We start from the raw sequence: 56,934 nt of genomic DNA, 5'->3' as shown, positions 1-56,934 counted from the left end.
CGGCCCGGCAGGCACCCGGTCTGGCCGGGATCGTTATTCTTCTGATGACCGCGCTGGTGCTGTTCTGGGTACCTGACTATCGCTGGCGCTTTTGCACCGTGGTCATCGGCCTGCTGTTGATCGCGGTGACCAAACGGCGTTCGCCTGCGGCTGTCCTGACGGACGATCCCTTACTGCCGGCCCGTGCCTGGCAGAATAGCGCGCTGGCCGGCATTATGCTGATCGCAGTCATTCTGACCCTCATGGCTTACCGCTCTGACTACGATGATTCCCATTTCATCCAGCTGGCCGATCAGACACTGCGCCACCCGCTGTTGGTGCCGCTCACCTTTGATACCACGCTGGGGCCGGTCTACCCCCATTTCCGTTTTGCGCCCTACCGTATTGCCTCGTATGAGACGTTTATTGCCTGGCTCGCGACCTGGGGCCACCTGCCGCTGTTCACCGTTTACTACCTGCTGGTGCCGGGCATCAGCGCGGCGCTGACCGTGGCCGTCGCCTTTTTATTCAGCCGGTTATTCCTGCCGCGTAATGGCGCCATTGTCGCCACGGCCCTGTGTGTGCTGCTGCTGTTCGCCTGGGGGGAGTCGCACATCGCGTATGGCAACCGGGTCTTTGTGCGGTTATTTCAGGGCAAGGCACTGCTGATTGCCCTGACCACGCCCTTAACCGCCATTACCGGCCTGCTGCTGCTGAACCGGCCGACGCTGTTGCGCACCCTGCCGCTGGCCGCGGTACATATTATGACGCTGGGCGTCTCGTCATCAGGGCTGGTCCTGACGGTATTTACCACGGTGCTGGTGGCGGCCTGCGCCCTGGACAAGCCGTTAAAGCAGGTCGTCCGTTTCTGGTTCTTCCTCGGTATCGCGCTGATTTACCCGGCACTCTTTGTTTTCTGGCTGAAGTTTATCAATACCTCTGGTATTTCACTGGCAGAGGTCGGGACTTACCTGCCGATTAACGCCTCATTGGGGCTGGCACGACGTGATGCGCTCGCATTACTGGCGTTGCTGCTTGGGTGCAGCGTGCTGGCCTGGCGGCGCGGTACGCTCAGCTACCTGTTGTTTACCGTCACCACCCTGCTGATGATTTTAAATCCGTGGTTTGCGGATCTGCTGGCTCAGGTCTCTGCACGGAATATGAGCTGGCGGCTCGCCTGGGCCGCGCCGGTGCCGCTGCTCATCAGTACCGGTCTGGCAGCCGCCATGACCGGCAAAGGCCGCTTTCTGCCCGGTGCATTGCTGGGCTGTGCGGTATTACTGGCTTTCCTGCTGGGCGGGCGCTGGACACTGTCAGCCGATAACAGCACACAACTCGGCTGGCCCTCCGCTAAGCTGCCGCCGCAATATCAAACGGCGGTGCACCTGATGGCGCAGCTCGACAAACTGAACCTGCGGGGTAACCTGTTGACCGACAGCCCTGTGGCCGCGTTTGTTCCACTGCTGAAACCTGATTTTGGGCTGGTGATGCCGGGCCACACCTACCCGGTGATGCTGCAAACTATCCTGCCGCCTGAAGAGTTCGCCGCGCGGATGCGCCTGTTTAACGCCATCAACTCACCGCAACCACACCTTGCCGCACTGGAGCAGGAGATGCGGCGTTTTCAGGTACAGGTCATTATCGTTAACGCAGCCTTACCCCCTGCTGAGTTGTTGTCCCCGGCAGGCAATGCGGCCGGTTTCAGCCTGAACCGGCTGGTGGAGAGTGATGGCTATGCCATTTACCGCGTTGTTTATCATGGAAAATAAGCGCTATAGGCTGACCGGCGGGTTTTTCACAAGAAACCTCCTCACTCGTCATACAGCCCTTCGTTGCGCACGGCGGTGTGGGCTTTGTGCGGGCGGATGCGGCGCACCGAGTCCCGCACCACCAGCGTGCCGTTGAGCAGCAGGTTACCCACCGGGGCCTGCGGGCGGATCAGCCGCTGTTGCAGGATGTGCACCGCCTCGCTGCCCAGCGCATCCCGCGGGACATGCAGCGAGGTGAGCGGCACATCGTGAATCGCCGCCAGGTTGAAGCCGTCGATGCTCATCACGGAGATGTCCTGCGGCACCCGCAGCCCCGCTTTCTGCAGGGCGCTCACCGCCCCTGCGGCCATATAGTCCCCGCCCACCAGCAGCGCGCTCGGCAGGTAGGCGCGCGGCGTCACGGCCAGAAAGTCACTGATTAACTGTTCACTCTCGCGGGCGCTGAAACTCTGGGCGCTGATCAGGTGTTTTGCCTCATCAAACAGCAGGTTTTGCGCCTCCCAGGCGTCACGGATGCCCGCCAGCCGCAGCTCCATGGTGTAGCGCCGCAGGCAGAGCAGGTTCACCACCGCCTTGTGCCCCTGCTCGAACAGGTAGGCCGCCGCATATTCGCCGATCAGCTGATGATCCGGTGCCACGCCCGGCAGGCGCATTTTCCGGTCACGGCAGTTGATCAGCACACAGGGCTTGCCGATGTCGGCGGCCAGATCGTGGATGTGCGGCTCATCAATGCCGATCAGGATGGCGGCCTCGGTCTCTGCGTCATGCATTTTACTGAGGAAGAGGTTGGCGTCGCTGCCCAGCTCCTCGAGCGGGCAGTAGCGCAGCCGCACCTCATGCGCCGCCAGCGCCTGGCTGATGCCCTGCATCACCCGGTAGTAGAAAACGTCTGACCGTTCATCAAATGCCCGCTGCGGCGCAAACACCACCAGGCTGTTCAGCAACAACCGCCCCGCCGCCATGCCCTGCAATACCCCTTTGGCCTGCGCACAGGCCAGCACGCGCTGCCGCGCCGCTTCGCTGGTGTTGGCTTTGCCCGCCAGGACCCGTGACACCGTGCTGATAGAGAGGCCAGTCTGTGCCGCGATCTCGCTGATTTTAAGCTTTTTATCCATTTTGTGATCTGTGCCTGATTTGCCGATGAAAAAATTTTCATCGCAGGAGAGTCGGGTAATGTTGCCATTTTGCCTCTGTTCCCGGCCCGCTTTTCGCAGGCTGATGAAAATCTTTGCATAAAATCCGCTGTTGGTCAGTTTATAACTCGATTAGGCTCAATTTGTCGAACATCTTTCGTCCGTTTTACCGGGCGAATGGCATTAAAATAGATAATATTCAAATACTTAAAATTATTAAGCCCTTTTGAAAGGGTGTTATACCAATTCCGGTTATTCCCTGTACCTACGTGGAGAACAGACAGAATGAGTCACATAAACCAGGATGTGGCCGCCGTTACGGCGAAGCGCACTTTCCGTCACCTGCGTTGGTGGGTGCTGGTGCTGTTTCTGCTCGGCGTCACCATCAACTACATTACCCGCAACTCGTTGGGCATCCTCGCGCCGGAGCTGAAAACCAGCCTCGGCATCACCACTGAGCAGTACTCCTGGATTGTCGGCGCATTCCAGCTCGCCTACACCCTGTTCCAGCCGATCTGCGGCTGGCTGATTGACGTCATCGGCCTGAAGCTCGGCTTTTTGATCTGCGCCACTATCTGGGCGGTGGTCTGTATGCTGCATGCCGGGGCGGGCAGCTGGCTGCATCTGGCGATCCTGCGCTTCTTTATGGGCGGTGCCGAAGCGGCCGCCACCCCGGCCAACGCCAAAACCATCGGCGAATGGTTCCCGAAAAAAGAGCGGCCGATTGCGGCGGGCTGGGCAGGCGTGGGCTTCTCCGTCGGCGCGATGCTGGCCCCGCCGATCGTCTACTTTGCCCATGTCTCTTTTGGCTGGCAGGGGGCGTTTATGTTTACCGGCGCGCTGGCGCTGGCCTGGGTGCTGCTCTGGTGGCTGTTCTACCACAACCCGGAGCAGCACCCGCGTCTGAGCAAAGATGAGCTGACCTTCATCAAGCAGGATAACGAGCCGCCGGCGGTGAAACTGCCGTTCCTGACCGCGCTGAAAACCGTGGCGAAGAACAAACGCTTCTACGGCATCGCCATCCCGGCGTTTATGGCGGAACCGGCCTGGGCGGTGCTGAGCTTCTGGGTGCCGCTCTACCTCGCCAACGAGCGCGGCATGGACCTGAAACAGATCGCCATGTTCGCCTGGCTGCCGTTCCTGGCCGCCGACCTCGGCAGCGTGGCGAGCGGCTACCTGACCAAACTCTACGTCCGCGTGTTTGGCTGCACCCGCACCAACTCGGTGGTCGCCAGCTCCGTCACCGGCGCGTTCCTGATGCTCTCCCTGGCGCTGGTCGCCACCACCCAGGACCCTTACATCGCCATCGCGCTGATCTCGGTGGGCGGCTTCGGCCATCAGATCATCTCCTGCATGCTGAGCGCGCTGGTGGTGGACTCCTTTGACCGCGGGCAGATGGCCACCGTCAACGGGATGCGCGGCTCGGCCGCCTGGATCGCCAGCTTCCTCTTCTCACTGCTGATTGGCGTCACCGCCGACCAGATTGGCTTCAACCCGCTGTTTATTGCCATGGGGTTCTTTGACCTGATTGGCGCGGTCTTCCTGATCGCCTTTATTGCTGAACGCCGCACTGCGCGCGCCTGAAAGGGAATGTAACGATGAAAACGCTGAAAAACTGGTCGCTGCTGACCGCTGACGATCACCACGTGGAGTTAACCGTCGACGGCAGCCACCGCCTCTGCCTCTATGTGCTGGACGCGGGCCTGTTCCGCGTGCTGATCAAACGCCGTAACCAGCTGGCACTCGACCGCACCTGGAGCATCGCGCCGGACGGCGACGTGCCGTGGGAAGGCCGCGCGCGGGAGAGCGTGGCGGGCTTTGCCCTGCCCGGCTTCACCCTGGAAGAACAGGGGGAGACGCTCTGCATCAGCAGCGAAAAACTGCGCGTGACGGTGCACCAGCCGCTGTGGCTGGAGTGGCACTACCGCGACCAGGCCGGCGCGTGGCAGCCCTTGGTGAGTGACCGCCCGACCAGCGCCTACCAGCTCAACGCCCACGGCGACGGCGTGGCGCACTACCAGCGCCGCGACAAAGAGGACACCTACTACGGGCTGGGCGAGAAAGCCGGGCCGTTGCAGCGCACCGGCAAACGCTATGAGATGCGCAACCTGGACGCGATGGGCTACAACGCCGCCTCCACCGACCCGCTCTACAAACATATCCCGTTCACCATCACCCGCCGGGCGGGGGTCAGCTTCGGGCTGTTTTATGACAACCTCAGCAGCTGCTGGCTCGACCTGGGCAACGAGATCGACAACTACCACCCGGCCTACCGCCGCTGGCAGGCGGAAGCGGGCGACATCGACTACTACCTGTTCCTCGGCCCGCAGGTGCTGGATGTCACCAAGGCCTTCGTGCGGCTCACCGGCAAAACGCTGTTCGGCCCGAAATGGAGCCTGGGCTACAGCGGCTCTACCATGCACTACACCGACGCACCGGACGCCCAGCAGCAATTGATGCACTTTATCCGGCTCTGCCGCGAGCAGGCGATCCCCTGCGACTCGTTCCAGCTCTCCTCCGGCTACACCTCGATCAACAACAAGCGCTATGTCTTCAACTGGAACTACGACAAGGTGCCGCAGCCGGAGGTGATGACCCGGGCATTCCACGACGCCGGGCTGAAGCTGGCGGCCAACATCAAGCCCTGCCTGTTGCAGGACCACCCGCGCTACCACGAAGTGGCGGAGCGCGGGCTGTTTATCCGGGATTCAGAGCAGGCGTGCCCGGAGCGCTCCAGCTTCTGGGATGATGAAGGCTCGCACCTCGACTTCACCAACCCGGCCACCGTGGCCTGGTGGCAACAGGGCGTCACCGGGCAACTGCTGGAGAAAGGCATCGACTCGACCTGGAATGACAACAACGAATATGAAGTGTGGGACGGCGAGGCGCGCTGCCACGGCTTCGGCCGCGAAATCGCCATCAAACATATCCGCCCGGTGATGCCGCTGTTGATGATGCGCGCCTCGATGGAAGCGCAACAGGCGTTCGCGCCGGAAAAACGCCCTTACCTGATCTCCCGTTCCGGCTGCGCCGGGATGCAGCGCTACGTGCAGACCTGGAGCGGTGACAACCGCACCAACTGGGAGACGCTGCGCTACAACACCCGCATGGGCGTCGGCATGAGCCTGTCGGGGCTGTACAACGTCGGCCACGACGTCGGCGGCTTCTCCGGCGACAAGCCCGAGGCGGAGCTGTTTGTGCGCTGGGTGCAGAACGGCGTGATGCACCCGCGCTTTACCATCCACTCCTGGAATGACGATCACACCGTCAACGAGCCGTGGATGTACCCAGCGGTGACCCCGGCGATTCGCGAGGCGATTGAGCTGCGCTACCGCCTGCTGCCCTACTTCTACACCCTGCTGTGGCAGGCCCATGCGGATGACGAGCCGATGCTGCGGCCGACTTTCCTTGACCATGAGCATGACGCGCAGACCTTTGCCGAATGCGACGAGTTCCTGCTGGGGCGTGACCTGCTGGTGGCGAGCGTGGTGGAGCCGGGCGAGCGGCAGCGCAGCCTGTGGCTGCCGGACAACGGCAGCGGCTGGTATGACTACCACAGCGGGCAATGGTTCAGCGGCGGCCAGCAGGTGACGCTGGACGCCCCGCTGGAGCGGCTGCCGCTGCTGGTGCGCGCCGGGGCTGCCCTGCCGCACAGCGCGCGCATCACCCATGTGGATGCGCAGGCCGATACCGTGCGCGAGCTGAAACTCTATCCGCTGCGCGGCGAAGGTACCTCCCACGGCATGCTGTTTGAGGATGACGGCGAAACCTGGGGTTACCGGCAGGATAAGGCGCTGTGGCTGACGTGGGAGATGGCCTGCACCGCCACCGACATCCGCCTCACTTTCCATCGCAAAGGCACCTACCAGCCCGCCTGGCAGGACATCACCCTGACGCTGCCGCCGGGCGAAACCCGCCGCCTGTGGGTGGACGGCGTGGAGAGCAAGGCGTGGCGGCTGTAAGGCGAAGGCCTGGGTCGCGGCCATAAAAAAAGCCGGGCAGCTGCCCGGCTTTTTTGTGCGCGAATAAAATCAGGCGTAGATGCCCTGGCTGCGCAGGTAGTCTTCGTAGGTGCCGCCGAAGTCGATCACCTTGTTCGGGGTGATCTCCAGCACGCGGGTCGCCAGCGAGCTGACGAACTCACGGTCGTGGGAGACGAAGATCAGCGTGCCTTCGTACATCTCCAGCGCCATGTTCAGGGACTCGATCGACTCCATGTCGAGGTGGTTGGTCGGTTCGTCCATGATCAGCACGTTCGGTTTGCGCATCATCAGCTTGCCGAACAGCATGCGGCCCTTCTCGCCCCCGGAGAGCACTTTGACCTTTTTCTTGATGTCGTCCTGGCCGAACAGCAAACGGCCGAGGATACCGCGCACCGCTTGTTCGTCATCTTTTTCCTGCTTCCACTGGCTCATCCAGTCGAAGACGGTCATGTCCACGTCGAAATCTTCCGCGTGGTCCTGGGCGTAGTAGCCGATGTTGGCGTTCTCAGACCACTTCACGGTGCCTGCGTTGGCCTCGACGTCGCCCACCAGCGTTTTCAGCAGGGTGGTTTTACCGATGCCGTTGGCACCCAGTACCGCGACTTTCTCGCCCACTTCCACCATCAGGTTGAGGTTTTTGAACAGCAGGCCCTCGTCATAGCCCTTGGCCAGCTCCTGCACTTCCAGCGCGTTACGGAACAGTTTTTTGTCCTGATCGAAGCGGATGTACGGGTTCTGGCGGCTGGAGGCTTTGACCTCATCGAGCTGGATCTTGTCAATCTGGCGGGCGCGGGAGGTCGCCTGCTTGGATTTGGAGGCGTTGGCGCTGAAGCGGCTGACGAAGGATTGCAGCTCAGCAATCTGCGCCTTTTTCTTGGCGTTGTCAGAGAGCAGGCGCTCACGCGCCTGGGTGGCGGCGGTCATGTATTCGTCATAGTTGCCCGGGTAAACGCGCAGCTCGCCGTAGTCCAGGTCAGCCATGTGGGTGCAGACCATGTTCAGGAAGTGACGGTCGTGCGAGATGATGATCATGGTGCTGTTACGTTCGTTCAGCACCTGCTCCAGCCAACGGATGGTGTCGATGTCCAGGTTGTTGGTCGGTTCGTCGAGCAGCAGGATCTCCGGGTTGGAGAACAGCGCCTGCGCCAGCAGCACACGCAGCTTGAAGCCGGGGGCGATTTCGCTCATCGGGCCGTAGTGCTGTTCCACCGGGATACCGACGCCCAGCAGCAGTTCACCGGCGCGCGCTTCGGCGGTGTAGCCGTCCATTTCGCCGTAGGCCACTTCCAGGTCAGCCACTTTGTAGCCGTCCTCTTCGCTCATCTCAGCCAGGGCGTAGATGCGGTCGCGCTCTTCTTTCACCTGCCACAGTTCGTCGTGGCCCATGATCACGGTGTCCAGCACGGTGAAGGACTCATAGGCGAACTGGTCCTGGCGCAATTTACCCAGGCGTTCGTTCGGGTCAAGGAACACGTTGCCGCTGCTCGGCACCAGATCCCCGCCGAGAATTTTCATAAAGGTGGATTTACCGCAGCCGTTGGCACCGATCAGGCCGTAACGGTTGCCGCCGCCAAATTTGACGGAAATATTTTCGAACAGCGGCTTGCTGCCGAATTGCATGGTGATGTTGTTAGTGCTTAACACAACGCTCGCTCTTGTCTGGGAATGTGATGAGGCGCGCATTATGCCATAACCGGCGGGCGGGGTCGCGCATCGTTTTGGTTGTTTTTCGCGCAATAAACAGAAAACCCGGCCGGAGCCGGGTTGGGTGTGCAGGGGAGCGCGGGATCAGAAGCTGTAGCCGATCACCGCATAGTAGCCCCAGCCGGTAGACTTGACGTCAAAGTTGCCCTTGCCGAAGTTCAGCTCGGTGCCGTCCTGCCATTGGCCGCCGTTATGGAAGTAACGCGCCACCACGGAGTAGTGCCAGTGGGCGTAGTTCAGCGCCAGGATGTGGCTGGAGGCGATGGAGTTGCTGGTACGGGACTTGTTGCCGTTTTCGTTGAGGTCAGAGCCCCAGTCGAAGTTGGTGAAGCCGATGTAGCTGAAGTGGCCGCCCCACAGGTCGCCCAGCGGCAGGAAGTATTTGACTTTGAAGCGGTAGCCGTCCCAGCTGTTTTCGTTGGCGGCGCTGTAGTTTTCCCACTGGTATTTGGCGTAGACGTTCAGGGAGAGGTTCAGCGGGGTATGGGTGTCGACGTCAGTGCCGAGGCCCATGTACCAGGTGTTCTGGCGATTGTCGCTGTCCGGGCCCATATCATAGATATAGTTGTTGGCGAAGTACCACTCTTTGAACGGCCCGAAGCTCAGGTCAGTGCCGGTGAGTTTGTCGATGGAGAAGCGCGGTTCGATCTCCATAAACAGCGGCGAGCCGTTTTTGTTCCAGATGCCGACGTCATTGCTGTTGCCTGCGCCGAAGAATTTCGGCACATCCACATAGCCGTAGAAGTCGAACCAGTCTTTATGGGCAAAGGCTTCATATTCGAGGTAGAGATCGTTGTTCAGCTGCGGCCCAAAGCGGGTATGGTAGCTGCCCACCACGTTCACGCTCTGTTTCCACCAGTCAGAGAGGTATTCCCCCTGATCGCTGGACCCGACATTGGATTCAGCCAGGGCGCTGGCGCTATAAGAGAGGGCGATCAACGCGCCCGCGGCGAAAAGACGATTTTTCATTGTGGTTCCAGTGCGTAAAAGGGGGGCGTGTCCCTGCCGGACGGCGGAGGTCATTCACACCCCCGCGGCGGCAGCGTCATTAACGATCATTGCTTCAAATTCCTGAAGACCGGTTTACCCCTGATCCTCAGAAGATTCTTAGTTGTCATGATTTCGTAACTTAATACGCGATTGTGTCAACAAATGTCAATTTGAGTTGCATTGTTATGCATTTGTTTCGTGATCCTGCTCACATATCGCTGGCGGCGGTAAAGATACCGTTTTTTATCGGTTGCGCAAACGGTTACTTAGCAAAAGTTGAATTTCCGGTAACAAGCGGAGATTTTTTGGGCAAAGGGGGAAATAAAGGGGATTTCAGATCACGGGTGAATGAGATTACGAAAGACAAAAGAGAGGCAGATGTCACACCAAGATTCCCCCTACTCTTTCCTTACATACCCAAAGATTTGCAGAGGTGGCGAGGGCATAAAAACCGTTGCCAATACCCAAAGATTTGCAGAGGTGGCGAGGGCATAAAAACCGTTGCCAAACAGAAATGCGAGGCCGGATAAGCACACAACACATACAAATACCCCCACCTACTCTTTCCTTACATACTCAAGGATTTGCAGAGGAGGTGGGGGCGTAAAAATCATTGCCGAATGGAGACGCAGGGCCGGGTGAGCGGGCATGGATGCCCGCGAGAGGTACAGCCACGCCGGGAGCGTGTCTGTACCGGCCCGAGCAGCCCGGAGGCGTAATGAGGGGACACGCGGGAGCGTGCAATGATTCAGCCGGGGCACCGAAAGCGCGCGGGTGCAGGGCCGGCGCGCCGGCAGGCCCTGCTCGGTTGAGGCTGGGGAAGCTGGGTGGACAACGGCTCATGAACAACCGAAACCTTCCACTTCACCATTAAATTCAGCGGAACGTCTCATATACGAACAACCGAAACCTTCCACAACACTTTTCAACCTTCCGGCAGGAAAGCCTACTCCCCCTTCTTATTACTCCGGTAAATCAGCCCCAGCGCGACCGCCAGGCAGACCACCGCCGCCAGCCGGTTCCCGCTGAGCGGAATCTCCGGGTTATCCAGCCAGCCGAAGCTGTCGATCAGGATGCTCATCGCCAGCTGGCCGAGGATCACCGCCACCGTCGCCACCGCGGTACCCACACGCGGCACCGCCGTCACCATGATGATGATGTAAGGCACACCGAACAGCGCCCCGGCCAGTTGCCACTTCGGCACGGTCATCAGCGTCTGCGGGTGGGCACTTTCAAAGAACAGGATCAGCAGCATCGTCACCAGCGCACCCAGGCTGAAGGTGAGGAAGGCGCTTTTCAGCACCCCGACGCGTGCGCCGAGCTGCCCGTTAATCGCCGCCTGAACGCTCAGCGCGGCCCCGGCGATGATCGCCAGTACAACCATAATTACTTCTGTCATCACTTATCCCCGCGCAATCAGCCACAGTGCCGCAATAATAAACAGCAGCGCCAGCAGGCGTTCCCGCCCAATCTTCTTCTTCGCGCCGCCGAACCAGCCGTAGTGGTCGATCAGCACGCTCTTGGCCACCTGGCCGGAGAGAATGGCGATCATGGTCATCGCCAGGCCGATCACCGGCGTGGTCAGGGTCAGCACCACCACATAGACCGGCCCAAGGATGCCGCCAAGCAGCTGCCAGCCGGGCTGGGCGGTAAAGGAAGGGGCGTTGCGCGGGCCGAAGAACAGCACCAGCAGCAGTGTCAGGGCGCTGCCAACGCCAAAGATGCTCAGGGTGGCCCAGAGATGGCCCACTTCGCCGCCCAGCGGGCCGAGTAACCCGGCCTCCACCGACAGCCCCATGCCGCCGAGGATCACCAGCGGGATCAGTAACAGGTTCATGTGTCGCCTTTTTATTGTCAGAGAGCGTGTTGTTATGCTCAGAAAGTGTGTTGTCAGCAGGTCAATGCAAAAACAAGCCGCCCCTCATGGGCGGAGGCGGACTATACCCTGGCGCGTTATTGCGAAAAACCGGATAATCATGAAAAGAGTTTTGCGGATGATGCACAGATGAACGATGTGGATGCAGTTTCCCTGCGCGCCTTGCGGCTGTTTGTGGCGGTGCTGGATGAAGGGAGTTTCTCCGAGGTGGCGCGGCGTACCGGGGTCGCGCCCTCGTCCGTGTCACGGGTGATCCAGCAGCTGGAGCAGCAGTTGCATACCCAGTTGCTTTATCGCAACACCCGCGCGCTGGCCCCCACCGAGGCGGGGCTGGCGTTCAGCCACTATGCGCGGCGGATGCTGGAACAGGCGGATGAGGCGGCGCGCACGTTGCAGGAGCGGGAGCAGTTGCCGGGCGGGCTGGTGCGCATCAATGCGCCGGTGGTGTTCGGCCAGCGGCACCTCGCCCCGTGGCTGGCGTCGCTGGCGGAGCGTTACCCGAAGCTGACGGTAGAGCTGACCCAGACCGATGACTACGTTGACCCGCTGCACACCGCCGCCGATCTGCTGATCCGCATCGGGGTTTTGAATGACTCCAGCATGCACGCCCGGCCGCTGGCGCGGCTGCGCTACCGGCTGGCGGCCAGCCCGGCCTACCTGGCGCAGTTCGGCACGCCGCGCACCCCGGAGGATCTGCACGCCCACCGCTGCCTGGTGTTTAAAGGCTCCTCCGGGCCGCAGCGCTGGTTCTTCCGCCCGCGCCACAGTGAACAGCCGTGGCAGGCCTACAGCCTGCGCGGGCCGCTGACCGGCAACAACGCCGAAACCCTGACGCAGGCGGCGCTGGACGGCCTGGGCCTGGTGCTGTTCCCGAGCTGGCTGATTGGCGAGGCGCTGCACCAGGGGCGGCTGGTGCGGCTGCTGCCGGAGTATCAGGCGTCGATCACGCTGGAGCCGTCAACGCTGGCGGCGCTTTACCCGCGCAGCCGGCTGCCGTCCCGCAATGTGCGGGCGGTGGTCGATTTCCTGGTAGAGAAACTGGGCACTCCACCCTACTGGGACCGCTGAGGTCAGCGCACCAGCCGCATGTCGATATGCGGGATGCCGTCCTCGTCATACACCGCGGAGCAGGGCTGGAACCCCAGCGAAGCGTAAAACGGCTGGAGGTGCGCCTGGGCGGAGAGCATCACGCCTGCCTGCGGCCAGTGGCGCGCACAGGCGGCCAGCGCCTGCTCCATCAGCGCCATGCCAAGCCGCCGGCCGCGCGACTCAGGGGCCACGATCACCCGGCCTATCGCCACCGTCTCATTTTTCAGCAGCCGCGCATAGGCCGCCGGTCTGCCCGCCTGCCAGCCGATCAGGTGGCGCGTTTCGCCACTCAGATCCCGGCCATCCACGTCCAGATAAGCGCATTGCTGCTCCACCACAAACACCTCGCAGCGCAGCGCCAGCACCGCATAGAGCTGCGCGGCGGTGAGTTCACTGTGGTGCAGGTCTTGCCACACGATATTCGCCATAATGCTTCCCTAAATAATAATTCACACTGTCTATATTACCGCCGGCACACCCACGGCGGGCAGGTTTCCGGCACGGTGCCGCGGCACATTTTTTACCGTTTTTCAGCAGGTTGAACAAGGAGTTAACAGTGTAGCCGGCGTGAATTTATCTTTCATTCGCCTATTGTCATGGCCTGTGTATATTTCGCCGGCTACTTTACCTTAGGAATTTATACCATGACTCCGTTGATGAAATACTCCCTGGTGGCGCTGATGCTGGCCGGGTTAACTGCTTGTGATAATGCTGCGACCAAACCCGCCGAGACCAAACCGGCGGAAGCCAGCACGGCCGCCGCCCAACCGGCGGAAGCCGCCCCAGCCGCCGACGCAGAAGCGAAAGCCGCCCCGGCCGCGGAAGCCAATACCCCTGCACCGGCTGCGCAGGCAGCGGCACCGTCGTTCGCGATGAAAATCCCGAAAGGCTTTGCTGACAAATCCCCGGCAGCGAATGAGAAATCCTCTTCACGTGCCCGCGTTTTCGTGAATGCCGACACCCGCCAGATGATCACCGTGACCACGGTGATGGGCGTGGAGCCGGTGGCCGACGACAAGATGAAAGCGTCGCTGGAACAGGCGATCCCAAGCCTGCTGAGTGCCTATAAAAAGCAGTACTCCACGGTGAACGTGTCGAAAAAAGAGGTGATGACGCTGGCTGACCATGCGTTCCTGCATCTGGATGCGGCGCTGAAACAGAACGAGAAAAGCGCGCTCAACACCACGCTGCTGACCCAGCAGGGTGTGCAGTTGATCAACGTGCAGCTGATGACGATGTCTGATGACAACAAAGCGCATGAGGCGCTGGTTAAACAGGTCACCAGCCAGATTACCTTCAGGTAACCGCCCTGTTTTCTGCCAAAACCGCCTGCGGGCGGTTTTTTTATGCCTGAGGAATGACAAATATTGACCCGGCTGATTGGTAAAATTTTTTGAATATACCGGTCAAATATATTAGCTGGCGGGATCGGGGGGAGTACCGCAGACTGCGGGAAGACGTAAACGAACGTTATTCAACAAAAAGGACGTAAACCATGTCAGTCATGAAAAAAGTATGGCTCCCGGTGATCATGAGCATCGGGTTGTATTCTCAGGTCTCTGCCGCCGCCACCCAACACTACGCGATGGACCCGGGCCATACCTCCGTGGTGGTCTCCTGGACCCACTTCGGTTTTTCACACCCGACCGCTGACCTGTCCAACGTCACCGGCAACATCGCCTTTGACGCCGAAAACCTGGCGCAGTCCAAAGTGGATGTCAGCATCCCGGTCACCAGCATTGATACCCATGTGGCCGCGCTGACCAGCGAATTCAAAGGCGCAGATTACTTCGACGTCGCCAAATACCCGGCTGCTACTTTCCACAGCACCAAAGTCACTGCTACCGGCGACAACAAGTATGACGTTGAAGGTAACCTGACCCTGAAAGGGATCACCAAGCCGGTGGTGCTGCACGCCGTGCTGAACAAACAGGGTGAGCACCCGATGATGAAGAAGCAGGCGATCGGCTTTGACGCCACCACCACCATCAAACGCTCTGACTTCAAGGTGGACAAATATGTCCCGGCCGTGAGCGACGACGTGCAGATTACGATCTCCACCGAAGCCTACGCCAAGTAAGTTTCCGGCCCCTGGCCGTGCGCTTCAGGCCTGTCTAAAGACAGGCCTTTTTTTTGCGGTCAGCTCGGTGCCGGGTCAGATCGGCGCATAGTCACCGTAGCCGTCCGGCCACGGGGTCAGCAGGTCAAAACCGGTTTCGGTCACCGCCACGGTGTGCTCCCACTGCGCCGACAGCGAGCGGTCGCGCGTCACTACCGTCCAGCCGTCGCCCAGGGTGCTGGTCGGCGCTTTCCCGGCGTTGATCATCGGTTCGATGGTGAAGATCATCCCCGCTTTCAGCGGCATCCCCTCGCCCGGCCGCCCGTAGTGCAGCACCTGCGGGTCGGTGTGGTACTCGGTGCCGACACCGTGGCCGCAATATTCGCGTACCACGGAGAAGCCTTTCTCATGGGCCACATTCTGGATGGCGTAGCCGATGTCGCCCAGCGTTGCGCCCGGTTTCACCACGCGGATGCCCGCCACCATGGCGTTATAGGTGGTTTCCACCAGCAGCCTGGCGCGGATTGACGGCTCGCCGACGTAGTACATGCGGCTGGTGTCGCCGTACCAGCCATCCTTGATCAGCGCCACGTCGATATTGACGATATCCCCCTCTTTCAGCGCCTTTTTATCGGTGGGGATGCCGTGGCACACCACATGGTTCACCGAGGTACAGATGGTTTTCGGGTAGCCGTGGTAGCCGATGTTGGCCGGGGTGCAGTGCAGTTTGTCGACGATGTAGCGGTAGCAGATCGCGTCCAGTTCGTCGGTGGTGACGCCCGGTTTGACATACTCGCCAATCATCGCCAGCACTTCGGCCGCCAGGTGGCCGGCGGTGCGCGCCTGCTCAATATCCGCGGCGGAGTGCAGCATAATGTTGTTCATGAATGCTCCTTGGTGGTCAGTGTGTCCTTGGCCTGGTCAGGCGTGTGCAATAAGTTGACGATCTCGCTGTAGCTCAGGGCCGGGTTGCGTTCCGCCAGCCGGCCGATGCGCAGCCAGTACTCCGCCTGGGCGTTGATGGAGCGGCAGTAGATATCGCTCGCCGCGCGCAGTTCGTCGTGCATAAGGTCAGAAATTTTAATAATGCCCATCACGTTCACCTGCTATAAATCATATATGAAGTGTATATAAAACAGATATACGAAGTATATACACCCTGTCCGCGAAGTCTATAACACGGCGCGCCCGGCCATAAAAAAAGCTGCCCGGAGGCAGCTTTTTGTTATTACCTGAAAAATCAGGCGGTTTTCTTCAGCGGCGCGGTGCGCACCGGCGCATCCCCTGCGACGTAGTAGTCTGCGGTGCTGCGCGGCAGCGGCCGGCGGCCGCGGATGGCGTCGGCCATCTTCTCGGCGATCATGATGGTGGTGGCGTTCAGGTTACCGGTGATGATCTGCGGCATGATGGAGGCATCCACCACACGCAGGCCCTTCATGCCGTGTACCCGGCCTTCGCCGTCCACTACCGCCATCTCGTCGTTGCCCATTTTGCAGGAGCCGCACGGGTGGAAGGCGGTCTCCGCATGTTCACGGACAAAGGCGTCCAGCTCTTCGTCGCTCTGCACATGCGCGCCGGGGCTGATTTCACGGCCGCGGTACGGGTCGAGCGCCGGTTGCGCCATGATCTCACGGGTGATGCGGATCGCGTCACGGAACTCCTGCCAGTCCTGCTCGCTGGACATGTAGTTGAACAGGATGCTCGGGTGCTGGCGCGGATCTTTCGATTTCACCTGCACGCGGCCGCGGCTTGGCGAGCGCATTGAACCGACGTGCGCCTGGAAGCCGTGCTCTTTCACCGCGTTGCTGCCGTTGTAGTTAATCGCCACCGGCAGGAAGTGGTACTGGATGTTCGGCCATTCGAACTCGTCGCGGCTGCGGATAAAGCCGCCCGCCTCGAACTGGTTGCTGGCACCGACGCCGGTGCCTTTGAACAGCCACTCCGCGCCGATTTTCGGCTGGTTATGCATCTGCAACGCCGGGTAGAGCGACACCGGCTGGGTGCAGCTGTACTGGAGGTACATCTCCAGGTGGTCCTGCAGGTTTTCGCCCACGCCCGGCAGGTCATGCACCACCGGGATGTCGAGGCTGTTCAGCAGCGCGGCCGGGCCGACGCCGGAACGTTGCAGGATCTGCGGCGAGGCGATTGCGCCGCTGCAGAGCAGCACTTCGCGGCTGGCGCGCGCGGTTTTGGCGTTGTACTCATCCTGGTGGTAGTAGCTGACACCCACCGCGCGTTTGCCGTCAAACAGGATGCGGTCAGTGGTGGCGTGGGTCAGGATGGTCAGGTTGCTGCGCGTTTTCGCCTGATCGAGGTAACCGCGCGCGGTGCTGGCGCGGCGGCCGTTCGGCGTCACGGTGCGGTCCATCGGGCCGAAGCCCTCCTGCTGGTAGCCGTTCAGGTCGTCGGTGCGCGGGTAGCCCGCCTGCACGCCCGCTTCCACCATCGCGTGGAACAGCGGGTTATTGCCGGCTTTCGGCGTCGCCACACTCACCGGGCCGTCACCGCCGTGGTAGTCATCCGGGCCGATGTCGCGGGTTTCCGCTTTGCGGAAGTACGGCAGGCAGTCGAGGTAGCTCCAGTTTTCCAGCCCCGGCGCTTTCGCCCAGTTGTCGAAATCCATCGCGTTGCCGCGGATGTAGCACATGCCGTTGATCAGCGACGAGCCGCCCAGTCCTTTGCCGCGCCCGCACTCCATGCGGCGGTTGTTCATGTACGGCTCCGGGTCGGTCTCGTAGGCCCAGTTGTAGCGCTTGCCCTGTAACGGGAAGGCCAGCGCGGCGGGCATCTGGGTACGGAAATCGAGGCGGTGGTCCGGGCCACCGGCTTCCAGCAGCAGTACGGTGACACCCGGGTCTTCGGTCAGGCGGGTGGCGAGGACGTTACCCGCGGAGCCGGCCCCGATGATGATGTAATCGTATTCCATTGAATGTCTCCTCAATGTTGTTGCTGTGGGTCGGGGCATCGGGCCGCCGGAAGGCGGCGGCCGGCGGGGTAAGGTTGCCCCCGCATAAACACGGCAGGCCTCAGGCCTGCTGCCCCTGACAAAATGTCGTGGGTCGGTCAGAACACGGAGCTGAAGTCGCCCAGCTCAATCTCAACCGATTTGATCTGCGTGTAGTGTTCCAGCGTGCCGAGGCCGTTCTCACGGCCGACGCCGGAGTGCTTGTAGCCGCCGACCGGCATCTCCGCCGGGGATTCACCCCAGGTGTTGATCCAGCAGATACCGGCTTCCAGCTGGTGGATGACGCGGTGCGCGCGGTTCAGGTCACGGGTGACCAGCCCGGCCGCCAGGCCGAAGGTGGTGTTGTTGGCGCGGGCGATCACCTCCTCTTCCGTCTGGTAAGTGAGGATGCTCATCACCGGCCCGAAGATCTCCTCCTGCACAATCTCCATGTCGTCGGTGCAGTCGCTGAACACCGTCGGGGCGACCCAGGCGCCCTGCGCCAGCACGCCGTCGGTGAGGCGCTCGCCACCGGCCAGCAGGCGCGCGCCCGCTTTTTTGCCGCTCTCAATAAAGCGCAGCACGTTTTCCATGTGGGCGAAGCTCACCAGCGGGCCGAAGTTGACGTCCGGCTGGGTCGGCTGGCCGATGCGGATGCGCTGCACGCGCGCCAGGATTTTCTCCTCAAATGCGGCTTTCAGGCTTTCCGGCACAAACACGCGGGTGCCGTTGGTGCAGACCTGGCCGGAACTGTAGAAGTTGGCCATCATGGCGATGTCCGCCGCGCGGTCGAGGTCGGCGTCATCAAACACGATCAGCGGGGACTTGCCGCCCAGCTCCATGGTCACCTCTTTCAGGGTGGAACCGGCCGCGTTCGCCATCACTTTCTTGCCGCTCACCACGCCGCCGGTAAAGGAGACTTTGGCGATGCCGGGGTGTTCGGTCAGCGCCTGGCCGACCTGCTTGCCGCTGCCCGGCAGCACGTTGAACACGCCGTCCGGCAGGCCCGCCTCGGTGTAGATCTCCGCCAGCTTCAGCGCCGTCAGCGAGGTGACTTCGCTCGGTTTGAAGATCATGGCGTTACCGGCGGCCAGCGCCGGGGCAGATTTCCACAGCGCGATCTGGATCGGGTAGTTCCAGGCACCGATCCCGGCCACCACGCCCAGCGGCTCGCGGCGGGTGTAGACAAAGGCGCTGTCGCGCAGCGGGATCTGCTGCCCTTCAATGGCCGGCACCAGCCCGGCGTAGTACTCCAGCACATCCGCGCCGGTCACGATGTCTACCGTGGTGGTTTCGGAGAGCGGTTTGCCGGTGTCGGCGGTTTCGATCGCCGCCAGCTCGTCATTGCGCTCACGCAGAATATCCACCGCCCGGCGCAGGATGCGCGAGCGCTGCATGGCGGTCATCGCCGCCCAGACCTTCTGCCCTTTCGCTGCGGCCGCAACCGCCCGATCGACGTCAGCCGCCGTGGCCGCCTGGACCTGGGCGATCACCTCGCCGTTGGCGGGGTTGATGGCGTCAAAGGTCTGGCCGTCGGCGCAGTCGGTGTAGGTGCCGTTGATGTAGAGTTTTTGCAAGCCATAGCGGGACATGTGTCTCTCCTGTCTGTTGTGTAGTGCCGGTCGCCTGTCGGGTGGCGATCAGTCGTGCCGCGCCTCGCGGGCCGGGGCGGTCAGCAGCTGGTCGATGTAATCGAACGTGATCTCCAGCGCTTCCCGGCGGTCAAAGGTGTCGCCGCTCAGGGCGCTGCGTAACCAGAGGCCGTCAATCATCCCGGCCAGCCCGTTGGCGGCACGGCGCGCCTGCACTTTCGGCAGGCTGCGGCGGAACTCGGCAGATAAATTGGAAAACAGCCGCCGGCTGTTAACCCGTTGTAAACGTTTCAATTGCGGGCTGTGCATACTGCTGACCCAGAAGGCCAGCCAGGTTTTCATCGCCGCGCTGTTGGTCTGGCTTTCGTCAAAGTTGCCTTCGGCAATCGCCCGCAGGCGGAGCCGGGCATCCGCGCCCCGGAGCGGCCTCAGCCGCTGGCGCACCGCCTCGCCGAGGTGGCTTATCAGGTAGCGCATGGTGGCTTCCAGCAGCCCGTTCTTGTCACGGAAGTAGTGGCTGATAATGCCGTTCGACACCCCGGCACGCCGGGCAATCTGCGAAATGGAGGCGTCATGCATCCCCACTTCATTCACTGCGGCCAGCGTGGCCTCAATCAATTGCTGCCGCCTGATCGGCTGCATTCCTACCTTCGGCATGGTTCCCTCTCCGGGTAAAAAGCCAGTACGACTCGCGTCAGAACCGGGCAATGCTTCCGGCTGCGGCGCGCTATCCGGACCCTATTAAACTTTTTTTTGATTGAACGTTCAATTAAAAATGCATATATTTTATTACCGCAACGTTATGGGATTGTGTAAATTAAGGATGAATATCGTTGATTTGTGGCGTGTTTTTTGATCTGGCGCAAACAACAAGTTTTTTGATCTGACAGGTTGCAACGGCAAGTGGTCTCAGCGGATGCCCTGTAACAGGCGTTTTTTTAAGCAGTCAATTCGCCCTTTGATATGCGCTAAGCGCGCTTCTGTTGCCCATCAGATCCCATTTGAAACCACCATGGGGAAAGCATGAGTACACCCGAAGACGTTAAACCGCAGGCCGACCGGTTAAACCCTGTCGTGTTCTTCACGTCAGCCGGCCTGATCCTGGCCTTTTCGCTGATGACGATTTTCTTTACGGCGGAGTCCGGCCGCTGGATCATCGCCACCCTGAACTGGGTGTCGGCCACCTTCGGCTGGTATTACCTGCTGGCCGCCACCCTCTACATCGTGTTTGTGATCTTTATCGCCTGTTCGCGCTACGGCGACATCAAGCTCGGGCCGGAGCAGTCCAAACCGGAGTTCAGCATGATGAGCTGGGCGGCGATGCTGTTCGCCGCCGGGATCGGCATCGACCTGATGTTCTTCTCCGTGGCGGAGCCGGTGACGCAGTACATGATGCCGCCTGAGGGCCAGGGGCAGACGCTGGAAGCGGCGCGGCAGGCGATGGTCTGGACGCTGTTCCATTACGGGCTGACCGGCTGGTCGATGTATGCGCTGATGGGCATCGCCCTCGCCTACTTCAGCTACCGCTATAACCTGCCGCTGACCATCCGTTCCGCGCTCTACCCGATTTTCGGCAAGCGCATCAACGGCCCGATCGGCCACACGGTGGACATCGCGGCGGTGGTCGGCACCATTTTCGGCATCGCCACCACCCTTGGGATCGGCGTAGTGCAGCTTAACTACGGGCTGAAAGTGCTGTTCCATATCCCGGAAGACCTGCGGGTGCAGGCGGCGCTGATCCTGCTGTCGGTGATCATGGCCACGGTCTCGGTGACCTCCGGCGTGAACAAGGGCATCCGTTTTCTGTCGGAGCTGAACGTGCTGCTGGCGCTGGGCATGATCCTGTTCCTGCTGTTTGCCGGTGACACTGAGTTCCTGCTGAATGCGCTGGTGCTGAACGTCGGCGACTATATCAACCGCTTTATGGGCATGACGCTCAACAGCTTCGCCTTCGACCGCCCGACGCAGTGGATGAACAGCTGGACGCTGTTCTTCTGGGCCTGGTGGGTGGCGTGGTCGCCGTTTGTCGGGCTGTTCCTGGCGCGGATTTCGCGCGGGCGCACCATCCGCCAGTTTGTCTGCGGTACGCTGATTATCCCGTTTGTGTTTACCCTGCTGTGGCTCTCGATCTTCGGCAACAGTGCGCTTTACCAGATCCTGCACGGCAACCTGGCCTTCGCCCATGAGGTGATGGAATACCCGGAGCGCGGCTTCTACAGCCTGCTGGCGCAGTACCCGGCGTTTAAACTCAGCGCCTCGGTGGCGACCATCACCGGCCTGCTGTTCTACGTCACCTCCGCGGACTCCGGCTCGCTGGTGCTGGGCAACTTTACCTCCCGGCTGGCGGACATCAACAACGACGCGCCGAACTGGCTGCGGGTCTTCTGGTCGGTGGCGATCGGGCTGCTGACGCTGGGGATGCTGCTGACCGGCGGGGTGTCGGCATTGCAGAACACCACGGTGATCATGGGCCTGCCGTTCAGTTTCGTGATCTTCTTTGTGATGGCGGGGCTGTATAAGTCGCTGAAAGTCGAGGATTACCGCAAGGCGAGCGCCCTGCAGCAGAACGCCCCGGCACCGGTGTCACGCGATGGCGTGCTGAACTGGAAACAGCGGCTGACGCGGGTGATGAACCACCCCGGCGCGACCTATACCCAGAAGATGCTGGACAACGTCTGCCGCCCGGCGATGGAAGAGGTGGCGCGCGAGCTGGCGGTGCGCGGCGCGAAAGTGGAGTTCAGCGAGCTGCCGCCGCAGGGCGAGGAGCGCCTGAGCCACCTGGAGCTGCTGGTGCGCCTGGGCGAGGAGCAGAACTTCGTCTACCAGATCTGGCCGCAGCGCTACTCCGTCCCGGCGTTTACCTACCGCGCCCGCGCCGGCAAGTCGCACTACTACCGGCTGGAGACCTACCTGCTGGAGGGCACCCAGGGCAACGACCTGATGGACTACAGCAAAGAGCAGGTAATCAACGACATCCTCGACCAGTACGAGCGTCACCTGCACTTCCTGCACCTCCACCGCGAGGCCCCCGGGGCGGTACTCACCTTCCCGACCTGACCCTGAAAACCGGCGCAAGCCGGTTTTTTTATGGGCGGAGCGCATTATCTCAACCTGTTACGGCACCGGTAACTGTATATACAAATCTAAAAATAATTATTTTCATTAAATTAATAGACTGTTTTTATTGATTTTAATATTTTTTGCCCGGAAGAGATTTTGTATATACAATAACAACAGTAATGGCATGGGCAAGGAGGCATCAGTCACGTATGCATATTAAGATCTGTGCAACTATTTTAGAGAAACTGATTCAAAAACACGGTGTTACTGAAAAGGAAGTGCAGGAGTGTTTTTTGAACCGTGATGGCTGTTACCTGAAAGATACGCGGGAGAAAAACCAGACCATTCCTGCCACGCTGTGGTTTATCGCTGAAACCAACCGTGGCAGGAGACTGAAAATCTGTTTTGTCCCTGGAGGGCCGGGCAACCCTGACGGACCCGTGCTGAAAACCGCCTATGAGCCGAACAGTATTGAAGACGCTATTTATCAAAAATATGGCTACTGAATAATCACCTGACGTCATAAATAAAAAAGAAAAGGAAAAACCATGAGCGATGAATTCAACCCATTGTCAGCAGACAGCGACAAGTGGGATAACCGTGAGCTGGGTGCGTCTGAAGAGCATGTCAGCGTCGTCTCTGACCAGGCCGCTGCTGAGGCTGACGATCAGCTGGGGCTTCAGGCTATTTCAATCCGCCTGCCTAAAGCGCTCATCCGTGAACTTAAAGAGATTGCCCAGCGCTATGACGTGGGCTATCAGCCGATGGTGCGGGATCTGCTCAATCGTTTTGCACAGGCTGAACAGAAGAAATACCTGCTGGAGCAACTGCAGATCATTAAGGCCGCCGAAAGCGAGCAAGAAGACACGGCCCCCGTGTCAGACTTTATAGAAACCCTTAAAAAACAAGGGTAGCTGGTACCCCCTGCGGTACTCGCCATCGCCTAAGACGATTCACCGCGCTGATACGCCGCCACGCTCTCCATCAGTGCCGCCTGCTGCGGGGTGGCGGCCAGCTTGACGAAGGCGGGGAAAAACAGCGCCGGTGACGGGCAGATCTCTACCACGTAGCAGCTCTCCCTGACCGGCTCCGGCACCTCGGAGGCGGGCATCAGCGAGGCGGCCTCAATGCCCTGCGCCAGCATGTCGAACAGGATGCGCGGCTCATTGCCGGAGATCAGGATGTTGGGCTGTACCCCCAGCTTGCGCAGCTGGTCAGTGATGAACTCAAAGGTGCCCTCGCCATGGATGCGCCGCAGCAGCACCAGCGGCAGGCGGCCCAGCGCCGCCAGCGGCATCGGCCCCGCTGGCGGCGCGGCCAGCAGCGTGCGCGGGATCACCGCCACCCCGGCGATCGGCCGCAGGCTCACGCACTCATAGCCCGCCAGCTGCTGCGGCTGCTGGATCAGCGCCACATCGATGCGCCGCTCGTTGAGCATCGCCTCCAGCGTGCCGGAATCGGCGATCACGGTCTCAATGTTTACCCCTTTCAGCGTCCGGCAGAAGGTCGCCACCAGCGGGCTGAAATAGCGCTGGTAGAGATAAGAGATGCCGACCCGCAGCACCTGCGCCCGGCCGCCGGCGGCCTGGATCGCCGCCTGCCGCGCCTCTTCCACGCTGCGCAGGATGTCGCAGCCGCGCAGGTAGAGCACCCGGCCCGCCTCGGTGGTGGTAATGCCGCTGCCGCTGCGCACCACCAGCGCGGTGCCGATCTCCTGCTCCAGCTCCTGCAGCCGCTTGCTCAGGGGCGGCTGGGAGATGTTCAGCAGCCGTGACGCCCGGCTGATCGACCCCTGCTCCACAATCACACAAAAATAACGCAACCGTTTAAGATCCATCCCGCTCCCTCTCCTCTGCTGCGCCGTGCGGCGCACATCCATGCAGATCACCATGAACCCGCCACGGTTACAACCTTTCTGGTATGGGGCGGCCCCCTGAAACGGTATTACACCCTGCGGAACGGGCTGCTTATGCTTAAGCCTATGTGACAGACATTCTGAAACGAGGTGAACATCATGATGAAATCAACGCTGGAACCGGGCACCGTGTACGACCTGCGCTCCGCCCTTGACCTGCTGGCGCGCTACCCCGATGAACTGATCAGCACCGACGTAGAGGCAGACCCGAATGCGGAGATCAGCGGCGTCTACCGCTACGTGGGCGCGGGCGGCACGGTACAACGCCCGACGAAAACCGGCCCGGCGATGATGTTTAACAAGGTCAAAGGCTATGACGACGTGCGGGTGCTGATCGGCCTGCTGGCCTCCCGCCGCCGCGTCGGCCGGTTGCTGGGGGCCGCGCCGGAGGATCTCGGCTTCCTGCTCAAAGACTCGGTGAACAACCCGATCCCGCCAGTGGTGATCGCCAATGACAAGGCGCCCTGCCAGGAAGTGGTCTACCGCGCCGGTGAGCCGGGCTTTGATGTGCGCAAGCTGCTGCCCGCCCCGACCAACACCGAAGAGGATGCCGGGCCGTACTTCACCATGGGCATGTGCTACGCCTCTGACCCGGAGACCGGCGAGTCAGACGTCACCATCCACCGCCTCTGCATCCAGGGGCCGGATGAGATTTCGATGTATTTCGTGCCGGGCCGCCACCTCGACACCTTCCGCCAGAAAGCAGAGGCGGCGGGCAAGGCGCTGCCGATCTCCGTCAGCATCGGCGTTGACCCGGCGATTGAGATCGGGGCCTGCTTTGAGCCGCCGACCACCCCGCTGGGCTTTGATGAGCTGTCAGTGGCCGGGAGCCTGCGCAACCGGGCGGTGGAGCTGGTGAACTGCCTCTCGGTGGAGGCCCGCGCCATCGCCAACGCCGAGATTGTGATTGAGGGTGAACTGGTGCCCGGCTACCGCGTGCGGGAAGACCAGAACACCCATACCGGCAAAGCGATGCCGGAATTCCCCGGCTATACCGGCGAGGCGAAAGCGGCGGTGCCGGTGATCAGGGTCAAGGCGATTACCCACCGCAAACACCCGATCCTGCAAACGGTGATCGGCCCCAGCGAGGAGCACGTCAACATGGCCGGCATCCCGACGGAGGCGAGCATCCTGGAGATGGTGGAGCGCGCCATGCCGGGCCGTTTGCTCAATGTCTACGCCCACGCCTCCGGCGGCGGCAAATACCTGGCGGTGATGCAGTTCAAAAAAGCTGCGCTCTCCGATGAGGGGCGGCAGCGGCAGGCGGCGTTGCTGGCGTTCGCCGCCTTTGGCGAGCTGAAGCATGTGATCCTGGTGGATGAGGATGTCGATATTTTCGACACCAACGACGTGCTCTGGGCGATGCAGACCCGCTACCAGGGTGACGTCAGCACGGTGTTTATCCCCGGCGTGCGCTGCCACCCGCTCGACCCGTCGCAGTCCCCGGCGTTCAACCCGCTGATCCAGGATACCGGCATCACCTGCAAAACCATTTTTGACTGCACCGTGCCGTTCAAACTCAAAGATCAGTTCCAGCGCTCCCGCTTCAAAGAGGTGGACGTCTCGCGCTTTATCCCCGGCTTCAACAGCTGACCACGCATCCCCAGGGGGCCATTGCGCCCCTTTTTCCTATTCTGCTTATACACTTAAGGATGTGCCTACTTTTTTGACAAGGAAACAGGAGACGAGACGATGAAACGCCGGGAGTTTATGGTATCCGGGGCGGCGCTGGTCGCCGGGACGCTGGTAGCGCGATCCGCAGCGGCCGCGCCCGGCCCCGTTGAGGAGAAAGGCAGCGCCCTGATGCCGCCTGCCAACCAGCGCATCAAAACGCTGACCATCAAAAACATCGTGATTGGCGAAGGCCAGCCGAAACTGATTGTGCCCACCACCGCCAAAAACAGCGCGGACGCGCTGGCCGCCGTGAAGAACTATGCCGGTAACCCGGCGATTCAGCTGGTGGAGCTGCGCCTCGACACCCTGGCTGATGAACCGGACAACGCCGCCCTCGCTGCCCTGACCCGGCAGGCGTATGCGCTGCTGCCCGCTCAGGCGCTGCTGGTGACCTTCCGCACCCGGGCCGAGGGCGGCAACCGCGCCCTCAGTGACGAGGCGTACGCCGCGCTCTGTGAGGACATTATCACCCACGGCAAAGCTGATTTGCTGGACATCGAGATGTTCCGCGGTGAGGCGCGGGTCAAAGCGCTGGTAGAGAAGGCGCACCGGGCCGGCATTGCGGTGGTGATGTCGAGCCACGACTTCCACCAGACGCCGCCGAATGAGGAGATCATCAACCGGCTGCGGCACCAGCAGGCGCTGGGGGCGGATGTGCTGAAACTGGCTGCCATGCCGCAGGATTCCGGCGATGTGCTGCGGCTGATGAGCGCCACCTGGGAAGTCTACAGCCGCTATGCCGAACGCCCGCTGCTCACCATGGCGATGAGCGGCACCGGCGTGGTGTCGCGGCTGGCGGGCGAGCTGACCGGCTCAGCGCTGACCTTCGGCATGGTGGGCCAGGCCTCCGCCCCGGGCCAGATCGAGGCGGAAGACCTCAACGCCGTGCTGAAGATTATCCATCAGGCCAACCAGGGCTGACGCGCGGATCAGTTCTCCGCGCTGTGTACCCGGCGGCTGACAATCCCGGCGGACGCCATCTTCTCGCGCGCTTCCAGCCGGTCGCCCGCCGCCAGTTCAAGCGGCTGCTGCAGCCGGCCGACGCGCGGGTTGAGCGCCAGCTCCGCCAGGATCGGGAAGTGGTCAGAGCCGATGTGCGGCAACCGCTGCATCCGCACCAGCGTGAAATCCCGGCTGTGGAACACGTGGTCCAGCGGCCAGCGCAGGAACGGGATACCGGCATGGAAGGTGTTGAACATGCCGCGGCCGCGGCGCGGGTCGAGCAGGCCGCTGACCTTCATAAACAGCCGCGTGGTGCGTGACCACGCCACGTCATTCAGGTCACCGGTGACAATCGTCGGGTAGCGGGCGCGGGCGGCGCAGTGGCCCACCGCCACCAGTTCGCCGTCCCGGTTGGTGGACTCATCATCCTCGGTCGGGCTGGGCGGCATCGGGTGCAGGCAGTGCATCACCACCTCATCCCCGGAGGCCAGCGCCACGCGGAAATGCATCGACGGGATGCCCTCCGCCACCAGGTACTGGATCATCGCGTCTTTGAGCGGCAGGCGGGAGTAAACGTGCATGCCGTAGAGGTTGTCCTGCGGGCATTTCAGCTGCCAGGCGTAGGGTGTGCCGTGGCGGTCGCTTTCCAGCACGTCAAGCTGCGCCTGCCACCAGGCGTCGGTTTCCAGCGCCACCAGCACATCGGGCTGGTACTTCTCCACCAGCGCAAGCAGGGCATCGGCGTCGCGGTTGGTCATCAGCACGTTGGCGGTGAGGATTTTCAGCGCCGGCCGGTTATGCAGCCTGGAGCGCTTGACCTGCACCGGCCAGAGCCGGGTATAGGGGATGATCCAGTGCGCCTGGTAGAGCGCGCACGCCAGTGACAGCAGCACCGTGAGATCGCCGGTGGTCAGCAGGCCGCCCGGCAACGGCCAGCCCCCGCCCGGCAACAGGAACAGCTCCGCCACCAGCAGCACGATGGCGATGGCCGCCATCTGCAACCGCGGGAAATCCCACACCCGCACCCACCACGCCTGGCAACGGCAAAACGGCAGCAGCGTCAGCACGGTCATGATCGCCGTCAGCACGCTGAACAGCATCCGTATTTTCTCCATACTCAATTCTGTTCCCTTGCTGTGAAAAGCCCGGAGAGCGGCCGCGGCGGCACACATCCAGGCTAAAAATACTCACGTTTCTGGTTATTCAGCCATGTTATCGGTTTCCCCGGGGCTTTGCCGGTAAATTTTTCTCACTGTGTGGGGGTGTGGCACCAGTTGCGCCCGTCCAGGATGCCGCCGTCCGGCGAGGTAAACCCGATGCAGCCGAGCACGCTGTCAAACAGCTTGCCGTGGAACGCCGGTTTCTTCTCAGCGGCCATGCGTTGCAGCCGGGTAAACGCCGCGCGGTGGGCCGGGTCAGCCAGGAAGGCGTCCGAGGCCCAGACCATGATCGGGATGGTGCGCTGCTCCGGCGGCGCGCGGTCACGCGGGGTGCTGTGGAAGTGGATGTTGTCGGAGATCGACTCGCCGTGGTCAGAGGCGTAGAACACGATCGCCTTGCGGTCACGCACCTGATCGATCACCTGTTTCAGGAAGGCGTCGGTGTAGAGCACGCTGTTGTCGTAGGCGTTGATCATGCTCTGGGTCGAGCAGGCTTCGTCGATGCCCATGCACTCCGGCTGCCAGCGGGCAAAGCTGCGCGGGTAGCGCTCCGAGTAGAGGTAATGCGACCCCTTGGTGTGCAGGATAATCAGGTGGCGGCCGTGCGGGTGGCGCTGCAACGAGCCCTGCATCTGCCCCACCAGCAGCATGTCGCCAATCGGTTTACCGGCGTTGCGCGCCTGGGTTTCGATGTCATCGCGCAGCACGTAGCGGTCGGCCAGGGTTTTGCTGTAGAACCAGTCCTCGGTCTGCATGGCGAACAGCTCCGAACTGAAGCCCTGCTGTTTCAGCACGGAGAAGACGTTCATCTCTTTCAGCGTGCGCGACGGGTCGTCGGTGGTGCCGCCGATGCGCACAAACATGCAGCGCAGCGAGAGTTTGGTGGAGGTGTCGCAGGAGGTGCCCTGCAACGCCACCAAGTTCTTCTCGCGTGACAGGTTCGGCGTGGTGTCACGTTCATAACCGTAGAGGCCGAAGTGGTCGCGCCGGGCGCTCTCCCCAATCACAAACACCACGTCGATGTCATCGGCGTCTTTGGGCGGCAGGTAGGTAAAGTGCCTGGCCGGGTCGAACAGGTTGTTCAGCTCCTCCGGCTGGGTGTAGGCGCTGTAGGCGAACAGCCCCAATGCCGAGAGCCAGTTGGAGGGGAGATAGGTGCCGGCCACGGTGTCATCATACTGGGCGGCCATCGCCGGGTTGCCGTCCACCTCCAGCACTTCGCCCATCAGCTTCAGCGGCAGCCAGCAGAACAGCGCCGCCGTGAGCAGCACGCCGGTTTTACGCAGCAGCACCCGGCGGCTCGCCGGGCGCAGGTCGCCGCCCGGCAGGCGGCTGAGCCACAGCACCGCCAGCGGCGGCAGCCCGGCCACCGCGATCCAGAGCAGGAAGTGGTAGCCGATCGAGGCTTTCGACAGATCGAGGTCGGTGGTCATCACCGCCGCCAGGATGCCGTAGCCGATGTCGACATTAAACACCGCCATATAGTAGCTGGCGGCGGCCGACGCGAGGATAACAATGGTGGTGAGCAGCCGGAACAGCCAGCGCCCGCTAAAGGAGAAGAGCAGGCAGAGGAAATAGACCAGCGAAAACGCGGCCAGCATCTCGGCGGCCAGCGCCAGCGGCGTATCCTGCGGCACCTGGGTAAGGCGCCGCCAGAACACCGGGGCATTGAGGATGATCCCGACATAAAAGGCGATAAACAGCATGACCTGCTGCTGGGAAAGGCGTCTGAAATGTTGCATGGTGACCTGTGACCGGAGGGTGGTGGTTGTTCTGTACCCCGCACGCGCGCGCAGTAATGTTTAAGATATATGACACTGCGCGCGCTTTTGCCAACCCGGGCGGCCACCTGCCTGAAAATTCAGTGCATTCTTAGGGTTAAGTGGGAAACCAGAGCGTGAACCTGACCCGGCCCGGCAGGGTGCAGTCGGGGGTGACGCGGCCCTGGTGCAGGTCCATGATGGCGCGGACAATTGCCAGCCCCAGCCCGTTGGCGGCCCCGTCGCTGCGGGCCGCATCGGCGCGGTAGAAGCGGTCAAACAGCTTCGCCTGCTGCGCCTCCGGGATCGGCGCGCCGCGGTTGTCCACATGCAGCGCCACACCGCCCGCCTGCGGTTCGATGGACAGGGTCACCTCACTCGCCGGCTCGCCGTAGCGGATGGCGTTCGCCACCAGGTTGCTCAGGGCGCGCTGCACCATCAGCGCGTCGGCGGTGATCTGCGCCGCGCCGCGGCAGCTCAGCGTCATGTCACGTTCGGCGGCCACCCCTTCGAAATAGTCACAGATGCGTTGCGCCTCCTGCGACAGAGACAGCGGCACCGGCTTGACGCCCGCCTGCGCGTCGCTGGCGCGCGCCAGGAACAGGATGTTCTCCACCATGCGCGAGATGCGCTCCAGCTCCTCCATGTTGTTCGCCAGCAGCGTCTCATACTCCGCCGCGCTGCGCGTCTGGTAGAGCGCCACCTGGCAGTGGCCCATCAGCGCGTTGACCGGCGTGCGGATCTCATGCGCCAGGTCGGCGGAGAACTGCGTCAGCCGCTGGTAGCCCTCGGCCAGCCGGTCGAGCATCGCGTTGAAGGCGTGCGTCATCTGCCGCAGCTCCGGCGGCGCGTCCTGTTCGCTCAGCCGGTGGCTGAGGCTGGCGGGGTGGATCGCCGCCATCTCGCGCGCCATGCGCCGCAGCGGCCGCAGCCCGCGCCGCAGCACCAGGTAGCCCAGCAGCGCAATCAGCGCGAACGCGCCCAGCACCGCCGCTACCAGCCGCCAGCGGAAGGCCGCCAGCAGGTGCTGCTCGTTCACCATCAGGTGCGCGGCGGTGATCTCCACCACCTGCCCGTCGGCCAGCCGGACGTCTGCCGTCAGGTAGCGCACCGGCACGCCGTCGGGCGTCACCGTGGCGCGCACCGCCGAGAGCGCCAGCGGCCGGTCAGCCGGCAGTGCCTCCACCGGCGGCAGCACCAGGTGCGACGGGTTGACGTTGATCAGCGTCGCGCCCTGATGCAGCCGGAAGCGGATGACATCCCGCTCGTTGCCCATCATGTTCTCAAACAGCCCCGGGTTCTGGCTGAGCTTCGGCAGCGGGAAGTTGTCTGCCAGCAGGTGGCGGAAATATTGCGCGCGGCCGATCACCTGGTACTCACTGCGCCGCGCCAGCTGCTGCGCCATCTCGCCATAGAGCCAGACGCCCACCGCGCTGAGCACCAGCGAGGCCACCAGCGCAAACAGCAGTGTGCTGCGCAGCGTCAGGGAGACCGGCCTCATGGCCGCACCTCGCATACGTAGCCGATGCCGCGCACCGTGTGAATAAGCTTCGGCTCCCAGTCGCGGTCGATCTTGGCGCGCAGCCGCTTCACCGCCACATCCACCACGTTGGTATCGCTGTCAAAATTCATGTCCCAGACCTGCGAGGCGATAAGCGTGCGTGACAGCACCTCCCCCTCGCGGCGCAGCAACAGGTGCAGCAGCATAAATTCTTTGTTGGTGAGGGTGATCAGCTGGTCCTGCCGCGTGACGCGGCGGCGCAGCACATCCACTTCGAGGTCGGCCAGGGTGTAGAAATCGGCCTCGCGCACCGTGCCGCGGCGCAGCAGGGTGCGCAGCCGCAGCAGCAGTTCGGTAAAGGAGAACGGCTTGACCAGGTAGTCATCCGCCCCCAGCTCCAGCCCGCGGATGCGGTCCTGCACCGCGTCACGCGCGGTCAGAAACAGCACCGGCACCTCGTGCTTTTTACGCAGCACCTCCATCACCTGCCAGCCGTTCAGCCCCGGCAGCATCACGTCCAGCACGATGGCATCAAAACTCTGCTCCAGGGCCAGGAACAGGCCGTCGGTGCCGTTGCGCGCCAGATCCACGCAGTAGCCCGCCTCGGTCAGCCCTTTTTTCAGATAGTCACCGGTGCTGGTGTCATCTTCTATAACCAATATGCGCATTGTATGTATACCTACTGTTTAATCACTAAAGTCTATCAGTTTGCCGCCGGGCATTTGATGACAATATTGTCATGCAGCGGTCATCTGCGGGTGCGGGTTGCCGGGGCAGGATGGGTTACCGGACGGCCGCCAACCGGCTGCCGCCATGTTCAAGGAGAAGACCGCCATGTTTACCCTGCCCCGTTTCAAAACCGCTCTGCTCGCCTCGCTGCTGATCGGCAGCGCCGCCCATGCTGCCCCGGCCGCGGATAACGTCATCAAGCCGGTGCGCGGCACGCTGACGCAGGTCACCGACCATGACCTGACCCTGACCGACCGCCGCGGCGCGGCGCTCAACGTCGGGCTGACCGACCAGACCAAAATCAACAGCGTCGCTACCGGCAAGCTCAGCGACATCCAGCCCAACAGCTTTATCGGCACCGCCGCCGTGCCGCAGCCGGACGGCAGCCTGAAAGCGCTGGAAGTGCATGTGTTTGCCCCGAGCCTGCGCGGCACCGGCGAAGGCTTTAACCCGTTTGAGTCACCGGACGGCAAGGTCAACACCATGACCAACGGCACCGTGGGCAAACTGGTGGAAGCCAACGGCCGTACCCTGACGGTGACCTACCACGGCCAGCAGAAAACCGTGCAGGTGCCGGATGATGTGCCGGTGGTGACCATTGCGCCGGGCGACCGCAGCCTGCTGAAACCGGGCACCCACATCGTGCTGTTCGCGATGAAAGATGCCGGGGGCAAGCTGGTGGCGCGCGGCATCTCCGCCGGGAAAGACGGCACCGTACCGCCGATGTAACCCGGCTGAGGAGAACGCGATGGCTGTTTCCGCTTCGCGCCCCGCCCACCCGTGGCCGGTGCGCCTCTGCCACTGGATCAACGTTTTTGCGATGGTCTGTATGGTGATGAGCGGCTGGGGCATTTATAACGCCTCACCGCTGTTTGGGTTTACCTTCCCGCCCGCCGCCACGCTGGGCGGCTGGCTGGGCGGCGCCATCGCCTGGCACCTGGCGGTGATGTGGCTGCTGGTCGCCAATGCGCTGGTTTACCTGGCGTGGGGTACCGGGCGCGGCCACTTCCGCCGCCGCTTCTTCCCGCTCTCCCCCCGGGCGGTATGGCAGGACACCCGGCAGGCGCTGGCGTTCCGCCTGCCGCACCGGCTGGGGCAGTACAACGCGGTGCAGAAGGCGATGTACCTCGGCGTGCTGCTGCTCGGGCTGCTGCTGGTGCTCTCGGGGCTGGCGATCTGGAAGCCGGTGCAGCTCAGCGGGCTGGTGGCGCTGTTCGGCGGCTTCGGCTGGGCGCGCTACGTCCACTTTTACGCCATGAGCGGCATCGTGCTGTTTGTGGTGATCCATGTCCTGATGGTGCTGCTGGTGCCGAAAACCCTGCCCGCGATGATCACCGGCGGCAAGGAGCCGAACGATGAGTAGAAAAGAGCGTAAACTGGTGCTGGAGCCGGACCAGCGCAAACAGCTGGTGAACCTGCAACGCCGGATGCTGCTGCGCGGCGGGCTGACGCTGGGGGCGGTGTCGCTGCTGACCGGCTGCAACCTGCAGGACGGCGACAGCGTGGACAAGGTGCTGTGGTCGATGTCGCGCTGGAATGACCGCGTTCAGGCGTGGCTGTTCCACGGCCAGAAGCTGGCGCAGACCTACACCCCGGCGGAGATCACCCGGCCGTTCCCGTTCAACGCCTACTACCCGGAGTACAACGTGCCGGCGGTGGATCTCGCCACCTGGCAGCTGGAGGTCAGCGGGCGGGTGCAGGATAAAACCCCCTGGACGCTGGGCCGCCTGCAGGCGCTGCCGCAGGCGAGCCAGATCACCCGGCTGATCTGCATCGAGGGGTGGAGCGCCATCGGCCAGTGGGGCGGCGTGCCGCTGCGCACTTTCCTGCAACGCATCGGCGCGGACACACGGGCGAAATTTGTCGGCTTCCACTGTGCTGACCGCTACTACACCAGCATCGACATGGCCACCGCCCTGCACCCGCAGACGCTGCTGGCGCTCGACTTCGACGGCGAAGCGCTGGCGGACGATTACGGCTTCCCGCTGCGCTTACGGATGCCGACCAAGCTCGGCTTCAAAAACGCCAAGCACATCGCGGCCATCAGCGTCACCAATGCGTACCCCGGCGGCTACTGGGAAGATCAGGGCTACAACTGGTTCAGCGGCATCTGAGGCGCGGGAACTAAACCGCAGAAACAAAAAATCCGCCCGGGGGCGGATTTTTCTTAGACACAGCGGATAACGCGCTGAGGTGCTCCGGCAAGGGTGCCTTAGAAGCGGTAACCTACACCGGCGATCCAGGTGCCGACGTCAACGTTACGGATGCGGCTCTGCTCGTAGGAAACGTCCAGTGCAACGTTTTCGATCGGGTTGAACTGCAGACCTGCGCCGTAGGAGAAGCCGTAATCGCTGGAGGATTGCTTGTCACGGTTGTCAGCAGTCGCGGCGTTAACCACGTTGTTGTCGAATTTGCCGTAGCCCACACCGATCACGCCGTAGATGCTGGCCCAGTCGTTCAGACGGTAAACCGGACCTGCGGTGATGCCATAGTACTGGCCTTTGCGGTACACGTCGGATACGGTGTCATCGTGCTCGATGTAAGTGAAAGACCCGATCACGCCCAGTGGGTTGGTGTTGTCGAAGTCATAGCGGTATTTCAGGTTGAAGCCGTTAGCTTTGTTCGCTACGCCTTGTGCGTCGCCCTGTGCGTAACCTGCGGTTACGGTGCTGTCGCCAGCGAATGCGTTAGTTGCGCCAACAGCCAGTACACAAGCCAGAGCGGAAAGACATGCAATTTTTTTCATAACCACCTCAAATGAGAAAATTAATTACCTTCACGACAAAAATATAACAAAGAACTGGCGGAAACTCTGCCCGGATTACAGTGTCTAAGCCGTGTTATGGTGTAACAGGAAATTTCCAACCACCCCTATCTTTTTCATTTGCCGCGCTTTTTTTCGACTCAGATTATAAGACAATCTTATTGAACTTTTTCTCCAATACAGATAATTCCTAAAAATTTGGTCACCATTCATGCGTTTTTTCCCAAAGTGTAAACGGCTGTTTAACATTAAATTGACCTGTTTTTACACTTCCCGCTGCGCCTGCCCTCCCTTACACTGATTTGGTTCCGCCCAGTGATCGGGCATCCTGTGGATCTTAAAAGGAAGACGATGAAATCCCCTGCTTCTGTTACGCCTGCCGCCGGGGCAGCGTCGATGCTGCTGCCGGTCTGCCTGCTGCTGGTGTCGATGGTCTCTATCCAGGGCGGTGCGGCGCTGGCCAAATCGCTGTTCCCGCTGGTGGGCGCATCGGGCATCACTGCCCTGCGCCTGGGGCTGGGCACACTTATCCTGTTTGTGATTTTCAAACCCTGGCGGATGCGGCTGCACCGCGGCAACCTGCTGCCGCTGCTGCTCTATGGGCTGGCGCTCGGCACCATGAACTTCCTGTTCTATCAGTCGATCCGCACCGTGCCGCTGGGCATCGCGGTGGCGCTGGAGTTTACCGGGCCGCTGGCGCTGGCGATCGCCGGCTCGCGGCGGGCGGTGGATTTCCTCTGGGTGGTGCTGGCGGTGCTCGGGCTGTGGTTCCTGCTGCCGCTCGGCCATTCGCTGGGCAGCGTTGACCTCCGGGGCGCGCTGCTGGCGCTGGGTGCCGGGGGCTGCTGGGCCATCTATATTCTGGCCGGGCAGCGCGCCGGCAGCCAGAACGGCCCGGCCACGGTGGCGGCCGGTTCCCTGGTTGGCGCGCTGATCTACTGCCCAATCGGCCTCATTCAGACCGGCAGCGCGCTGTTCGCCCCGGCCTTGTTGCCGCTGGCGCTGGCGCTGGCGGTGCTCTCCAGCGCCCTGCCTTATTCCCTGGAGATCGTGGCGCTGACCAGAATGCCCGCGCGCACCTTCGGCACCCTGATGAGCCTGGAACCGGCGCTGGCGGCGCTCTCCGGCATGCTGTTCCTGCATGAGCACCTGAGCCTGGTGCAGTGGCTGGCATTAAGCGCCATTATCATCGCCTCGGCCGGGGCGACGCTGACCAGCAAACGCGCATGATCTACGCTTGTTAACGCCATGCTTATTTATTCTCTGTCTGTTTACGCTGCGTTAATCAACCTGCCCCTTTTACCAGGAGATCACTATGCCGGATTGGAACCCTGAGCTTTACCGCCAGTTTGAAGCGGAACGCACCCGCCCCGCCCAGGAGCTGCTGGCCCGCGTCCCGCGCCAGACCGCCCGGTTTGTTACCGATCTCGGCTGCGGCCCGGCCAACTCCACCGAGCTGCTGAAACAGCGCTTTCCGCAGGCCGCGCTGACCGGCATCGATAACTCGGGCACCATGCTGGAGAGCGCCCGTACCCGCCTGCCCGGCTGCACCTTTGAACAGGCGGACATCAGCCAGTGGCAGCCGGCGCAGCCGCAGGATCTGATCTACGCGAATGCGTCACTGCAATGGGTGCCCGACCACCGCACGCTGCTGCCGCGCCTGATGGCGCAGCTCGCCCCCGGCGGCACGCTGGCGGTGCAGATGCCGGACAACCGCGATGAGCCGAGCCACCGCCTGATGCGTGAGGTGGCCGCGCGTGCGCCGTGGAAAGCGCAGATTGGCGAGGCCGCCGCCGGGCGGGTCAGCATCCTGTCGCCCGGCGAGTATTACGACCTGCTGGCACCGCTGGCAGAGAGCGTCGACATCTGGCGCACCACCTATTTCCACCTGCTGCCCTCCTCCAACGCCGTGGTGGACTGGGTGCGCGCCACCGGCCTGCGCCCGTTCCTGGCACCGCTGGACGCCGTGGGGCAGCAGACTTTCCTTCAGCACTACCAGTCAGAGATCGACCTCGCCTACCCCAAACGCCGTGACGGCAATGTGATGCTGGCCTTCCCGCGGCTATTCCTGGTCGCCCGCCGCAAAATATAATGCGTCGCCGGGCCGGCTTATTTTCCTGCCCGGCGTCACGCTATTTTTCAGCGCCCTGCCGTTATTTTTTGTTACACAGAAGTGAATTTATTCTGACAGCCTGCCCAGGGCGCTTTCCTTTTTCAGTAAAATCCTAAAAAACAGCCGGCGCGTTTATTTTCCACCTGGGTGATATTATTTCCCGCCCTGTGGCATATAAATAAATTCCATTCTTAATCATCAGGTTATAACTTTCTTTAGCCCCAGAGGTTGAATTATGCCGGCAGCGGCCTTAGGTTTATTAACAGCAGATTGATTACACAGACAAAATCAAGACGCTGGAAAAGGAAAAGATGCCAATGCCTATTAGTATGATAGGCGCGGTCACGAGCAAGATTTCCGGCAGATGTTAAAAAGGTTGCTATACTTAACCAGTATTGAATCCGCAACTGATAATCAAGAGGATAACTATTATGAGTACCGCTAAACTGGTAAAAACGAATTCTTCTGAACTCCTCTATACGCGTAACGACGTGGACGAAAACGTCAAGATCGAAACCATCAAGATCCTGAACCGTCTGGTCGCGCAATTTATTGATCTCTCTTTGATCACCAAACAGGCGCACTGGAACATGCGCGGCGGCAACTTCATCGGTGTGCATGAAATGCTGGACGGTTTCCGTACCACCATCACTGACCACCAGGACACCCTGGCAGAGCGTGTGGTGCAGCTGGGCGGCGTGGCGCTGGGTACCGTGCAGATCGTCAACGATCAGACCCCGCTGAAAAGCTACCCGACCAACATCCACAGCGTGCAGGAGCATGTCAAAGCGCTGGCGGACCGTTACGCCGTGACCGCGAACGAGACCCGCAAAGCGATTACGCAGGTACAAGACGAAGATACCGCTGACATCCTGACGGCGGCCTCCCGCGACCTGGACAAATTCCTGTGGTTCATTGAATCCAACATCGAATAATGAACAACTACAGCGCCGCGCCACGGCGCTGTGACCCTGTTCTTTGATCGTGATGGCCCAGCAGGCCAGCCAGAGAGGCAACCCAAGGGGTTGCCTTTTTATTTCCCTTCATTTTATAAGCTATTGATAAATAATCACTTATCATGAAACCCTAAGAATTATCTTAAATTGATAGGGCTAATGAATGGATTTATGATTATTGATAGCGCAAAGCATCTTTACTCCCTTCCGTTATTCCCTGTAACGTGCGCCACACTTTGTTTACGTGTATTGATGGAAACCCACCGGATATTGGCCGCGCTTTTTCCTGAACCCGTCGCGTAAATAACCATGATTTCGGTGCCTTTATCTGCGCATTACACCACCTTAAATCAAATTATTATCTCCTGACCGGCGTGGCTGCGCATTATCCGGCCCTGCCATGACGGTGTATGCCGTCATGCGCCTTGCCCCGGTTACCGGGTTGCCGCGGGGCGCAGCAGCGCATGGACACTCTTATTACCTGATGGATTTCTCATGGCCCGTAGTGGACTGGAAGTACAAAAAGCAGCGGTTAAAGCCCTGTTTTTACGAGAGATAAAAACCCGCTTCGGCAAGTACCGCCTGGGTTACCTCTGGGCCGCGCTGGAGCCGGCGGCCCATATTGTGATTCTGCTGGCGATATTCGGCTATATCATGCACCGCACCATGCCCGATATTTCCTTCCCGGTATTTCTGATTAACGGCATTATTCCGTTCTTTATTTTCAGCAACATCAGCAACCGCTCCATCGGCGCGATAGAGGCCAACCAGGGGCTGTTTAATTACCGCCCGGTAAAACCCATTGACACCATTATTGCGCGTGCCGGGCTGGAGCTGGTGATTTATGGCGTGGTCTATCTGGTGTTGATGCTGGGCGTCGGGTTATTGGGCGAGCAGTTTGCCATTACGCAGCTGATTACGCTGATTTGCGTCTGGCTGCTGCTGGTGCTGTTCGCCAGCGGCATCGGGCTGATCTTTATGGTGGTGGGAAAAAGCTTCCCTGAGACGGAGAAGTTCCTGCCGATCCTGATCAAGCCGCTCTACTTCATCTCCTGTGTGATGTTCCCGCTGCACAGCATCCCCAAAGAGTACTGGCCTTACCTGCTCTGGAACCCGCTGGTGCATGTGGTGGAGCTGTGCCGCCAGGCGGTGATGCCCGGCTACGTCAGTGACGGCGTCAGCCTCGGCTACCTGGCGCTCTGCACGTTAGGGGTACTGTTTACCGGGCTTGCGCTCTACCGGGTACGCGAAGAGGCGATGCTGACATCATGATTACCATTGAGAACCTGACCAAATCCTACCGCACCCCGGCCGGCCGTCATTACGTTTATAAAGACCTGAGCGTGGTGCTGCCCGAAGGCAAAAGCGTGGCGCTGGTAGGCCGCAACGGTGCCGGGAAATCGACGCTGTTGCGGATGATTGGCGGCATTGACCGGCCGGACAGCGGCCGGGTCGTGACCCGCAAAAGCATCTCCTGGCCGGTGGGGCTGGCGGGTGGTTTTCAGGGCAGCCTGACCGGCCGGGAAAACGTGAAATTTGTGGCACGGCTTTACGCCCCGGCCGCGGAGCTGAAAGAGAAAGTGGCCTTTGTGGAGGCGTTTGCTGAACTGGGCAAATATTTCGACATGCCGATCAAGACCTACTCCTCCGGCATGAAATCCCGCCTTGGGTTCGGCCTGAGCATGGCCTTCCGCTTCGACTACTACCTGGTCGACGAAGTCACGGCGGTGGGCGATGCGCGTTTCAAACAGAAATGTGCGGAGCTTTTCAAAGCGCGCCACGCCGAATCGAGTTTTCTGATGGTCTCCCACAGCCTCAACAGCCTGCGCGAATACTGCGACGCCGCCCTGTTTATCGGCCGTGATAACCAGGTGACCTACTACGACACCGTGGATGAGGCTATTGCGGTGTACCAGAAGGAAGAGGGGCTGTAAGCCCCCCTCTTCCCTTACTTTTTCTGCCCGATACAAATACAAATTTATTTATTAAATGCACGTTGCCTTATGCAGCTAATAACGTTAACTACTTTGGTATTTTGACATGAATATTCTTTTTTACCTTGAGCCGTCTATTGAGTTCGGTAACCCACTTTTTCGTTATGCCACGTTGCGCAACTCTTTTCTGCCGCAGATTAAATCATTGCAACAATCAGGCATGAACGTTGTCGCGTTAATGGGCACACCGATCGCCAGTCAATGTCTGGAAGACCGGCACACACGCAATATTGATACGCTGGCCGTTATCGATCCGGTTGAGTGGATGAAAGGTGAAAGTTATCTCACCCGTGCTCAACGTCACCATGTTAATGATTACCATGAAGGTGAAGTAGAAAGGCTAGGAGAATTACTGACCCATGCACTCCCGGAAGCATTTACACCTGACGTAATTATTGTATGGGAAAGCCCTGCCAATTTTCTTGCTACACTTTACCCGCAAGCAAAAATGCTCTACCAGATGCCGGGCTTCTTTTCTCGCCCGCCTTTTAGCCAGCTCGTCTCTCTGGATACCGGTCTATTACAGCATGCTGCAGCTAAAAAGTATGAAGGCAATGTGGTTTCCGATAAAGAAATGGAAGCATTACATAAGTTACGGCTGACAGAGAATCAATTTTTGCAGGCGGTATCACCTGTTAAAAGCATTGTCGATGATATTTATCAGCGTTTTTCAAAAGTCGTACTGTTGCCGCTGCAAATTGACAACTATTTCATGATAAGCAGTGTTATAGGTAATAATAAAAGCCAATTTGATATTTTGGTTGATATATTAACCCGCTTACCTGCTGACTATGCTCTGTTGGTCACTAATTATAAATCCCGTGATGCACAAAGCGCTGTATTAACTGAGCAAGGGATTAACTATTTGCGAAGCCGTTTCCCTAATTTTATCTATCGTAAAGAGACAGATAACATTGCATGGGTTTCGCAATTCCTGGTTCCTTTGGTAGATGGTGTCATCACTATCTCCTCCTCTATTGGGTTTCAGGCAGCTTTTTGGCAAAAACCGTTGCTGGCTTTGGGCGAAAGCCATCTGACACCGTTCACTACCGCCGCTACGCTGGAAACGCTTTTAACCCAGGCAGCCAGTCCCGCACCGCAAAACCGCGATGCCCTGATGGTAGAAACACTTCGCCATCAGCACTGTCCGATGAGTTTCTTAGCAGACAGCCGTTATGCAGAGTGGTTAAAACATTTTGCGGCCACCGGAGAGTTTTCCCCGTGGTGCAACCGCCCCGTTGGCCAGATCCTGCTTGAAGAACGTCGTGAAAGCCAGTTACTGGAGGCATTAGGGTACTTCAATAAAGTACGCGGGGAATCCTCTATGGATCATTGTCATGAGCTTTCCCAGCAAATTATGAAACACGATATTGTCTCATTCGATATTTTCGATACGTTACTTTATCGTCCTTTTAAATCGCCTACCGATCTTTATACCTTCATTAATAATGAAGCACGTGATATCACCGGTATTGCTACCCTGGATTTCAAAACGTCCCGCCGTGCCGCAGAAAAAGCTGCGTTTCTTGCTGCCATTGAACGTGGCGAAGGCGAAGTAACCTTTGAAGAGATTTATCAGGTGCTGGCAGCAGACCTTGGGTTGAATGAGAGTGTAATGCGCCGTCTGATGCAGGCTGAAATGTCAGCCGAGCGTGAATTACTTTACCCACGCGCATCTGGTTATAAAGCCTTTTTAGAAGCCAAGAGCCTGAATAAACGTATTATTATTATCTCTGATATGTACCTGCCGGAATCTTTCCTGGCAGAGATATTAGAGAAGAATGGCTATACCGGTTATGAACGTTTGTTCGTTTCCTCTACCTACCGAGCGAAAAAACACAGTGGCGTGTTATTTGACCGGGTATTGGAACAAATGCAGGTCGACCCCAGCCGTATCCTGCATATTGGTGATAATCTTGATGCCGATGTAAAACGCGCGAAATCACGGGGTTTAAAACCGTTCCATCTGGTAAAAGCGTCTGACGTTTTTGAAGCGAATAGTAATTATACGCTGCCCTGGTCACGTGATGAAGCCCGCCATTCACTTGACTGGCGTATGCTGCTTTCCATTGCCGGCAACCGCCTGCATGACAACCCCTACCTGCCCCATCGTAAAGGTACCGTATTTGGAGGATCGCCCTGGAAACTGGGCTATTACGGTTTTGGCGCATTACTCCTGGGCTATACTAAGTGGCTGCTGGAAAATGCTATCCGCGACGGTGTCGAAGATCTCTATTTCCTGTCACGCGATGGCAAAATTATGAAGGCAGCTTATGATGCGGTAGCGCCTCTTTATCCCAACGCCCCTCGCTCACACTACCTACTTTGTTCACGCCGGGCCGTTAACCTGGCGAAGGTACAGAATATGAGTGATATTCTGGATCTTCTGCATGTAGACTTTGCCCACCGGGTCAAACTCTCCCATCTGTTAAAACATCGCTTTGGGATCAATATTGATCTGGTTCCTCTGGAGATACTTAAAAAGCACGAGTATATGCCGGAAAGCCCACTGACAGCGGGGGATGTACCACGTCTGGAAGCGTTATTTGGCGATCTGCAGCCTATCCTGCTTGCTGCGGCAGCGGAAGAACGTGCTCATTATCTTGATTATCTGCAACAAAGCGGTATTTATGGCGTGACCAAAAATGCCATTGTTGATATTGGGTATGCAGGTACGATGCAGGAATCTCTGCATCAGTTATCGGGTGGAGAGAAAGAGATTGGCGGGTACTATCTGATGACCTTCCGCCAGGCTCTGAAGCGGGTAGCACAGCGTAACTTGCCTATTCGCGGCTACCTGGCTGAATTTATTGACCGGCATGATACTTATCATCCTTTCTGTCGTCATGTGCCTCTTTATGAAACCTTATTCAGCAGTGAAGATACCTCTTTTGTCTGCATGACACGGGATTGGCAAAAAAACCTTTATCCCGTATTTATGGCACGTTCACCGGTTGAAGCACGCCGTGAAGAGGTAGTTCATAACGTACAACAAGGCGCAATAGCGTTTATTTCAGAGGTAGCCCGTATCCTTGGCCGGCGTTTTTATGCACTGGACATTGAGCCTAATAAAACCCTGCGTCTCATGGATAACTACTTCAATAACCCACACCCACGTGATGCGGCTATCCTGGCGGGTGTGATGTTTGAAGATGCATACGGTGGCACAGCATATAAAACAATTTTGCCTGACCTTAAAACATTAGATATGCCCTGTGTCTGGCAAAAAGGCCGGGAGGTTCTGTTAAAAGATCAATCGGCTAAACAGGCCTCAGAACCTGCGCCTAAACGCGCACCAAGACCTGCAGCGAAACCTGCAACGAAACCTGCAGCAGCGAAGACCTTGGCGGCTACTCCTGCACCGGCTGACATCCTCAGCCATAATTATGCGCCCCCTGCACAGCGCAGCGTGACACACCATGTAATTCGTTGGGTCATGTTAAATACGCTCTCTGAGAAGAAAAAATATAAATTTGAACATAAACCGCATCTTTTCTTTAACGATGCCAAGAACCCATTATTACGTAAGCTGGGAAAACGTTATTTAAAAGGATATAACAATTTATGACCACGCCTTTTCTGGAATTGGCCCGGCGTCATATTGATATTGTCTCGCCAGAAGAGACAAAACTGATTCGTCCGGCAGACATGACGTTTGAATCACCGATCTGGCTGGCCCGCGGACATTATGATGTCCGCTCTTTTGGCGCGTACAGTTATATAGGGGAAGATGCCTTAATTATGGCAACCGATCGTATCGGGCGCTATTGTTCTATTGCACGGCGTCTTACCGTAGGTGAGAGTGAACATCCGACAGGTTATTTGTCTACCTCGCCTATGTTCTATACCACGCGGTATTGGAAACGGCACCCGGAGACGGCGTCATTCTATCGCCACCAGGCCGGTACGATTAAGAAAGCGACAGACGCATTCCGTCTGGAAGGCAGTAATGAAGGCCGTAATACCATTGGTAATGATGTCTGGATAGGCGAAGGTGTATTTATCCGTCGTGGTTGTAAGATTGGTGATGGGGCAATTATCGCCTCACGCGCAGTTATTACCCGTGATGTTCCACCTTTTGCCGTGGTCGGCGGAACCCCTGCACGTATTATAAAATATCGTTTTGCGCCTGATATTATTGCCCGGCTGCTGGCTTTATGTTGGTGGGACTATGATATCCGTAACGTTGAGGGGTTGGATTGGACAAAGGTAGAAACTACGCTTAGCCATCTGGAGATGTTGAAAGCCGCAGGGAAACTTGTGCCCTTTACGCCAGATGTCGTTACCTGGAACGACGTCATTTAAAATTGGCCGGGCAGCGTTATACGGCTGCCCGGTATTTATTCCTTCAGGGTCTAAGTGTTTTGCCCATTTCCTGTGTGCTGCCTGCACCTGCCCAGCTTGTATCCTGCCTGGATACCTCTTCCTCATCAGATTGAAAGTGATAATTTTCCCCATAATACACGGCGTTAATCTGAGTGGTATTCAGCAGATAGGTGCGGAACTGCTGGAACAGTTTCATATCCGGCTTGAAATCCGATCCCCAGAACTGATGCAGGTGCCCCTGAAATGTCAGCCCGCGCATATCATAGAGCGCCCGGCCCATCACTTTAAGCGGCTTGTTATGGACCAGCGCTGAAATTCCGGCGGTGCTGTTGATGGTTACCACTCCGCGGGCATGGTTCAGTAATTCCGGCATCGGCAGGTCATGGACGTAAAATACCCGCTGGCTGACCTTGTGCTGTTCACTCAGGCGGCGAATCAGCGGGCCATAAAGCCGGTGACCGCGATCCATCGGATGGTGTTTAATCACCAGGGATTGATCTGCCGGGGCTTTTTTGGCGAAGGAGTAGATCACATCGTTAATATAATCACGGACGTCCTGATAAGGGCTGTGGTGGCGGATCTGGCTGTCATTATAAACCTGTAAAATAACCAGGTAATAACGCTGGTCAAGTGCCGTTCGCAACCGGGGCATCATATTCCGCTGGCGGAACCCATACCAATATTTACGGCAGGCCGCCCTGATCCAGCAGCGCGCCTCATACACCGGGGAAAAAGATTTGTGGTGCCGGTATTGGGCAAATTGCCGGCGGTACCAGCTTCCCATTAAATAATAGGTGATGGCATGCCCTACCCTCAGTGAAAATGAGGGGGAAAGCGGGGTAATAGCCATCGGCTCCTGCGCCGGTAATTGCCGGTAAAACTCACTTTCACGCGGTAAGCCGGAAAAGGCATTGACGCCCCCTTGCTCCACGGTAATGAAATGGGGCCGGAGATACCCCTCTTCAAAGGCCAGGAAACGTATCCCTTTTGCCTGCGCCCAGCGTTTGGCTTCACGGTGCAGCGGGCGGCAATCCCCAAAGCAGAGGATGGTGTCGAAGGTATAGTGGCGGCAGACCTCTTTCAGCCAGCCGGGGAATTCTTTTGGCGTGGCGCGATAAGGCAATACAGTGCGATGGCGGCAATAAAACTGGTCACCCCCATTAAAGACGACATTCACGGTTTCGCGTCCGTGGGTTTCCAGCCACTGCGCGACATCACTGAAAAAAGGCCCCATCGGCCCTTGCAGCAACAGATATTTCTTCCCAGAAAGTAATAACCTGAGGGCGCTATTTTCCATATACACCAACGTGAAAAAGCCTGGCCCGGTTTACGGGCCTTAATTATTATTCATGCCTTTAACACGCGTGTATCGCCGGCATGGCCAGATTAATTAAAGGTGTTGGGCGGCGTTATAATTTAATTTGACTTTAATCAGCATTTTTATCTTTTTATACGCGTTAATCGCGCTGCTGAATTTCCGTTTTGCAATAAACATCTCTCCACGCGGGAGTGTTTCCAGATAACTCACGGCAGCTTCGGCGGTAATAGGTTTACCGGACGCGGGGTGAATATAACTGGGGTAACGGATCAGCGCCTGATACACCAGCTCATCCAGCGTAATTTCACGCGTCCGCCGCGGACAGGGATACTCATCCTGCGTTAACCCCCAACCGGCATAGAAGGGAACGCCATAGCAGGTTACCGGCTTGCCGTGCATCAGGGCCTCGAACCCGGCCAGCGAGGTCAGGGTATGGATCTCATCCGCTGCCCGGATACAGTGGATAATATCGGCATCCAGCACGGTTTCATTAGCCCAGCGCGCCACATCCTGCGCCGCCACCGCCCCTTTGCGGTTACCGGCCAGCACATCCGGGTGCGGTTTATAAAGGATGTAGGCGTCCGGGTGGCGTTCCCGCACTGTCCGCAGTAACGCGCTGTTGCTGCGGATCCCCAGCGTGCCGGTGAGAATGGAGGCGTCATCCTCTACCTGCCCCGGCACCAGCAGCAGCCGTTTCCCGGCGGCGGCGGCCGGGCGTGAGAACGCCGCCCCGAGGTTGTATTTGCTCAGGCGGGCTGCCAGCAGGCGCTGGCGGAGCGCGGCCGCCCGCGCACGCTGATGGTCAGTCAGCGCACCGTGGTTCAGCAACGTCTCCAAATCACTGGGCCGGGTCGCGTCGTAATAGATGCCGCTTTTGTCCAGCACCAGTGACAACGGCGGGTGCAGATGGGAGCCCAGCCCGGCAGATCGCAGGAAGCCATCCTCCATCCGCCAGACCGGCAACGCCGGGTCATGACCCGCCTGCTGCCACTGCCGCTCCCCTTTGATGCCCCACACCACCCCGGCAGCGGCATCGTTGATTGAGGTGCCGAAGCGCACCCGGTTATCCGGCGTCTTTAAGAACGGGGTCAAAATGGCCCGTTTCCACACCGACAACCCCGGCGCAGTCAGCGTCCCTTGCCGTTCACGGCAATGATCCCGGGCCATGTCCAGCCACGTCAGTAAGTCATCCAGCGTGCCTGCTTTGCCGCTTTGCGGGTCGAGATAGCGGCTATAGCGCAGATAGGCGGCTGCAAAAAGATCGGGCAGGGAGGCCCGGCCACGGCGGGCAGCCAGAGAGGGGGCATCCGCATGGCGATCGTCCGTCAGGCCCCAGCCGGCATACCAGGGCAAGCCGAAACAGGTCACCGCCTTGCCGGCCATCAACGCCTCAAATCCATACTGGGAGGTCACCGCATAAACCCGGCTGACGTGCTGAAGCAGCGAATAGGGGCTGGCGTTGCAGGTCAGCAGCATGACACGCGGGTGCCGTGCCGCCGCCTCACGGGCAGCATCAGCCAGATAACCCGCTTTTTTGCCGTGCAGCACATCGGGATGTACTTTGACCCACACCGTCGCCTGGGGGTTCTCCTCCAGCGCCGTCTCCAGCATCCGGACAAAATCGCCCGGCCCGGCCCCGCCGTGGCAGACCGCCTTATCGCCAAAGGTCTGATCCACCACCAGCACCGTTTCACCGGCCGGTACCGGGCCGCGGTAAGGGGGAGCCTGGTTGTATTTGGAGAGGTCAAGCCGGGTAATGGTATCAATGGCCCGGCTGGCCTGCGGGTAGAGCGGCGCATTGCCTGCCCGGTCCTGAATCAGGTATTCCAGCGTGCTGGGCTGGGCGGCATCGTAATAGATGCCTGCCTGATCCACCACGATGGCACAGGGCGGGCTGCCGGCCACGCCCAGCCCGAGTGAGCGGATAAACCCATCCTCAAGCCGCCAGACCGGCAATCCGCGGCGGCGAGCCACGGCCACCGCCCTGTTCCCGCTGGGGCGGTGGCCCCAGACCGCAATCGCGCTGACACGGGCCGGGACCCGCCGGTAAGATGCCAGCCTGGCGACCCCTTCCGGCAGGAGTTGTTCAAGATGGGGAATACGCGCAATGCCTGCCGAAAAGATGCCGATCATCCCCTCTCCTTACAGCGTCAAAATAACTTTGGCGGCGACGGCGATCTGGTAAATGATGGTCGAGATGCCGCGGGTGACCTCAATGCTCTTCGATTCAAACTTCGGCAGCACCATCAGCTCATCGCCCGGTTGCAGGGTGTCGACGTTGTCGGCGTCATCCGCTTCGCCGTTCTGGTGGATAACGATGACCTTCGCGTTGCCCTTCTTCTGGGTGAAGCCCCCGACCTTGGCGATGTAATCCTCCGGCGACAGCCCTTTCTGCCAGGCCACCGCGTTCGGGAACAGCACTTCGCCGTGCACCATCACCAGAGAAGTACGCTCCGGGATGTTAATGATGTCGCCATCTTCCAGGATCACCTGGTCAAGGTTGCTCTCATTGAGCACCACCGCCCCTTTGGGCACCACGTTGCGCGCCTTGGCGACAAAGCGGCTGATCAGCTGCGCCTCCTGCATCCGCAGGTTGGCCTCTTCCGAGGTGGCGGACTGGGCCGAGAGCGACGCCTCTTCCAGCTTCTGCAAGGAGAGGTTCAGCATCTCTTTCTGGCGCTCCGCCACCGAGCGGCGGAACAGCTGGATGGCATTAAGCTGCGACATGCTGTTGGTGCGGATCTGCGCCAGCACCTGGCGCATGGTGGCACCGTAAGGCAGCACCACCGCGTGTTCGCCGGAGTGCGCGCCTTCAATGCGCACCTGGATGGTACCGGCGTAGCGGTCAGCGCTGACGATCAGCTGGTCACCGTCCTGCAGGAAGCGGCCGCCCGCCTGGCTGAGCGGGTAGTACTCGCTGCGTTTGACGGTGCCCTGCTGGCGGATAATGGTCATGTGGGTAGCCCCCGGTTTCGGGCGCGCCCAGCTCAGCGCCTCGCTGACCGGCAGCGTGCCGTCGCGGAACTCAAAGTCATAGCTGTTGAAGACTTCGCCCTGCACGCTGACGGTGTGCTGGCGCGGGCCGACCACAATCACGTCGCCGTCGGCAAACTGCGACAGGCTCAGGTTGCCGTTCAGCAGGAAGTCATACAGGTTGATGTGGCTGCGCACGCGGTTGCCGCGCTTGACTTCGATGTCCACATAGCTGCCGCGCTCGGTGTCCACCCCGCCCGCTTTGCTCAGGTAGGAGAGCAGCGAGTCGGAGGCGACGCCGCCGTAGAGGCCGGGGTTGTTGACATACCCGGTGACGAATACCTTGACCGGCTGCGCCTGTACCAGCGAGGCGTAGACGTTGACGTTGGCCTGATAGACCTCTTTCACCTTGCTGGTGACCAGGCTGTTGAGCTGGCCGTTCGGCGTGCCGGCGACTTTCATCGGGCCGACGTTAGGCAGGAAGATGTTGCCTTTCGGGTCTACCGCCAGGCTGCCTTCAAAGTTGAAGGCCCCCCAGAGCCGCACCTGGATCTGGTCGCCCAGCCCGATGACGTAGCCGGGGTTGAAGCCGATGCTGCTGGCGCTGTTGCCGCCGGTGCCGCTGAAGATCTGCGCGCCGAACATACGGCTGGCCGGGGCCGGAACCACCGGTGCCGGGGTGTCGTCAAACTGGCTGTTGCTTTTGGGCTGGGCCGTCTGGCCGCTGATGACCTGCGGCAGCGGGGCTGCGCCGGTCAGGGACGGGTCAGCGGTCAGGGAGATCGCCTGCGCCTGGGCCAGCGGCAGCGTCAGGGCAAGAACAAAGGTGTTAAACAGTTTCATGGCGTGCTCGCGGTAGTCGTTATTAGTCCCGGTGGTCATCAATCACTGCCAGCAGCAGTTTGATGGTGCCGAAGAGTAAGCAGCAGATCAGCAGCAGGCTGATGATCAAATAGGGGCTGTTGGGGTACGTTGACTCTTCCGGCATCTGCGGTGAGCTGATCACCGACAGCACCTTGAGCTTGCGCGCGCTTTCGACCCGGGTCTTCTCGATAGAGGTGAGCGCCAGCTTGTAGAGATCCGTATCAAAGGCGACCCGGGCCTTGATCGCCTCGAAGTCCACCGCCATGGTGTTGAGCTGGCGGCCGTCCGGGGCGGTGATTTTGCTCTGCTCCGCCTCAATCTGGGCGGAGAGCGAGGCCAGCGCATTGCGGGCGCTCACCACCTGCGGCGTATCCTCACGCAGGTAGGTCAGCAGGTTGCGCAGCTCCGCTTCCATCTGGATTTTCTGGCCGGTCAGGGTGTTGACCAGCGCGCTGGCCGCCTGCGCCTGTGCGCCGGGGTCCAGCATGCTGTTGCTGTTCTGGTAGGCGAGCAGCGCCGCACGGCTGGCGTCGAGGCGGCTGCTGGCCTCGTGCATCTCTTTCTCAGCAAAGGCGAGCTGGTCACGGGCAATCCGGTGGGAGAGCTCATTGATAAAGCGCTCAGACTCCTTCAGCACCGCCTGGTTAAAGCGCTGGGCGAACTCCGGGGTAAAGCCCTGGGTGGCGATGGTCAGCAAGCCGGTTTTATCGTCGTAAATGACGCTGATGCGGTTGCGGTAGTACTCAAGGAAACGCTCGCGCGGCAGGTCCGCCCGCAGGTGGTAGAAAATATCCCAGCCGCTGGCCCCAAAGGCCTGGTGGAAATCAAGTTGCTTGTCGAGGATCGCCAGCATATCCGGCGAATTGATATAGGCTTTTAAATAGAGCGCGTCCTCGGCCGAACTGGTATTACTCGCCCCCAGCAATAAGCCGACATTTAAACTGCTGCCGTTAATATCATCGGAACGTTTAATCGCCACCGTGGATTCACTTTGAAAACGCGGCTGGCTAAATAACACCAGATAAATAATCAACAGCGCCAGCGGCGCAATAATGATGATTTTTGCCAGGTGGCGATGCAGGAAGGCCAGATTCACGGCCTGCCGCAGCCGCCGGGCGAGCTGCCTGCCCGGCAGCGCAGCTTTTACGTTATTCATTAACATGAGGGGTCATCATTTTATTAAGGGGGCGTGGCGTGGTGCCATTATCAGGCGCACTAATCCCCTGTAACGCAGAGGTTATGGCGCAAAAAAGGGCGCTATTCGCCCAATTGGCTGACTTTTTAATCAAATATACGGATCAGGCCGACCACATCCTGCCCGCTGCCGGTGACCAGCAGCGCAGAGATGCGCTCCTGCTGCATCAGGCGTTCCGCGTCGGCGATCATCGTCTCCTGCGGCAGGGTAATCGGGTCGCGGGTCATGATGTCGCGGGCGGTGCAGGTGTCGAGGCCGCTGCACTTCGCCAGCGCCCGGCGCAGGTCGCCGTCGGTGATGATGCCCACCAGCCGCCCGGCGTCGTCATTCACCGCCACCATCCCCTGGCAGCCGCCGGTGATCTCCTGGATCACCTCACGGAAGGTGGCGTGCTCGTGCACCTGCGGCACCGTGGTCTGCATCAGGTCCGCCACGCGGGTCAGCAGGCGGCGGCCCAGCGAGCCGCCGGGGTGGTAGCGGGCGAAATCCGTGGGCAGGAACTGGCGCTGCTGCATCAGCGCAATCGCCAGCGCGTCGCCAATCGCCATCGTCAGGGTGGTGGAGGTGGTCGGGGCGAGGTTATTCGGGCAGCTCTCGCTCTCCATCATCAGCTCCAGCACGGCGTCAGCGTGGTGCGCCAGGGTCGAGGCCCCGGCATTGGTCAGGGCGATGATGCGGTTGCCGAACGCCTTCAGGGACGGAATGAGCTTCAGGATCTCATCCGTCTCGCCGCTGGCGGAGATCAGGATCAGCAGGTCATAAGGGGTAATCATCCCCAGATCGCCGTGGAAGGCTTCCGCCGGGTGGATGAAGAAACTGGGGGTGCCGGTTGAGGCGAGCGTGGCCGATATTTTGCGCCCCACGTGGCCCGATTTTCCCATGCCGGAGAGAATCACATGCCCTTTGCACTGGCTGATGAATGCCAGCGCCTGCTGGTATTGCGCAGGGTCAATATGGTCTGCCAGGGTGCGCAGGGCATCAGCCTGCTCATTCAGGGTGCGTTTAATCGACGCAATATTATCAGGCGACGCAGAATAGCCGGGGAGCGTGGAAAACAGCGTATCAGACACGGGAATAACCTTAACCGGTAATAAAAATAACGCCGGGCAGAGCGGCTGCCCAAATAGCGTGGCCAGAAAATAACACCTTTAAAAAGAGGGTCTGTTTAAAGCGCTGCCTGTTTATCACAGGACATAATTGAACACAATAAATTTAAGATTATTCTTACTTTACGTTCATAATTTAAGCAAACGTAACCTGATATTACCTGCTGTAACATGACCTCCCCGCCTTTACCTTTCTTTAACGCAAATTGGCTGGTGGAAAAGCGCCCGCCTCCGGCAGAAACCCGGTTTAACGACTATAATTTCTTTAACCGGCGGGATATTTCACCGGCAAGGTGGCACCGGTTTTTTTAATCTCTTCACAGCGTCACGGAGGCATAATGGCCAGTGGTTGGGCACAAGATGGGGCCGTCCAGGATCAGATCGATTCCACGGTAGAAGATGCGGTGCAGCGCGCCCGGCAGGCGCTGGGGCATGGCGAGAGTGAGAAGTTTTGCCAGGAGTGCGGTGAGCCGATCCCGGAGGCGCGGCGGCAGGCACTGAAAGGGGTGCGTTATTGTGTGCAGTGCCAGGCCGCGCTGGACAAAGAAGCGCAGGACCACGCCGGGTATAACCGCCGCGGCAGTAAAGACAGCCAGTTGCGTTAAGCGGGCCGGGCGACCGGCCCCGTTCTGGGGTTCATCACTTTTTCTTATCGGTATCGCGTTCCCTCTCCCCCTTCGCTTCCCCTTTTTCTTCCCTGCTTTCCGGCTATGCCGGCCAAAAGTTAGCATTTTGTAGTCAGCTAACAGCGTTATTGTTAATAACAGCACGTTAATCACACATCACAGCGCTTATCCTAGAGATATGCACCATGAATGAACGGCCGCACCTTTTTGGTGCACCTCAGTGGTGCAATTTTGCTGGTCATGCGCTGTTTTAGCGCTGAGTGCGAAAAATCTTATTGCTTTTCAATAACTCGAAAAGTTGGCACGATTTTTTCATAGCAGGGCGTGAAACATAAGAAATGGCTATCATCCCCGGCCTTATATAAGGAACTCTCCATGAAGTCACTGTTACGTTCATACGCAAAAGGTTCGCTGGTTGCTTTGTCACTGGCGTTCGCGTTTTCCGCACACGCAGCCGATAAACTGATTGTGGCCACCGACACCGCATTCGTCCCGTTTGAGTTTAAACAGGGCGACAAATATGTCGGCTTTGATATTGACCTGTGGGATGCCATCGCCAGGGAGCTGAAGCTCGACTACAGCCTGAAGCCGATGGATTTCAGCGGCATCATCCCGGCGCTGCAGACCCATAACGTTGACCTGGCGCTGGCCGGCATCACCATCACCCCGGAGCGCAAAAACGCCATCGACTTCTCTGACGGCTACTACAACAGCGGCCTGCTGGTGATGGTGAAAAACGACAACACCGCGATCACCGGCGAGAAAGACCTTGCCGGCAAAGTGGTGGCGGTGAAGAGCGGCACCGGTTCGGTGGATTACGCGAAAGCCAATATCAAAACCAAAGACCTGCGCCAGTTCCCGAACATCGACAACGCCTACATGGAGCTGGCCACCGGCCGGGCGGATGCGGTGCTGCATGACACGCCGAACATCCTCTACTTCATCAAAACCGCCGGTAACGGCCAGTTCAAAGCGGTGGGTGAGTCGATCAAAGCCCAGCAGTACGGCATCGCGTTCCCGAAAAACAGCGATCTGCGCGAGAAGGTCAACGGCGCGCTGAAAACCCTGCGTGACAACGGCACGTACAACGAGATCTACAAAAAATGGTTCGGCACCGAGCCTAAATAAGCCCGGCGCAGTAAAGCCGGTGTAGTCAACCCGGCGCAGTAAAGCAGTTACCCGGCAGCAGCCGCTGCCGGTTTTTCCAGGAGATGAGTCATGCAGTTTGAATGGAGCGCCATCTGGCCCGCTCTCCCCCTTTTGCTCGAAGGCGCAAAGATGACCCTGTGGATTTCAGTCCTCGGGTTGCTGGGCGGCCTGCTTATCGGCGTGGTGGCGGGCTTTGCCCGTGCCTATGGCGGCTGGCTCTCCAGCCACATCGCGCTGGTGTTTATCGAGCTTATCCGCGGCACGCCGATTGTGGTGCAGGTGATGTTTATCTACTTCGCCCTGCCGATGATGATCCCGGTGCGCATCGACCCGTTCAGCGCGGCGGTGGTGACCATCATCATCAACTCCGGGGCCTACATCGCCGAGATCACCCGCGGCGCGGTGCTGTCGATCCATAACGGCTTCCGTGAGGCCGGGCTGGCGCTGGGCCTCTCCCGGCGTGACACCCTGCGTTACGTGATCGCCCCGCTGGCGTTGCGCCGCATGTTGCCGCCGCTCGGCAACCAGTGGATTGTCAGCATCAAAGATACCTCCCTGTTTATCGTGATCGGTGTGGCTGAGCTGACCCGCCAGGGCCAGGAGATCATCGCCGGGAACTTCCGCGCCATGGAGATCTGGACGGCAGTGGCGGTGATCTACCTGATCATCACCCTGGCCCTGAGTTTCATCCTGCGCCGGCTTGAAAGAAAACTGAAAATCATATGATCGAATTCAAAAACGTCTCCAAGCACTTCGGCAAAACCCAGGTGCTGCATGACATTGACCTGAAGATTAACCAGGGCGAAGTGGTGGTGATTATCGGGCCGTCCGGCTCCGGCAAATCGACGCTGCTGCGCTGCATCAACAAACTGGAGGAGATCACCTCCGGCGATCTGGTGGTGGATGGCCTGAAAGTCAACGACCCGAAAGTGGACGAGCGCCTGATCCGCCAGGAAGCGGGCATGGTGTTCCAGCAGTTTTACCTGTTCCCGCATCTCACGGCGCTGGAGAACGTGGCGTTCGGGCCGATCCGCGTGCGCGGGGCCAACAAAGCGGACGCCGAGAAGCTGGCGAAAGAGCTGCTGGGCAAAGTGGGGCTGTCGGAGCGCGCCCATCACTACCCGTCTGAGCTGTCGGGCGGCCAGCAGCAGCGCGTGGCGATTGCCCGTGCGCTGGCGGTGAAGCCGAAGCTGATGCTGTTTGATGAGCCGACCTCGGCGCTCGACCCGGAGCTGCGCCATGAGGTGCTGACGGTGATGAAGGATCTGGCTGAAGAGGGGATGACGATGGTGATCGTCACCCACGAAGTCGGGTTTGCCGAGAAAGTGGCCTCACGCCTGATCTTTATCGACAAGGGCCGTATCGCCGAGGATGGCGAGCCGCACGCCCTGATCAGCAACCCGCCAAGCGACCGCCTGCGCGAGTTCCTGCAACACGTCTCCTGACGTTTCCGGCGGGCGTCCTGCCCGCCGTTTTCCTGCCCTGCCCTGCGTTCTTCTGCCTGACGGGCTTAGCCCCGCCAGCGGCTCTCTGCCCAGGCGGCCTGCTGCCGTTCGTTCAGGAACGTCCAGGCGATGACGCGGCTCACCTTCTGCCCCTGCGCCATTTCCAGCGTCCGCACGGCCACCGCGCCGGCATCTTCCAGCGCCTGGTAGATCAGCGGCAGCGTCTCTTTTTTCGACACCAGCGAGGTGAACCAGAAGCAGTTCTGCGCCAGTTTGCGGCTTTCGCTGACCATGCGGCTGATGAACAGCGCTTCGCCGCCCTCGCACCAGAGTTCGTTGCTCTGGCCGCCGAAGTTCAGCAGCGGTGCGCCGTCCGGGTTGCCCTGGCCGAGGTTCTGGCGCTTGCGGCGGGTGCCGGAGGCGGCCTCTTCCGCCGAAGCGTGGAACGGCGGGTTGCAGAGGGTGGCGTCGTAGCGCTCGTTGGGTTTGATGATGTTATTGAAGATATGCTGCGGCTGTTTTTGCAGGCGCAGCCGCACGTTGTGGGTCAGCAGCGGGTTCTGCGCGATGATCTTTTTGGCCGACGCGAGCGCCGTTTCATCGGTGTCACTGCCGGTGAAGCGCCAGCCGTAGTCATGCAGGCCGATGATCGGGTAGATGCAGTTCGCGCCGATGCCGACATCCAGCATGGTGATGTTTTTGCCGCGCGGCACTTCGCCGCGGTTGCAGGAGGCGAGCAGGTCAGCCAGGTGGTGCAGGTAGTCGGCACGGCCCGGGATTGGCGGGCAGAGGTAGCCTTCCGGGATGTCCCACTCGGCGATCTGGTAGAAGTGGCGCAGCAGCGCGCGGTTCAGCGCCTTCACGGCCGCCGGGTCGGCGAAGTCCACTGACAGGTCACCCCAGGCGTTCTCCGCCACAAAGGCGGCCAGTTCCGGGCTGGAGGCGATGAGCGCCGGGAAATCGTAACGGCTGCGGTGGCGGTTGCGCGCATGGAGTCCGCTTTTTTCCTGCGGGAAGGTTTTCTTTTTTTGCACCTGAAGGCTCTCTCACAACATTTTCTGCGGCATACGATAGCACAGTCTGCCACCCGGCAGTGGCCCCATCGGCGCGCGCAGCGCACATTCTCCCCCTGGACGAACCGCCCTGCGGCCAGCTAACGTTAAGGATTACGCCATTAAACAAGCAGGTATGCCATGACTGAAGAGAAGCGCCACCCTGATGACCGTTACTATTATGAACCCGCGGCCGGGCACGGTTTGCCGCACGACCCGCTGAATGCGATTGTCGGCCCGCGGCCGATTGGCTGGATTTCGTCTCTGAACGCCGGGGGGCAGCGCAACCTGGCGCCGTACAGTTTCTTTAACTGTTTTAACTACCGGCCGCCGATTATCGGTTTTTCGAGCACCGGCTGGAAAGACAGTGTGGCGAATATCCGCGCCACCGGGGAGTTTGTGTGGAATCTGGCGACCCGTTCGCTGGCGGTGCCGATGAACGAGACCTCCGCCACGTTGCCGAACGGTGAGGATGAGTTTACCCACGCCGGGCTGACGCCGGTGCCCGGCCGCCGGGTCGCCGCCTGCCGGGTGCTGGAAAGCCCGGTGAATTTCGAGTGTAAGCTGACGCAGCTGATCCAGCTTGAGGGCGCAGACGGCGGGAAGCTCGACACCTGGCTGGTGCTGGGGGAAGTGGTGGCGGTGCATATTGACCGCGCCCTGCTGGACGAGGGGATCTACCAGACCGCGCGCGCAGAGCCGATTTTGCGGGCAGGCGGCCCAAGCGCCTATTACGGGATTTCAGAGGATCAGCGGTTTGATCTTGTCCGACCGGATGCCAGGTAGATCGGGCGTTCGCCCCTGTCCGGGGGGCTTTTGGCGGCTTCGCTGCCGCCACCGGGGGTAACGTGGCATGTATCGGTGGCTTATGCAGCCGGGCAGCCAGTCAGCCAGTCAGCCAGTCAGCCGAAGTTAAAGGGGGATCGAGGTGGTTGCGTTGGCATACGCCTCGTGTCTTTCTGCGGCCCCGCTGCCGCCACCGCGCAAGGGGCGCGTAGGCGCGCGCCCCTTGCATCCCCGCGCCTTGGTGCCCCGGCTGAATCATTGGCCGCTCCCGCGGCTCCCCTCATTTCGCCTCCGGGCTGATCGGGCCGCCGCAGACACGCTCCCAGCGTGGCTGCGACTCTCGCACACATCCCTGTGTGCTCGCCCGGCCCTGCGTCTCCACTCGGCAATGATTTTTACGCCCCCACC

The 56,934-nt window shown here is 60.0% G+C and carries 49 protein-coding genes (1 of these 49 only partly in view); 26 read left to right on the top strand and 23 right to left on the bottom strand.

Annotation, left to right across the window (positions count from 1 at the left end; all coding sequences use genetic code 11):
• Window positions 1-1,748 carry the 3' portion of a hypothetical protein gene (locus tag CYR32_RS00245; protein ID WP_146000649.1) on the top strand. It extends 244 nt beyond the left edge of the window, so 1,748 of the gene's 1,992 nt are visible here — the last part of the coding sequence; its start codon lies off the left edge, out of view; the stop codon is at window positions 1,746-1,748.
• Between the two features lie 41 nt (window positions 1,749-1,789).
• On the opposite strand, the gene CYR32_RS00240 is transcribed toward CYR32_RS00245, so the two are convergent.
• Window positions 1,790-2,863 (bottom strand): LacI family DNA-binding transcriptional regulator, encoded by a 1,074-nt coding sequence (locus tag CYR32_RS00240; protein ID WP_101821400.1) that lies wholly within the window; start codon window positions 2,861-2,863, stop codon window positions 1,790-1,792.
• A 303-nt stretch (window positions 2,864-3,166) separates the two neighbouring features.
• Here CYR32_RS00240 and CYR32_RS00235 point away from each other — a divergent pair, with 303 nt between their 5' ends.
• Both CYR32_RS00235 and CYR32_RS00230 read left to right on the top strand, forming a co-directional pair.
• Entirely contained in the window at window positions 3,167-4,465 is a 1,299-nt protein-coding gene (locus CYR32_RS00235; protein ID WP_101821398.1) for an MFS transporter, read from the top strand.
• 14 nt (window positions 4,466-4,479) lie between these two features.
• The gene (locus CYR32_RS00230; protein WP_101821396.1) at window positions 4,480-6,843 is read left to right on the top strand and encodes a glycoside hydrolase family 31 protein; all 2,364 of its coding nucleotides are present in this window, start codon (window positions 4,480-4,482) and stop codon (window positions 6,841-6,843) included.
• 69 nt (window positions 6,844-6,912) lie between these two features.
• Here CYR32_RS00230 and CYR32_RS00225 read toward each other — a convergent pair whose 3' ends face one another.
• The 4 genes from CYR32_RS00225 to CYR32_RS00210 form a co-directional block, all read right to left on the bottom strand.
• Entirely contained in the window at window positions 6,913-8,508 is a 1,596-nt protein-coding gene (locus tag CYR32_RS00225; RefSeq protein ID WP_101821394.1) for an ABC-F family ATPase, read from the bottom strand.
• A gap of 144 nt (window positions 8,509-8,652) precedes the next feature.
• Window positions 8,653-9,537: a nucleoside-specific channel-forming protein Tsx gene (locus CYR32_RS00220; protein ID WP_101821392.1), complete on the bottom strand. Its 885-nt coding sequence runs from the start codon at window positions 9,535-9,537 to the stop codon at window positions 8,653-8,655.
• A 967-nt stretch (window positions 9,538-10,504) separates the two neighbouring features.
• Window positions 10,505-10,957: a DMT family transporter gene (locus CYR32_RS00215; RefSeq protein ID WP_101821389.1), complete on the bottom strand. Its 453-nt coding sequence runs from the start codon at window positions 10,955-10,957 to the stop codon at window positions 10,505-10,507.
• 3 nt (window positions 10,958-10,960) lie between these two features.
• Window positions 10,961-11,395, bottom strand: coding sequence for a DMT family transporter (locus CYR32_RS00210; RefSeq protein WP_101817654.1), 435 nt, complete (start codon window positions 11,393-11,395; stop codon window positions 10,961-10,963).
• Window positions 11,396-11,563: 168 nt separating this feature from the next.
• Here CYR32_RS00210 and CYR32_RS00205 point away from each other — a divergent pair, with 168 nt between their 5' ends.
• Window positions 11,564-12,502, top strand: a complete 939-nt coding sequence (locus CYR32_RS00205) for a LysR family transcriptional regulator (RefSeq protein ID WP_101821387.1) — start codon at window positions 11,564-11,566, stop codon at window positions 12,500-12,502.
• 2 nt (window positions 12,503-12,504) lie between these two features.
• On the opposite strand, the gene CYR32_RS00200 is transcribed toward CYR32_RS00205, so the two are convergent.
• Window positions 12,505-12,951: a GNAT family N-acetyltransferase gene (locus CYR32_RS00200; RefSeq protein ID WP_101821384.1), complete on the bottom strand. Its 447-nt coding sequence runs from the start codon at window positions 12,949-12,951 to the stop codon at window positions 12,505-12,507.
• A 216-nt stretch (window positions 12,952-13,167) separates the two neighbouring features.
• Between CYR32_RS00200 and CYR32_RS00195 the strand changes: the two genes are divergently transcribed.
• Window positions 13,168-13,827 carry a hypothetical protein gene (locus CYR32_RS00195; protein ID WP_146000648.1) on the top strand — a complete coding sequence of 220 codons (660 nt, stop codon included), beginning with the start codon at window positions 13,168-13,170 and terminating at the stop codon, window positions 13,825-13,827.
• 191 nt (window positions 13,828-14,018) lie between these two features.
• Window positions 14,019-14,603: a YceI family protein gene (locus CYR32_RS00190; protein ID WP_101821380.1), complete on the top strand. Its 585-nt coding sequence runs from the start codon at window positions 14,019-14,021 to the stop codon at window positions 14,601-14,603.
• A gap of 75 nt (window positions 14,604-14,678) precedes the next feature.
• Here the strand turns inward: CYR32_RS00190 and map are convergent, their stop codons facing one another.
• The 5 genes from map to betI form a co-directional block, all read right to left on the bottom strand.
• On the bottom strand, window positions 14,679-15,467 hold the full coding sequence (gene map, locus CYR32_RS00185) for a type I methionyl aminopeptidase (protein WP_101821378.1): 789 nt from the start codon (window positions 15,465-15,467) through the stop codon (window positions 14,679-14,681).
• Complete coding sequence (locus CYR32_RS00180; protein ID WP_101821376.1) at window positions 15,464-15,676, bottom strand: ParD-like family protein; 213 nt, start codon at window positions 15,674-15,676, stop codon at window positions 15,464-15,466. The genes map and CYR32_RS00180 overlap by 4 nt, the downstream gene beginning before the upstream one ends.
• A 146-nt stretch (window positions 15,677-15,822) precedes the next feature.
• Window positions 15,823-17,508, bottom strand: coding sequence for a choline dehydrogenase (betA, locus tag CYR32_RS00175; RefSeq protein WP_101821375.1), 1,686 nt, complete (start codon window positions 17,506-17,508; stop codon window positions 15,823-15,825).
• A 137-nt stretch (window positions 17,509-17,645) separates the two neighbouring features.
• Entirely contained in the window at window positions 17,646-19,118 is a 1,473-nt protein-coding gene (gene betB / locus CYR32_RS00170) for a betaine-aldehyde dehydrogenase (RefSeq protein WP_101821373.1), read from the bottom strand.
• 48 nt (window positions 19,119-19,166) lie between these two features.
• Entirely contained in the window at window positions 19,167-19,775 is a 609-nt protein-coding gene (gene betI / locus CYR32_RS00165) for a transcriptional regulator BetI (RefSeq protein WP_101821371.1), read from the bottom strand.
• A gap of 366 nt (window positions 19,776-20,141) precedes the next feature.
• Between betI and CYR32_RS00160 the strand changes: the two genes are divergently transcribed.
• From CYR32_RS00160 to CYR32_RS00150, 3 genes are all read left to right on the top strand, one after another.
• Window positions 20,142-22,175, top strand: coding sequence for a choline transporter (locus CYR32_RS00160; RefSeq protein ID WP_101821369.1), 2,034 nt, complete (start codon window positions 20,142-20,144; stop codon window positions 22,173-22,175).
• Between the two features lie 212 nt (window positions 22,176-22,387).
• Window positions 22,388-22,684 carry an ADP-ribosyl-(dinitrogen reductase) hydrolase gene (locus tag CYR32_RS00155; RefSeq protein WP_101821367.1) on the top strand — a complete coding sequence of 99 codons (297 nt, stop codon included), beginning with the start codon at window positions 22,388-22,390 and terminating at the stop codon, window positions 22,682-22,684.
• A gap of 42 nt (window positions 22,685-22,726) precedes the next feature.
• Window positions 22,727-23,092, top strand: a complete 366-nt coding sequence (locus CYR32_RS00150) for a hypothetical protein (RefSeq protein ID WP_101821364.1) — start codon at window positions 22,727-22,729, stop codon at window positions 23,090-23,092.
• Window positions 23,093-23,121: 29 nt separating this feature from the next.
• Here the strand turns inward: CYR32_RS00150 and CYR32_RS00145 are convergent, their stop codons facing one another.
• On the bottom strand, window positions 23,122-24,015 hold the full coding sequence (locus tag CYR32_RS00145) for a LysR family transcriptional regulator (RefSeq protein WP_101821362.1): 894 nt from the start codon (window positions 24,013-24,015) through the stop codon (window positions 23,122-23,124).
• Window positions 24,016-24,192: 177 nt separating this feature from the next.
• Between CYR32_RS00145 and CYR32_RS00140 the strand changes: the two genes are divergently transcribed.
• Together CYR32_RS00140 and aroD are read left to right on the top strand one after the other, a co-directional pair.
• Window positions 24,193-25,686 (top strand): UbiD family decarboxylase, encoded by a 1,494-nt coding sequence (locus CYR32_RS00140; RefSeq protein ID WP_101821361.1) that lies wholly within the window; start codon window positions 24,193-24,195, stop codon window positions 25,684-25,686.
• Between the two features lie 99 nt (window positions 25,687-25,785).
• Window positions 25,786-26,688: a type I 3-dehydroquinate dehydratase gene (gene aroD, locus CYR32_RS00135; protein WP_101821359.1), complete on the top strand. Its 903-nt coding sequence runs from the start codon at window positions 25,786-25,788 to the stop codon at window positions 26,686-26,688.
• A gap of 8 nt (window positions 26,689-26,696) precedes the next feature.
• On the opposite strand, the gene CYR32_RS00130 is transcribed toward aroD, so the two are convergent.
• The 4 genes from CYR32_RS00130 to CYR32_RS00115 all read right to left on the bottom strand — a co-directional run bounded on the left by CYR32_RS00130 (window position 26,697) and on the right by CYR32_RS00115 (window position 31,798).
• A complete protein-coding gene (locus CYR32_RS00130) occupies window positions 26,697-27,824 on the bottom strand; it encodes an endonuclease/exonuclease/phosphatase family protein (RefSeq protein ID WP_101821357.1) in 1,128 nt (375 codons plus the stop codon).
• A 134-nt stretch (window positions 27,825-27,958) separates the two neighbouring features.
• A complete protein-coding gene (gene eptB, locus CYR32_RS00125) occupies window positions 27,959-29,611 on the bottom strand; it encodes a kdo(2)-lipid A phosphoethanolamine 7''-transferase (protein WP_101821355.1) in 1,653 nt (550 codons plus the stop codon).
• A 136-nt stretch (window positions 29,612-29,747) separates the two neighbouring features.
• A complete protein-coding gene (locus CYR32_RS00120; RefSeq protein ID WP_241523715.1) occupies window positions 29,748-31,130 on the bottom strand; it encodes a heavy metal sensor histidine kinase in 1,383 nt (460 codons plus the stop codon).
• Window positions 31,127-31,798, bottom strand: coding sequence for a heavy metal response regulator transcription factor (locus CYR32_RS00115; protein WP_101821351.1), 672 nt, complete (start codon window positions 31,796-31,798; stop codon window positions 31,127-31,129). The genes CYR32_RS00120 and CYR32_RS00115 overlap by 4 nt, the downstream gene beginning before the upstream one ends.
• 166 nt (window positions 31,799-31,964) lie before the next feature.
• Between CYR32_RS00115 and CYR32_RS00110 the strand changes: the two genes are divergently transcribed.
• The 3 genes from CYR32_RS00110 to CYR32_RS00100 are packed head-to-tail and all read left to right on the top strand — an operon-like array spanning window position 31,965 to window position 33,973.
• Window positions 31,965-32,588 (top strand): hypothetical protein, encoded by a 624-nt coding sequence (locus CYR32_RS00110; RefSeq protein ID WP_101822120.1) that lies wholly within the window; start codon window positions 31,965-31,967, stop codon window positions 32,586-32,588.
• A gap of 19 nt (window positions 32,589-32,607) precedes the next feature.
• Window positions 32,608-33,222, top strand: coding sequence for a cytochrome b/b6 domain-containing protein (locus CYR32_RS00105; RefSeq protein WP_101821348.1), 615 nt, complete (start codon window positions 32,608-32,610; stop codon window positions 33,220-33,222).
• Window positions 33,215-33,973, top strand: coding sequence for a molybdopterin-dependent oxidoreductase (locus tag CYR32_RS00100; RefSeq protein ID WP_101821346.1), 759 nt, complete (start codon window positions 33,215-33,217; stop codon window positions 33,971-33,973). Before CYR32_RS00105 ends, CYR32_RS00100 begins: the two co-directional genes overlap by 8 nt.
• A gap of 98 nt (window positions 33,974-34,071) precedes the next feature.
• On the opposite strand, the gene ompX is transcribed toward CYR32_RS00100, so the two are convergent.
• On the bottom strand, window positions 34,072-34,605 hold the full coding sequence (ompX, locus tag CYR32_RS00095; RefSeq protein WP_101821344.1) for an outer membrane protein OmpX: 534 nt from the start codon (window positions 34,603-34,605) through the stop codon (window positions 34,072-34,074).
• A gap of 369 nt (window positions 34,606-34,974) precedes the next feature.
• On the opposite strand from ompX, the gene rhtA reads away from it, so the two are divergent.
• The 7 genes from rhtA (at window position 34,975) to CYR32_RS21940 (ending at window position 43,991) form a co-directional block, all read left to right on the top strand.
• Window positions 34,975-35,853 (top strand): threonine/homoserine exporter RhtA, encoded by an 879-nt coding sequence (gene rhtA, locus CYR32_RS00090; protein WP_101821342.1) that lies wholly within the window; start codon window positions 34,975-34,977, stop codon window positions 35,851-35,853.
• Between the two features lie 85 nt (window positions 35,854-35,938).
• Window positions 35,939-36,715, top strand: a complete 777-nt coding sequence (tam, locus tag CYR32_RS00085) for a trans-aconitate 2-methyltransferase (protein WP_101821340.1) — start codon at window positions 35,939-35,941, stop codon at window positions 36,713-36,715.
• 452 nt (window positions 36,716-37,167) lie between these two features.
• Complete coding sequence (gene dps / locus CYR32_RS00080) at window positions 37,168-37,671, top strand: DNA starvation/stationary phase protection protein Dps (RefSeq protein ID WP_101817679.1); 504 nt, start codon at window positions 37,168-37,170, stop codon at window positions 37,669-37,671.
• 516 nt (window positions 37,672-38,187) lie between these two features.
• Entirely contained in the window at window positions 38,188-38,964 is a 777-nt protein-coding gene (locus tag CYR32_RS00075) for an ABC transporter permease (protein ID WP_101821338.1), read from the top strand.
• On the top strand, window positions 38,961-39,626 hold the full coding sequence (locus tag CYR32_RS00070; RefSeq protein WP_101821336.1) for an ABC transporter ATP-binding protein: 666 nt from the start codon (window positions 38,961-38,963) through the stop codon (window positions 39,624-39,626). The genes CYR32_RS00075 and CYR32_RS00070 overlap by 4 nt, the downstream gene beginning before the upstream one ends.
• Window positions 39,627-39,732: 106 nt before the next feature.
• A complete protein-coding gene (locus CYR32_RS00065) occupies window positions 39,733-43,254 on the top strand; it encodes an HAD family hydrolase (RefSeq protein ID WP_146000647.1) in 3,522 nt (1,173 codons plus the stop codon).
• Window positions 43,251-43,991, top strand: a complete 741-nt coding sequence (locus CYR32_RS21940) for a CatB-related O-acetyltransferase (protein WP_101821332.1) — start codon at window positions 43,251-43,253, stop codon at window positions 43,989-43,991. Before CYR32_RS00065 ends, CYR32_RS21940 begins: the two co-directional genes overlap by 4 nt.
• 43 nt (window positions 43,992-44,034) lie before the next feature.
• Here CYR32_RS21940 and CYR32_RS00055 read toward each other — a convergent pair whose 3' ends face one another.
• From CYR32_RS00055 to CYR32_RS00035, 5 genes are all read right to left on the bottom strand, one after another.
• The gene (locus CYR32_RS00055; protein WP_101821330.1) at window positions 44,035-45,309 is read right to left on the bottom strand and encodes a capsule biosynthesis protein; all 1,275 of its coding nucleotides are present in this window, start codon (window positions 45,307-45,309) and stop codon (window positions 44,035-44,037) included.
• Between the two features lie 93 nt (window positions 45,310-45,402).
• Window positions 45,403-47,463 carry a capsular polysaccharide biosynthesis protein gene (locus tag CYR32_RS00050; protein ID WP_101821328.1) on the bottom strand — a complete coding sequence of 687 codons (2,061 nt, stop codon included), beginning with the start codon at window positions 47,461-47,463 and terminating at the stop codon, window positions 45,403-45,405.
• 9 nt (window positions 47,464-47,472) lie between these two features.
• Entirely contained in the window at window positions 47,473-49,146 is a 1,674-nt protein-coding gene (locus tag CYR32_RS00045) for a polysaccharide biosynthesis/export family protein (protein ID WP_101822118.1), read from the bottom strand.
• Window positions 49,147-49,168: 22 nt separating this feature from the next.
• Window positions 49,169-50,329 carry a capsule biosynthesis protein gene (locus CYR32_RS00040; protein WP_420912810.1) on the bottom strand — a complete coding sequence of 387 codons (1,161 nt, stop codon included), beginning with the start codon at window positions 50,327-50,329 and terminating at the stop codon, window positions 49,169-49,171.
• A 119-nt stretch (window positions 50,330-50,448) separates the two neighbouring features.
• Entirely contained in the window at window positions 50,449-51,432 is a 984-nt protein-coding gene (locus CYR32_RS00035; RefSeq protein WP_101821326.1) for a KpsF/GutQ family sugar-phosphate isomerase, read from the bottom strand.
• A 374-nt stretch (window positions 51,433-51,806) separates the two neighbouring features.
• Here CYR32_RS00035 and CYR32_RS00030 point away from each other — a divergent pair, with 374 nt between their 5' ends.
• From CYR32_RS00030 to glnQ, 4 genes are all read left to right on the top strand, one after another.
• Window positions 51,807-52,073 (top strand): DksA/TraR family C4-type zinc finger protein, encoded by a 267-nt coding sequence (locus tag CYR32_RS00030; protein WP_101821324.1) that lies wholly within the window; start codon window positions 51,807-51,809, stop codon window positions 52,071-52,073.
• A 396-nt stretch (window positions 52,074-52,469) separates the two neighbouring features.
• Window positions 52,470-53,222: a glutamine ABC transporter substrate-binding protein GlnH gene (glnH, locus tag CYR32_RS00025; protein ID WP_101821322.1), complete on the top strand. Its 753-nt coding sequence runs from the start codon at window positions 52,470-52,472 to the stop codon at window positions 53,220-53,222.
• A gap of 90 nt (window positions 53,223-53,312) precedes the next feature.
• On the top strand, window positions 53,313-53,969 hold the full coding sequence (gene glnP, locus CYR32_RS00020; protein ID WP_101821320.1) for a glutamine ABC transporter permease GlnP: 657 nt from the start codon (window positions 53,313-53,315) through the stop codon (window positions 53,967-53,969).
• Window positions 53,966-54,688, top strand: a complete 723-nt coding sequence (gene glnQ, locus CYR32_RS00015) for a glutamine ABC transporter ATP-binding protein GlnQ (RefSeq protein WP_101821318.1) — start codon at window positions 53,966-53,968, stop codon at window positions 54,686-54,688. The genes glnP and glnQ overlap by 4 nt, the downstream gene beginning before the upstream one ends.
• A 65-nt stretch (window positions 54,689-54,753) precedes the next feature.
• Here the strand turns inward: glnQ and rlmF are convergent, their stop codons facing one another.
• Window positions 54,754-55,722, bottom strand: coding sequence for a 23S rRNA (adenine(1618)-N(6))-methyltransferase RlmF (rlmF, locus tag CYR32_RS00010; protein WP_101821315.1), 969 nt, complete (start codon window positions 55,720-55,722; stop codon window positions 54,754-54,756).
• Window positions 55,723-55,881: 159 nt separating this feature from the next.
• On the opposite strand from rlmF, the gene CYR32_RS00005 reads away from it, so the two are divergent.
• The gene (locus tag CYR32_RS00005) at window positions 55,882-56,526 is read left to right on the top strand and encodes a flavin reductase family protein (RefSeq protein WP_101821313.1); all 645 of its coding nucleotides are present in this window, start codon (window positions 55,882-55,884) and stop codon (window positions 56,524-56,526) included.
• Window positions 56,527-56,934 lie beyond the last annotated feature (408 nt).

Source organism: Chimaeribacter coloradensis (genome assembly GCF_002858715.1).
Lineage (GTDB): Bacteria > Pseudomonadota > Gammaproteobacteria > Enterobacterales > Enterobacteriaceae > Chimaeribacter > Chimaeribacter coloradensis.
This window is presented reverse-complemented; position numbering and strand designations above follow the sequence as displayed.

What these genes read in the sequence shown, in the direction of transcription:
- CYR32_RS00055 (WP_101821330.1), bottom strand. Translation starts at nt 45,309, where the DNA reads ATGGAAAATAGCGCCCTCAGGTTATTACTTTCTGGGAAGAAATATCTG.
- CYR32_RS00120 (WP_241523715.1), bottom strand. Translation starts at nt 31,130, where the DNA reads ATGAGGCCGGTCTCCCTGACGCTGCGCAGCACACTGCTGTTTGCGCTG.
- CYR32_RS00180 (WP_101821376.1), bottom strand. Translation starts at nt 15,676, where the DNA reads ATGGGCATTATTAAAATTTCTGACCTTATGCACGACGAACTGCGCGCG.
- eptB (WP_101821355.1), bottom strand. Translation starts at nt 29,611, where the DNA reads ATGCAACATTTCAGACGCCTTTCCCAGCAGCAGGTCATGCTGTTTATC.
- CYR32_RS00075 (WP_101821338.1), top strand. Translation starts at nt 38,188, where the DNA reads ATGGCCCGTAGTGGACTGGAAGTACAAAAAGCAGCGGTTAAAGCCCTG.
- betB (WP_101821373.1), bottom strand. Translation starts at nt 19,118, where the DNA reads ATGTCCCGCTATGGCTTGCAAAAACTCTACATCAACGGCACCTACACC.
- CYR32_RS00070 (WP_101821336.1), top strand. Translation starts at nt 38,961, where the DNA reads ATGATTACCATTGAGAACCTGACCAAATCCTACCGCACCCCGGCCGGC.
- CYR32_RS00220 (WP_101821392.1), bottom strand. Translation starts at nt 9,537, where the DNA reads ATGAAAAATCGTCTTTTCGCCGCGGGCGCGTTGATCGCCCTCTCTTAT.
- CYR32_RS21940 (WP_101821332.1), top strand. Translation starts at nt 43,251, where the DNA reads ATGACCACGCCTTTTCTGGAATTGGCCCGGCGTCATATTGATATTGTC.
- CYR32_RS00130 (WP_101821357.1), bottom strand. Translation starts at nt 27,824, where the DNA reads ATGGAGAAAATACGGATGCTGTTCAGCGTGCTGACGGCGATCATGACC.
- dps (WP_101817679.1), top strand. Translation starts at nt 37,168, where the DNA reads ATGAGTACCGCTAAACTGGTAAAAACGAATTCTTCTGAACTCCTCTAT.
- CYR32_RS00005 (WP_101821313.1), top strand. Translation starts at nt 55,882, where the DNA reads ATGACTGAAGAGAAGCGCCACCCTGATGACCGTTACTATTATGAACCC.
- glnQ (WP_101821318.1), top strand. Translation starts at nt 53,966, where the DNA reads ATGATCGAATTCAAAAACGTCTCCAAGCACTTCGGCAAAACCCAGGTG.
- CYR32_RS00155 (WP_101821367.1), top strand. Translation starts at nt 22,388, where the DNA reads ATGCATATTAAGATCTGTGCAACTATTTTAGAGAAACTGATTCAAAAA.
- CYR32_RS00030 (WP_101821324.1), top strand. Translation starts at nt 51,807, where the DNA reads ATGGCCAGTGGTTGGGCACAAGATGGGGCCGTCCAGGATCAGATCGAT.
- tam (WP_101821340.1), top strand. Translation starts at nt 35,939, where the DNA reads ATGCCGGATTGGAACCCTGAGCTTTACCGCCAGTTTGAAGCGGAACGC.
- CYR32_RS00040 (WP_420912810.1), bottom strand. Translation starts at nt 50,329, where the DNA reads ATGTTAATGAATAACGTAAAAGCTGCGCTGCCGGGCAGGCAGCTCGCC.
- CYR32_RS00235 (WP_101821398.1), top strand. Translation starts at nt 3,167, where the DNA reads ATGAGTCACATAAACCAGGATGTGGCCGCCGTTACGGCGAAGCGCACT.
- CYR32_RS00145 (WP_101821362.1), bottom strand. Translation starts at nt 24,015, where the DNA reads ATGGATCTTAAACGGTTGCGTTATTTTTGTGTGATTGTGGAGCAGGGG.
- CYR32_RS00045 (WP_101822118.1), bottom strand. Translation starts at nt 49,146, where the DNA reads ATGAAACTGTTTAACACCTTTGTTCTTGCCCTGACGCTGCCGCTGGCC.
- CYR32_RS00205 (WP_101821387.1), top strand. Translation starts at nt 11,564, where the DNA reads ATGAACGATGTGGATGCAGTTTCCCTGCGCGCCTTGCGGCTGTTTGTG.
- CYR32_RS00230 (WP_101821396.1), top strand. Translation starts at nt 4,480, where the DNA reads ATGAAAACGCTGAAAAACTGGTCGCTGCTGACCGCTGACGATCACCAC.
- CYR32_RS00110 (WP_101822120.1), top strand. Translation starts at nt 31,965, where the DNA reads ATGTTTACCCTGCCCCGTTTCAAAACCGCTCTGCTCGCCTCGCTGCTG.
- ompX (WP_101821344.1), bottom strand. Translation starts at nt 34,605, where the DNA reads ATGAAAAAAATTGCATGTCTTTCCGCTCTGGCTTGTGTACTGGCTGTT.
- CYR32_RS00105 (WP_101821348.1), top strand. Translation starts at nt 32,608, where the DNA reads ATGGCTGTTTCCGCTTCGCGCCCCGCCCACCCGTGGCCGGTGCGCCTC.
- CYR32_RS00100 (WP_101821346.1), top strand. Translation starts at nt 33,215, where the DNA reads ATGAGTAGAAAAGAGCGTAAACTGGTGCTGGAGCCGGACCAGCGCAAA.
- map (WP_101821378.1), bottom strand. Translation starts at nt 15,467, where the DNA reads ATGAACAACATTATGCTGCACTCCGCCGCGGATATTGAGCAGGCGCGC.
- CYR32_RS00150 (WP_101821364.1), top strand. Translation starts at nt 22,727, where the DNA reads ATGAGCGATGAATTCAACCCATTGTCAGCAGACAGCGACAAGTGGGAT.
- CYR32_RS00210 (WP_101817654.1), bottom strand. Translation starts at nt 11,395, where the DNA reads ATGAACCTGTTACTGATCCCGCTGGTGATCCTCGGCGGCATGGGGCTG.
- CYR32_RS00160 (WP_101821369.1), top strand. Translation starts at nt 20,142, where the DNA reads ATGAGTACACCCGAAGACGTTAAACCGCAGGCCGACCGGTTAAACCCT.
- CYR32_RS00115 (WP_101821351.1), bottom strand. Translation starts at nt 31,798, where the DNA reads ATGCGCATATTGGTTATAGAAGATGACACCAGCACCGGTGACTATCTG.
- glnH (WP_101821322.1), top strand. Translation starts at nt 52,470, where the DNA reads ATGAAGTCACTGTTACGTTCATACGCAAAAGGTTCGCTGGTTGCTTTG.
- CYR32_RS00065 (WP_146000647.1), top strand. Translation starts at nt 39,733, where the DNA reads ATGAATATTCTTTTTTACCTTGAGCCGTCTATTGAGTTCGGTAACCCA.
- CYR32_RS00215 (WP_101821389.1), bottom strand. Translation starts at nt 10,957, where the DNA reads ATGACAGAAGTAATTATGGTTGTACTGGCGATCATCGCCGGGGCCGCG.
- aroD (WP_101821359.1), top strand. Translation starts at nt 25,786, where the DNA reads ATGAAACGCCGGGAGTTTATGGTATCCGGGGCGGCGCTGGTCGCCGGG.
- CYR32_RS00195 (WP_146000648.1), top strand. Translation starts at nt 13,168, where the DNA reads ATGACTCCGTTGATGAAATACTCCCTGGTGGCGCTGATGCTGGCCGGG.
- CYR32_RS00050 (WP_101821328.1), bottom strand. Translation starts at nt 47,463, where the DNA reads ATGATCGGCATCTTTTCGGCAGGCATTGCGCGTATTCCCCATCTTGAA.
- CYR32_RS00140 (WP_101821361.1), top strand. Translation starts at nt 24,193, where the DNA reads ATGATGAAATCAACGCTGGAACCGGGCACCGTGTACGACCTGCGCTCC.
- CYR32_RS00240 (WP_101821400.1), bottom strand. Translation starts at nt 2,863, where the DNA reads ATGGATAAAAAGCTTAAAATCAGCGAGATCGCGGCACAGACTGGCCTC.
- betA (WP_101821375.1), bottom strand. Translation starts at nt 17,508, where the DNA reads ATGGAATACGATTACATCATCATCGGGGCCGGCTCCGCGGGTAACGTC.
- rhtA (WP_101821342.1), top strand. Translation starts at nt 34,975, where the DNA reads ATGAAATCCCCTGCTTCTGTTACGCCTGCCGCCGGGGCAGCGTCGATG.
- glnP (WP_101821320.1), top strand. Translation starts at nt 53,313, where the DNA reads ATGCAGTTTGAATGGAGCGCCATCTGGCCCGCTCTCCCCCTTTTGCTC.
- CYR32_RS00200 (WP_101821384.1), bottom strand. Translation starts at nt 12,951, where the DNA reads ATGGCGAATATCGTGTGGCAAGACCTGCACCACAGTGAACTCACCGCC.
- CYR32_RS00190 (WP_101821380.1), top strand. Translation starts at nt 14,019, where the DNA reads ATGTCAGTCATGAAAAAAGTATGGCTCCCGGTGATCATGAGCATCGGG.
- betI (WP_101821371.1), bottom strand. Translation starts at nt 19,775, where the DNA reads ATGCCGAAGGTAGGAATGCAGCCGATCAGGCGGCAGCAATTGATTGAG.